Below are 57,671 nucleotides of genomic sequence, written 5' to 3'. Positions count from 1 at the left end.
GACATGCTGTTTCTACTGAGAATAATCAGGGTAACTACGCCTTTTGTGGCCGTTCACTTTTAGGCGTTGCATACCAGTACCCCAGCCCCATAAAGACCATTCCAGAGAACATATTCCCAAGCGTTACCCACAGCAGATTATGGCCAATCCCGGAGAGTGTATAAGCCTCAGAGTGATTGCCAAACCATGATAGTGCGAGGAGGGTCATGTTGGCGACCGAGTGTTCATAACCTGAAGCAATAAAAGCCAGCAAACACCACCATATGGCTAAAAATTTTGCTGCCCCTTCAGAACGGATAGCCATCCAAATAGCCAGACAAACTAACCAGTTACACAGAACGCCTTTAAAAAAGAGTGTTGTCGCAGGTGCCATTGTCTTAGCCAGTGCCGCGGTATGTACCAGGCTGGTATCCACAGGTAACAGTGCCCCGCCGCCCCAGTGATAAAGCAAAGCAACAAAAACAGAACCCAGTAAGTTACCCAACCAAGTCTGGGGTAAAATAGTCCACATTTGACACTGTGAAACGGTACCGGCTTTCACTCCTAATGTCAGGAACATGGTATGACCGGTAAAGAGTTCGGAACCGGCAATAATCACCAGGGTTAAGGCAATACCAAAGGTAGCCCCCATGACCAGCGGTCTGAGTGCGGGATCCAGCAAGTTACCAAGGGTAAAAATCAAAATAATCCCTAATCCAACGTAAGCACCCGCCATCATAGCGCTGACATAGAATGAGAGGGGATGAGAGGATGAGAGTCGCTGAATCCGTGCTGCATTTGCTGCACACTTACTGATGGTATCAGTGAACATGATTATTTTCTCTTGAAAATCATTTGAATAAAACTTCAGCATCAGGTCAGGCGCAATGCGGCCTGACCTGCGACGGGACTAGGCTTTTACATAGACAAAGCCACCTTCTATCCGGGTGTCAAAATGCGCGATAGAACGGGACTCATCTTCCAGGCAGTAGCCATCTGTTAGTCGAAAATGCTGTTTCTTGAGTGGGCTGGTTATCCAGAGTTCATTGTGATGTTCAGCGATTAATCCACGAGACAACACACTGGCATCAAAAAAGGGATCAATATTACTGAGCGCATAAATCTGTTCATCATGGTATGGACGAAAGAGCGCGACCTGTTCGCCTTCAACTAAGGCACAAACACCAGTTTCTGGCAAAATATCACTGAGTTGACAGACCCTTTTCCACTGATTCATAGTTGTTCCTCCATATCCAGCAGCGTCACCGGGATGCGCTCATAAGGCGTCGCGGGACGATGCTGCTGTCTCTCGCTAATCACTTGCACGTTAGGGTCCCGTAATGAACTATTGATAAAGTGCCTGAAGCGAATCTGGGCCTGTGGGCTCTCTACCGTTTCACGCCATTCACACACCACTTTCTCACGCAGGCGAGCCAGCTCGCTCTCCAGTTGCGCGTTCAGACCTAGCTTGTCATCAATGATGACACTACGCAGATAATCAATGCCCCCTTCCAGATTTTCCAGCCAGACAGAAGTACGAGTAAGTTTATCGGCAGTACGAATGTAGAACATCATGAAACGGTCAAGGTAGGAAATAACAGTATCCATATCAAGATCCGCCGCCAGCAGATCAGCATGCCGTGGCTTCATCCCCCCGTTCCCACAAACATAGAGATTCCAGCCTTTTTCCGTGGCAATAATCCCCACATCTTTACCCTGGGCTTCGGCACATTCTCGGGTACAACCAGAAACACCAAACTTCATTTTATGTGGGGTGCGAATCCCCTTATAACGATTTTCCAGCTCAACACCAAAACCGACACTGTCCCCAACCCCAAAGCGACACCAGGTACTACCGACACAGGTTTTTGCCATGCGTAAGGCTTTCGCGTATGCATGGCCTGTTTCAAACCCAGCGTGGATTAATTGACGCCAAATCTCAGGCAAGTCATCTTTCTGGGCACCAAACATCCCGATACGCTGGGAACCGGTTATTTTGGTATAAAGATTGTACTCACGCGCGATACGCCCAATCTCCATTAAACCTTCTGGTGTAATTTCACCACCAGCAGAACGCGGAATAACAGAGTAGGTACCGTCTTTCTGGATATTACCAAGGAAGTTGTCATTGGTATCTTGCAAAGGTGTTAGTTCTGGTTCCAGAACATAATCATTCCAACAGGAGGCCAATAAGGATGCCACGGTAGGTTTACAGACTTCACAGCCATAGCCCTGACCGTATTTCAGGATCAATTGTTCAAAGGACTTGATGTTTTCAACGCGGATTAAGTGATAAAGCTCCTGGCGTGAGAAAGCAAAATGCTCACACAAGTTATTGTTTGTCTCGATACCTGCTTTGGCCAACTCTGCATTCAGTACTTGAGTTATTAACGGGACACAACCACCGCAACCGGTCCCTGCTTTTGTTTCAGCTTTCAGCGCTGCGACCGTGTGGCAACCTTGATTTATCGCCTTCACCAGGTCCCCTTTGGTCACATCAAAGCAGGAACATATCTGAGCCGTGTCCGGCAGCTTATCGACGCCAATCGCTGATTTAGGGCTGTTGGCATAGGCTGGCAGAATCAAGGTGTCGGGATTTTCTGGCAGTTCAATCCCATTAAGCACGAGCTGTAGCAAGTTACCATAATCACTGGTATCCCCCACCAGTACCGCCCCCAGCAACGTTTTATTATCTTCACTGACAATTAATCGTTTATAAACTTCTTTACTTTCATCCAGATAGAGGTAGCTGCGGGCATTAGGGGTACGCCCATGCGTATCACCAATCCCGCCAACATCAACACCCAGCAATTTCAGTTTTGCACTCAGATCCGCCCCAGCAAAGCGGTTATCAGTACCCAGAAGGTGATCAGCCACCACCTGGGCCATTTTGTAACCGGGCGCGACTAAACCAAAAATCTGTTTATTCCAGCTGGCGCACTCCCCTACCGCGTAAACATCAGGATCAGAGGTCTGGCAGTAATCATTAATCGCGATACCACCACGCGGGGCAGCTATTTCCAGCCCACACTGAACGGCTAATTTATCCTGAGGGCGAATACCGGTAGAAAAAACAATGAAATCGACTTCCAGGGCACTACCATCAGCAAACAGCATGGTTTTACGTGCATCCTGTCCCTGGTGAAGGATTTCCAGCGTATTTTTGCTGGTATGCACTTGCACACCAAGACGCTCAATTTTACTGCGAAGTTGCTCTCCCCCCATCAGGTCCAGCTGCTCGGCCATCAGCATAGGAGCAAATTCAATGACGTGAGTTTCTACGCCAAGGTTTTTTAGCGCCCCAGCAGCCTCTAACCCCAATAATCCACCGCCGATAACTGCGCCACTTTTACTGCGGCGCGCACAGGCCTCAATCGCATTCAGATCTTCAATAGTCCGGTAAACAAAGCAGTCCTGGGTATCAGCACCTTTGATTGAAGGGATCCAGGGGTAAGACCCCGTAGCCATAACCAGCTTGTCATAATAAACACTACGACCCGTATTGGAGTGAATCACCTTATCCTGGCGGTTAATGGTGATGGCGCGCTCCCCGACTAATATATTGACGCCATGCTTTTCATAAAACCCTTCACGAACCAGGGACAGCTCTTCTGCTGTGTGATGGGAAAAATAGGAAGAGAGATGCACACGATCATAAGCTTTGCGTGGTTCTTCACAAAATACCGTGATCTCAAATTGATCCTCTGGCGCTTTATCCAGTAAGTCCTCGATAAAACGATGCCCCACCATGCCGTTGCCAATAACTGCTATTTTGAGTTTGCTCATCATTGCCTCGATCTTTTTTATTACCCTTTACTTTATCGATTCAGCTACTTTCCTTATTGATGCAAATCAAATACACCTTTAAATAACAAGTAATAGTCTTAATGTATTTATTTTTAAGCATTTTTATAGACTGCATCCTGCCGGGAACATTGATTAACACTGGCAAGCATCAGCAGCGATACACAACCTTGCCATGGTCCAGACAGCCTGGTTTCCTCAGGCACGGTATACAGACCGGCAAATGTCACAGCACTATCGGAGTACCGTTACCAGCAGTTTATGATTGTGTTTTTATTCTGTATTATTCAGGCAAGAACAATTCCACGATAAAACGGCCAACACAAGAAAGGATCAAGCGTGAATCATCAGGATAATACTCGCTCCATGCCGCCAGAAAAAAAATGGTGGCAGGAGGGAAAAACGCCCGATTACCGTTTTACACTGGCTAATGAGCGTACTTTTTTAGCCTGGGTGCGCACTTCATTGGCATTTATGGCGGGTGCTGTCGGAATTGAGCAGTTCACACCACAGGCATCCCCGCCTGAACTCAAGATAGCACTGGTCCTCATTTTACTCGCCGTCGGTGCCTCAATGGGGTTTCTGGCCTGGCGACGATGGCGCAGAAATGAGTATGCCATGAGAATGGAACAGGATTTACCCTATACGCGCAGCGTGCCATTCCTTGGGGGATTTGTGGTTGTGCTGGCATTCTTGCTGGGCTTTTTGCTCTGGCTTGGGTAGTCATGAATAACCGTGATTCTGGGTTGCAGCCTGAACGTACCGAGCTATCATGGCAACGTACAGCGTGGTCCATGCTCATACTTTCCCTGTTATGTTTGCGTGGCTGGCTGAACAATGGTGACTGGCTGTACTGCCTCTGTAGCGGATTATTACTGACTGGGGGAGGTGTTGCTATTTTCGCCAAACCTGGCAGGAGTAAACCTGCGTTGATCTCTCTGATTATCATATTCTGCGGCTGTTTATTGATACTAATTAACGTGAAAAAATATCTTTTAATGCTGGGCTAGTCTGATCCAGTGTCTGATCAGCACCCTCCGTTATACGGGTCACACGGAGGTCAGGATGCCTGTTGCCGAGTGATAGCTGTATCCATAAATAGCGTTGAAATACCTCGATGATGCTTGACCCCGGACGGTTATTCAATATTCTGCAATTAGTTATTATATTATTTGCTTTTAATAGCTATAAATTAAAATAGCATATGCTAATTTTTAATATTTCCCATAATTGACTTTCACTCTGCCATCAATGATCATGATCACGTTCAGAGAAAAAAGGGGAGTTATTTTATTATTCACAGAACCAGTGATAATCAGAGATCATTAAAATACAGAGCAAGAGACAACACTTATATTAAAAACCATTGCAATGATACCTTGGGAATATAAGCCACACCGCTATTTTTATTATAATTTGCAACAATATGAATACACGATAATTGTATATTCTCCTGAGGGAATGCTATGAAACGTTCTGCAGCACTGACTTTACCTTTACTGTTTATTTTAGCCAGCAGTTATGGATACGCTGGCGAAACACTGGATCGTGTACTAAAAACCGGAACTCTGCATAACGTTATCGTTAATGATTACCCGCCCTTTGGTTATCTGGATGAAAATAACAAGCTGGCTGGTTTTGATGTTGATGTGGCCCAAGCCGTTGCTGATAAAATTGGCGTAAAGCTTAAGACCAGCGCACCGGGGTGGGAAACCATTGTTGGTGGTAAATGGGCTAAACGCTGGGATACCTGCATCTGCTCCATGACACCAAATACCGAAAGAGCCACCGTGCTGGATTTCCCTGTAAGTTATTACAATTCACCGGCAGTACTGGTCGTTAATAAAGATGAAAAAAATATTAAGAGTGCGGCTGACCTGAACGGTAAAAAAGTCGGGGCAGGGATCGGTTCCAGTTATGAAAAATATTTACAGGGTGAGCTAGTTATCCCGGGCGCCCCCCCCATCGCATACCCTTTTAAAAATGTCCGGGTTGAACCCTCTGAAGAGACTATCGCCTTTCAGAATCTAATGTTAGGCCCTGGTGTGAGGCTGGATGCCATCGTCTCTAATTTAGCAACGGCCCAGGAGTATATGCAAAAGGCGGATAAATTACGCATCATTGGTGAAGTCTACTCTGAGCCAAACTGGGTAGCCACCGACAAAGGCGATCCTGAGTTTGATGAGTTAATTCGTAAGACCGTCGAAGCGCTGCGTGCGGATGGTACTTTAAAAGCGATTTCAACAAAATGGTTTGGCCCGCAGATTGATATTACTCAGGATAAACCCGCATGACACAGTTGCCCTCTGATGCAGAGAATTTTGCATTAGACAATAGCGTCAAAAAGCGAATCAGAATTAAGCCTGTCGACAGTCAGATGGGCTTTAAATTTAAGGTCGCACTAACATGGCTATTAATGCTTACTGTATTGGCGCTGTTATTAATGCATTTGGGTCTGGATTATCACTTAATTCAGGCTAAACTTCCATTTATGTTAGGCCTGCATCTGACCAGTGATGGATTTATTCAGGGTGCGGCGATGACACTCACAGTAACATTTATTTCAATGTTCTGTGCCTTTACTTTATCCGTTGTTGTGGCGTTCTGTCGATTATCACACAACCCTTTTGCATTTGGTATTGCCACTTTTTATATCTCGATATTCCGTGGCACACCATTATTGGTACAAGTATTAATTATCTATCTGGCTCTCCCCCAGGTCGGCATTGTTCTGGGCGCATTTACTTCTGGAATTCTGGCACTTTCCCTGAACTATGGTGCTTATATGGCTGAGACTGTGCGCAGTGGAATTATTTCCGTGCCTCGTGGCCAGATAGAAGCCGGGCTGGCTTTAGGTGTCAGCCAGCGCACGATTATGACACAGATTGTTGTCCCCCAGGCTCTGCGTATAATAGTGCCACCGCTCGGCTCATTATTTATTTCAATGCTTAAAGATTCTTCCCTGGTATCACTACTGGGATTATGGGAGTTGAATTTCCTCGCCCAGTCATATGGGCGCAGCACCTATCACTATATGGAAATGTTAATTGCTGCCGCAGCCATTTACTGGCTGATGTCACTGTTTTTTGAATTGATCCAGACACACCTGGAGCAACGATTTAGCCGAGGCTATAGTAAATAAGGGTTTGTTATGTCAGAAAAAGTAGAAGTGCTTGATGGCGGCATGGGCCGTTTGCTGGAAGCCCTGGGTGCACCGTTCAAACTTCCTGAATGGTCGGCTCTGTCATTAATAGAAGCGCCTGAGTTTGTCAGCCGCGCCCATCAGCTTTATGCCGATAACGGAGCCAATATTCTGACCACCAATACCTATGGCTTGGTGCCGCATATGTTAGGGCAGGAACGTTTTGACAATGAAGCCAAAACACTGGCCAGCCGGGCAGGATTATTGGCTCGTGAAGTCGCCGGGACTAAGAATAATATCCGTGTTGCCGGTTCACTTCCGCCCTTATTTGAAAGCTATCGCCCGGAACGCTATCGCCCGGAGCAGGCTGAACGCATCCTGCGCCCACTGATCACTGGCCTGGCACCTTACGTTGATTTATGGATTATTGAAACCCAAAGCTCTATTGCGGAATCATTAAATACCCTTGCAGAAATTCGCCGCTATAGCGAATTACCGGTTTATATCTCCTACACCTTAAAAGATGAGTCTGGTCGAACAGCACCAGCAGAGCTGCGTTCCGGTGAAACAGTTGCAGCAATGGTAAATCACGCACTCTCTGCCGGTGTTGAGGCTATCCTGTTTAATTGTAGTCAACCTGAAGTGATGAGTGACGCCATCCAAAAAGCCATTTCTGTTATTCGCCACTCGGATACCCCTGCTGTACGCGTTGGGGTCTATGCCAATGCTTTTATGCCAGAACCTGTTTCCGATACTCCCTATGCTGGTATCTCATACCTGCGCCCGGATATGGATCCACCTAACTATTTAAAATGGGTGAAAAAGTGGGTAGGAGATGGCTCCCTGATTGTTGGCGGTTGCTGTGGTATCGGGCCGGAGCATATCGCTGAAATTCGTCGCTGGGTTGACACCTCGAGCCCTGAAAATAAATAGCCGCTGACCGTAATATCCCCCCTTTTTCAGCGCTAATACTGGCAATGAATAGATTTGTCAGATTCCCCTATATTTTGGTGCACGGATTGCACCAAAAACTCGCAAAATTATTTCATTATTTCTGCTAAGTGTTAAAAATCATTTATATTCATGATGATAATTTAATATGCACTTATTTGGCACACTGTTTGCTTTGATGAATACAACTTTGTATATCCGTTGAAATTCATTTATGGCATCTACCTTGATATATACCTTTCAGGAATGGTTCGACGACCAGAAACAGAATCGGAACAACAGGATTCTGCGGCGGAATACACCGATTTTCTATTCGATTATAAAAACTAATCGCTTTTTTTATCTGGCTGCCGCGGGGCTGATGTATATCCAGCACGCTCTCCTTCTCACTCCATTCTACGCGATAAAAAGCAGGCGTCTAAGTTCACATCAGGGCAGTACCTCTGTGAATGTGCCGCACGGTTTTGGTTCACTTCACGCGTACTCACAACAACAGGGCCGGTGTGTGCTCTCTGAAGGTGCATATCACCCGTAATACAAAAACCAACATGACAATAAATCAGACAATCAACCATTAACTAAAACAGACGGAACTTTGGGGGTTCATACAATGAAGAAAAACTCGTTATTCAGCGCACTCGCACTCTGTGTAACCGTAATGAGTAGCGGCATTACGTTTTCAGCCCAGGCTGCGGATACAATAAAAGTGGGCATTATGCACTCACTTTCCGGCACCATGGCCATTTCAGAAACACCACTGAAAGATGTGGCGTTAATGGCAATTGATGAGATTAATGCTAAAGGTGGCGTACTCGGTAAGCAGCTAGAACCTGTGGTGGTCGACCCGGCTTCTAACTGGCCACTTTTTGCAGAAAAAGCGCGTCAGTTACTGGCTCAGGATAAAGTGGCTGCCGTCTTTGGCTGCTGGACATCAGTCTCCAGGAAGTCTGTTTTACCCGTTTTTGAAGAATTGAATGGTTTGTTGTTCTACCCGGTACAATATGAAGGGGAAGAGATGTCACCCAATGTGTTTTACACCGGTGCTGCCCCCAATCAGCAAGCCCTTCCCGCTGTAGAGTATCTGCTAAGTGAAGACGGTGGTCAGGCTAAACGCTTCTTCTTACTGGGGACTGACTACGTTTATCCACGTACCACAAACAAAATTCTGCGGGCCTTCCTGCACTCAAAAGGCATTGAAGATAAAGATATCCAGGAGGTCTATACCCCATTTGGCTACAATGACTATCAAACCATTGTTTCTGATATTAAAAAATTCTCCGCCGGCGGTAAAACAGCCGTCGTCTCCACCATTAACGGTGACTCTAACGTACCATTCTATAAAGAACTCGCGAATCAGGGAATTAAGGCCACCGATATTCCTGTGGTTGCATTCTCTGTCGGTGAAGAAGAATTACGTGGCATCGATACCAAACCCCTGGTAGGACAATTGGCGGCATGGAACTATTTCGAGTCCCTGGATAATCCCGTCAATGCGAAGTTCGTTGCGGACTATAAAGCTTACGCCAAGAAAAAGAATCTCCCGAATGCAGATACTGTCGTGACAAATGATCCGATGGAAGCAACCTATGTCGGTCTGAACATGTGGGCACAGGCGGTAGAAAAAGCAGGTACTACTGATCCTGATAAAGTACGTGCCGCCATGGCCGGGCAGACCTTCAGTGCTCCTGACGGTTACACACTGACAATGGATGCAACCAATCACCATCTGCATAAACCTGTGATGATTGGCGAAGTTGGCGACAACGGCCAGTTTGAGGTGGTGTGGAAAACGGAAAAACCGGTACGTGCAGAACCCTGGAGCCCTTACATTCCCGGTAACGATAAGAAACCCGATCACCCCGTAAAATCTAACTAAAAGAAAGGCCAGCGCCCTTACCGGGTGTTGGCCTGCTATTCCTGTATCCATGCAAGGCCAGAATAATGAAAATTCACCGTTACTTCTGCTGTCTATTATTGATCCTGCCCTGGCTGACACAAGCGAGTGACAGTGCAGATTTTGCCACAGCCAGTCGTAGCCAACAGATTGTATTGCTTCAACAATGGGGAGCTGCACCACAAGCCAGTCGCTTGCCCCTGCTGGAGGCTTTGCATAATGAAAGCCTGGTTATCGACCAAAATAAGCAATTATTTGACCAACGCAATAATCGTCTCACCCCTCTTGATGATGTTCAGCAGCCCAGCGGAGAGGTAAAAAAAGTCCTGATTAATAATCGGCTGCGTGTTGCCATTGCCAGTGCTTTTGCCTCCCATCAATTAGTCAGCGATAACCCTTCGATACGTCAGCAGGCAGCCAGTCAGCTAGCCACTAGTGGTGTAGCGGATCAGCTGCCTCTGATTGAACAACGCCTTAGTCTTGAAAAAGACCAGGATGTTCACCACGCCCTGATGATGGCCGCCGCAAGGCTAAATCTTACCCAGCCTGATGTGCAGGTCAGATTAGCCGCGGTCAAATTATTGGGGACGTCGTCTGACCCCGCAATACAGACCCGTCTTCAGGTACTGACCCAGCAAGCTAACGAACCCAATGCCGAGGTCAGGGCCGCCGCATCAGAGAGTCTGCAACAGATTAAATCACGACTCATGTGGGGCGACTGGCTGGGGCAAGCCTTTACCGGTTTATCTCTGGGTTCGATTTTACTGCTGGCCGCACTTGGGCTCGCCATCACCTATGGCCTGCTGGGTGTGATTAATATGGCCCATGGTGAAATGCTGATGCTGGGTGCCTATGTCACTTGGTTAATACAGAATATATTCCAGCAATTTGCCCCGGAATGGCTGAGTTGGTATCCCATACTCGCACTGCCTGCGGCGTTCCTGGTAACGGGGATAATTGGCATGGTGCTGGAGAGAACGATTATTCGACACCTTTATGGTCGTCCTCTTGAAACATTACTCGCGACCTGGGGTATCAGCTTAATGTTGATCCAGATAACCCGCATGTTATTCGGTGCTCAGAATCTGGAAGTGTCAAACCCGGGATGGTTATCCGGCGGCCTGCAATTACTGCCTAACCTTGTCCTGCCGTATAACCGTATCGCAGTGATTTTATTTGCTTTTATGGTACTTGTCCTCACCTGGTTGCTGCTGAATAAAACACGTCTCGGTTTACATGTACGGGCAGTGACACAAAATCGTGCCATGGCTGACTGTTGCGGCGTTCCCACGGGGCGGGTTGATATGCTGGCTTTTGGCTTAGGTTCGGGGATCGCAGGGCTAGGCGGCGTGGCCCTGTCTCAGCTGGGCAATGTCGGCCCGGAATTAGGCCAGGGGTATATTATCGATTCGTTCCTGGTGGTCGTAGTAGGTGGCGTCGGGCAGCTGGCAGGAACAGTTGTCGCGGCCTTTGGACTGGGGATACTGAATAAAGTCCTTGAACCAGAAATGGGCGCTGTGTTGGGTAAGATTCTCATTCTGCTGTTAATTATTCTCTTTATTCAGCGACGTCCACAGGGACTTTTTGCCCTAAAAGGTAGGGGGATTGATTGATGCATCAGCCATTGACGTTAACGGCGGTTCGCAAAGCACCGCGCCTTACGCTTTGTCTCGGGATTGGCGTGGCCATTCTACTTCTATTGATGCCATTCTGTGCGTTACTTCCCGAACATCATCCGCTGGCACTCTCAACCTATACCCTCACTCTGGTGGGTAAAATCCTCTGCTACGCCATTGTTGCCGTGGCTCTCGATTTAGTCTGGGGGTATGCCGGGTTACTTTCCCTGGGACATGGATTATTTTTTGCCCTGGGGGGCTATGGAATGGGGATGTATCTGATGCGACAAGCATCAGGGGATGCCCTGCCCGCGTTTATGTCTTTCCTCTCATGGCAATCTTTGCCCTGGTTCTGGAGCGGGACTCAACACTTTGCCTGGATACTCTGCCTGATTGTATTGGTCCCCGGTATTCTGGCATTTATTTTTGGTTTTTTTGCGTTTCGCTCACGCATTAAAGGCGTCTACTTTTCCATTATTACCCAGGCACTGACCTATGCTGCCATGCTGCTGTTTTTCCGCAATGAAACCGGCTTTGGGGGAAATAACGGTTTCACCGGGTTTACGACCATACTCGGTTTTACGCTCACCGATACCGGTACACGTATTGGCCTGTTTATTGCCACCGTCTTATTACTGCTACTCAGTCTGGCTATTGGCTACGCTTTGTCTCGCAGCAAGTTTGGCCGCGTCTTAACTGCCGTTCGTGATGCGGAAAACCGACTGATGTTTATAGGTTACGATCCCCGCGGTTTTAAGCTCTTCATATGGACGGTTTCGGCCATATTGTGTGGGCTGGCAGGGGCATTGTATGTCCCTCAGGTTGGTATCATTAATCCCGGAGAGATGTCACCCACAAACTCGATTGAAATGGCCATTTGGGTTGCCCTGGGAGGACGAGGCTCACTGATTGGCCCCGTGCTGGGTGCTGCCATCGTTAACGGTGCCAAAAGTTGGTTTACTGTGGCTTTTCCTGAGTTCTGGTTATTTTTTCTCGGATTGATGTTTATCCTGGTCACGCTATTTTTACCCCGTGGTGTTGTTGGCATATTCCGTAGGAGACGCGATGACTGACCAATTATTTACCAAAGTTCACCCTGTTGATCGCCACCGTCGTCAGCGGGACTCGGTATTAACCCTGGAAAAAATCAATGTCTCATTTGATGGTTTTCGCGCGCTCACAGACTTGTCCCTGCAAATAGGCGTGGGTGAATTACGGTGCATTATCGGCCCTAATGGGGCAGGTAAAACAACGCTTATGGACGTCATCACGGGTAAAACCCGACCAGACAATGGCCATATTGTTTTTGACCAGGATATTGATCTCACTCGCATGACACCGGTCGAAATTGCCAGAGCGGGCATTGGCAGAAAGTTTCAGAAACCCACTGTATTTGAAGCGTTGTCAGTCTTTGATAATCTGGAAATCGCCCTGAAAACCAGGAAAACCGTCTGGTCTTGCTTGCGGGCCAAACTGAGCGGCGAACAACGGGACAGAATTGAAGAAGTCTTATCACTCCTGCGCTTAACTCATGAATCAACCCGTAGTGCCGGGTTGCTATCCCATGGCCAGAAGCAGTTTCTCGAAATTGGCATGCTACTGGTGCAAGACCCGCATCTGTTACTGCTCGATGAGCCCGTGGCAGGCATGACGGATGCTGAAACAGAGTATACCGCGGAGCTATTCCGTGACTTGGCCGGGCAGCACTCCCTTATGGTGGTGGAACATGATATGGGGTTTGTTGAAACCATTGCCGACCATGTCACAGTCCTGCATCAAGGCCAGGTTCTGGCGGAAGGATCATTGCGTGAGGTTCAGGCCAATGATCAGGTTATTGAGGTTTATTTGGGGCGTTAATATGCTACAAGTTTCTGAACTTAATCAATATTATGGTGGAAGTCATATTTTACGTGGTCTCTCTTTTAGCGCTAAAAAAGGGGAGATAACCTGCTTACTGGGCCGTAATGGTGTGGGTAAAACAACACTACTCAAATGCCTTATGGGGATATTGCCGGTAAAGTCCGGGGAGATCCTCTGGCAACAACGGGTCATCAATCGCGATAAGCCACACCAACGGGTGCAGGCAGGTATTGCCTATGTCCCACAAGGACGCGATATTTTTCCTCGTCTGACGGTTGAGGAAAATATACTCATTGGATTATCTCGCTTTTCAGGATCAGCAGGCCATCATATTCCCGAAGAGATTTATCAGTTATTCCCTGTGCTGAAAGAGATGCGAACACGTCGTGGGGGGGATCTCTCTGGTGGCCAACAGCAGCAACTGGCTATTGCCCGGGCACTGGCTTGCAAGCCTCAATTACTGATCCTTGATGAACCGACAGAAGGTATTCAGCCTTCTGTTATCAAAGAGATAGGTTCAGTCATTCGTCAGCTTGCCCAGCGCGGGGACATGGCAATTTTGTTAGTCGAACAGTTTTATGATTTTGCCGCAGAACTGGCTGACAACTATTTGGTGATGTCCCGGGGGCAGATTGTTCAGCAGGGGCTGGGTTGCAACATGGAACAAGAACACGTCAGGGGGCTGGTGACAATTTAGCATCTGATGTCACCCCATAACAAAAGGAATGCCCTTCACTGCCTCAGAAGCCCGTGCATTAACAGGCAGTGGGGGGCATCCCACCTTCCCCACTGCCGGGCGTTAACAAGCCATGTTATTGTCGCATCTTAATCGCATAGTTCATGGCCTGTGTACGGCTCCTGACATTTAGTTTGGCGTAAATATTCTTCAGATGCCATTTGACTGTTTCTGTTGAAATATCCAGCTCACGTGCTATTTCCTTATTTGATCGCCCCTCACTGATTAGTGATAACGCCTGACACTCTCGCTCACTGAGACTCAGCGTCGCATCCGGTGGTTCCGGGTGCTGTGGTTGATCACTGGCCTGGGATAACGCATTGAGTAAACGCCCCAGGGCCATGCTTTCCTCACTTTGCACGGTAAGTGAATTTTGCAGGCAGACAAGCAGGGGGATTAATGCGTCCCCAACATCCAGTAAGCTCCGGTTAAATCCCTGGTGCACAACCCGTTGCAGTACTGCATTCAGCGTAACGCAGGCAAAGCTTTCTTCTCCTGACTGCCACAGTGCCAGCCCGAGGATGGCACGTAAACGAACCACAGCAAACCAGTGATGACAGCTCTCCTCCTCAGCGACCAGCGTCGCCAGGATTCTGCTGGCCTTTGGTGCCTCATGCTGGGCTATGAGTAAACGGCTTTCGCTGAGTACGGCATATTGAACAATTCTGCCCCGGCATACAGGGTCGATATTATGGGCCGTAGAATACGCCAGTCGGTCAAACTGTTGCTGCAACTGCTCCGCCCCCGTCTGATCGCCCCGTTGTAAGCGTACTCTGATTTGCTCGGCTAGCAGACGAGCTTCCAGGCGGGGCCATTTTCGAGAAACTGCAAGTCGGCCAGCATGTTCAAGTAACCGTTCGGCCTCTTGAGGGGTATCATCATACAAAGCCTGACGCGCCAGACTGATATAACAACCGCCCAGGGCATCTGGTGGGCTAAACCGGTCAATAAGTTCAAGTTTATCTGCCAGCAAGCCGTCAAGGTCATCAATTCCCCCCCGTTCATAGGCTATTTCTGCCAGTAATGGGGCCAGTGTTGCACCACTGGTTGACCTTGGCCCTGTATAGCGTTCGGCCCTGTTCAACTCATTACTGGCGCAGTAAACGGCCTCATCCAGATGGCCCAGACAGAGGTGACACTGGGCAATAATGAAGGCGCGGTAAACGGAAACGAACAAGTTATCAGGAGGATCGTCCGACTGGGGCATATGCTGCTGTACCTGTAGGGCTTCGGTATATCGCTGGCCAACGAGGTAGCAATAACTGAGAATATTGCAGACCAGGCCATCAACCCAAGTATCCCCGCAAGGAACGTCCCCCAATAAAGGTTCCACAATAGCCATACTCTGGGAAATATTTTCAGCAAATGCTTCACAAATTCCGCGCACCACCTGCAATTTTATCCCTGTGCTATGGGGTAATTTCACGCAGTAGTGATCAAGAAGTTGGTTGAGGTCATCAAGCACCTGTCGTGATTCTTCAAAACGAAAGTGGTGTGCCAGCGCCCAGGCAAGATTGATCTGAATATCGATACGTGACGCATCAATGCTGGCCGGAAGGTGGTGGACCCAGCGAACGAGGGTGTCAATATCCCCCTCTTCTGCCAGGGATTGTGCCCCTGCCCCATCCTGGCGAGCTTCTGGAACATTCTTTCCTGCAGCAAGGGCATGGCGCACTGCTTCAGCCCAGAGCTGCTGTTCCACAAACCATTGGCTCGCCCGCTCATGTAGCTGCTTGATATCAATATCAGGGAGCTGAATTAACTGGCCACTCAGGCACTCCTCTAACAATGGGTGATAGCGGAACCAGTAGCCTTGTTCATCCAAGGCGGAAAGAAACAGGTTGTGTTGCTCTATCCATGCCAGTATCTCCTGCCCATCATCCCGACCAGTGACAGCATTACACAACCGGGCATTTAACCGTTTGAGTACAGATGTCCTCACCAGGAAATCGATCACATCTTCAGGAAGGGCATCAAATACCACTTCCTTCAGGTAACGAGCAATGGTACGAGTCCCCCCCCGAAGATTATCAATCAGTTTGCCAGGAAAGAGTTGTAACTCAGGGGAAAGTGAGGCAATTTTTATTCCCGCGATCCACCCCTCTGTCGCGGACTGGAGTCGGCGTGAGTCCGACCCGCTGACGGGGACTTTAATACTCTGGCTAAGATAGCAACGCGTCTCTTCAAGGGTAAAGCGCAAGTCCTGATCATCAATGAAGATCAGCTGATCCTGGGCAAGAAGCCAGCTCAGAGTCAGATTTGTGTGAGAACGGCTGCCGATGATCAGGTGCAAGGCAGCAGGCATATGCTTGAGCAGGTAACTTAGTGCATCTTGCACCCCGGGATCATTAACCAGGTGAAAATCATCGATCACTAAATAGAGATCATGTGGGCAATAGTGCAATTGATTGATCAACTCGATCAAGCAACGCCGGGGATTTAATGCCCCAGACTCCTCAATACGTGACCAAAAATCAGCATTCCACCCTTGATATAACGGCCTCAATGCCTGTAACAAATAGGGAATGAAATGTCCTACCCCGTCATCATCTTCATCAAGAGCCAGCCAGGCGACACGTTCCCCCTGATGAATTAACGTTTGATACCAGTGAACTAATAATGTGGTTTTTCCAAAACCCGCGCCAGCACAAACCAGCGCCATGCGCCGCCCGCGAACTTGGTCGAGTTGCTCAAGTAGTCGCGTGCGCTGTAGCTGCTCACCAGCAGAACGTGGTGGTGTAAACTTGGTAAGAATTAATGGCAACCCTTGTACCAGCTGCCTCTTTCCCGAAACCAGTAATGCAGATGGATAATCTATCGGGTGTAAGTGCTTCATCCGTCGCGCCCCCCCCACTCTTCAATTGCTATCAGTGTACCCAGTCGCCGGGATGAAGCGGAGCCACATTGTGCAAAATCTTTGAGCTGACGCATGAAAAAAACCATTATCCCCCCTCTTTGGAGTGGCTAACCCCCGCCTCTAATCCCTTATCTTTTGTGCAGTGGCGTGGCCCAGCATGAAGTCCCGTCCCCTTATAAAAAGCCCGCCTTATCCGACCATCTTAAGGAGAGTCAGATGTCGCTAAGTAAACAAGCATTGTTACAGGCCTATCGAAAAATGCGCGAAATCCGCGTATTTGAAGAACGTCTGCATGAAGAGAACACCAGCGGTGATATTCCAGGATTTATTCACCTTTATACCGGGGAAGAGGCGATTGCCGTCGGTGTCTGTGAGAATTTAACGGATGCCGATTTCATCGGATCCACACACCGGGGTCATGGTCACTGTATTGCCAAGGGTTGTGATATTCACGGCATGATGGCTGAAATTTTTGGTAAAGACACAGGGCTGTGTCGTGGTAAAGGCGGCTCGATGCATATTGCCGATCTCTCAAAAGGTATGCTTGGGGCCAATGCTATCGTCGGCGGTGCACCTCCACTGGCCATTGGTGCCGCACTCACTGCCAAAACCTTGAAAACCGGCAATGTAGGCGTCTCTTTCACCGGTGACGGCGGCTCCAACCAAGGACTGGTCTTTGAAGCCATTAATATGGCGGTGGTATTACAACTTCCGGCTATCTTCATTTTTGAAAATAACGGCTATGGGGAAGGTACCGGTCATGATTACGCTGTCGGTGGCGGTGATATCGCCGGACGCGCTGCCGGTTTTGGTCTGCCAGCCGTTGTCGTCGATGGTAATGACTTCTTCGCGGTTTATGAGGCAACTGCCGAAGCGGTTAAACGTGCTCGTGAGGGAGGAGGCCCAAGTGTAATTGAGGCCAAAACCTTCAGATGGCATGGCCATTTTGAAGGGGACCCCGGGCTATATCGCTCACAGGGGGAAGTAAAACGACTACGGGAAGAGCATGACCCACTGAAAATTTTCGCAGCTCAGGTGGCAAAACAGATCACTAAAGAAGAGATGCAGGCCATCGATGCAGAAGTTGAAGCACTGGTGGACGATGCGGTGTTAAAAGCTCGCGCTGCGGCCTATCCGGCTCCAGAAAATCTGCTCACTGATGTCTATGTATCCTACTGAGGGTGATAAAAATGGCTATAAAAACCTATCGTGAAGCCGTCAAAGAAGCGCTAGCGCAAGAAATGGAACGGGATTCAAGCGTTGTCTTAATTGGCGAAGATCTACGGGGTGGGCACGGCGGTAATGCACCAGAAGAAGATAAAATTGAAGCCTTTGGTGGTGTGCTGGGTGTAACCAAAGGGCTCTGGACGCAATTCGGTTCAGATCGCGTTATTGATACCCCCATTACCGAATCTGCCATTATTGGCATGGCGGCGGGGGCTGCTGCCACCGGACTTCGTCCGGTGGCTGAACTGATGTTTATGGACTTTTTTGGCGTCAGCCATGATGCACTGTATAACCAGGCAGCCAAGTTCCGCTATATGTTTGGCGGCAAGGCCAAGGCCCCCATGGTTGTGCGGGGAATGATCGGAGCCGGTTTCTCTGCTGCAGCACAACATTCCCAGTCACCCTACAATATTTTCGCCACCACGCCGGGGCTAAAAGTTGTCGTTCCCTCAAGCCCTTATGATGTCAAAGGGTTACTAATTCAGGCTATCCGTGACGATGACCCCGTGGTCTTTTGTGAACACAAGATCCTCTATGACATGAAAGGGGAAGTTCCGTCAGAAATTTATACCATTCCTTTTGGCGTGGCTAATTATACCCGTGAAGGTGAAGACGTCACCATCATTGCGTTATCGGCCATGGTACACAAAGCGAATCAAGTCGCCGACAAACTGGCAAAAGAAGGGATTTCGGTCGAAGTGGTTGATCCACGAACCGTCTCACCACTGGACGAAGAAGGCATTCTCGAATCAGTGGCTTCCACTGGGCGCGTAGTCATTGTTGACGAGTCCGGTGCACGTTTTGGTTTTGCCCATGATGTCGCCGCACTGATCGTTTCTCAGGCATTTCATTTCCTCAAAGCCCCGGTAGTCCTGGTTACCCCGCCACATACCCCGGTGCCTTTCTCACCTGCGCTGGAAAAACTCTGGGTACCGAGTGTCGAGCGTATTGAGGCCGCCGTTCGCCAAGTACTGGAGGACTAAACCATGAGCGAAATAAAAACCCTCGACATGCCGAAATGGGGCCTGTCCATGGAGGAAGGAACACTTTCCCACTGGCTGGTTAAAGAGGGCTCCACATTTACCAAGGGCCAGGAAATTTGCGAAATTGAAACCAGTAAAGTGGTCAACTCACTGGAAGCCCCTTTCACTGGCACTCTGCGTAAATATCTCGTTCACGAAGGGGATACTGTCGCCGTGGGGGCTGTGCTGGCCCTGGCCGCCGATGCTTCAGTAAGTGATGAGGCCCTGGATGCTTTCGCGGCCAATTTGGGAACAGAGAAATCAAGTGCCCCCACACCACCTGCGGCTCCGACTTCAGCCACGCCGGTTACCGTCGCCACGGAGTCACTGCCAGCGACGACGTCACCCTCTTCACTGACCAAATCCCCCCAGCCCGCCTCTCCTTCATCGCAGCCACGGATCCCGGAAAGTTTACAGGGTGCTACTGATGTTGAAAGGGTTAAGTCAACACCACACGCTCTGCGCCAGGCGAATAAGCTGGGCGTCGATCTGGGCAAGGTGAATGGCAGTGGGCGAGAGGGGCGAATTTCCGTCGCCGATCTTGAACGTGCCATCATCGATGCCGGGGGACAACTGGCTCCAACAACGTTGCCATCCCGCTCGCTTAAACGTCCACGTTCACACGCTGATGATAGCCAGGTCTCCGCCACGCCGCTAGCGCGTCGTCTTGCCAGCCAGCTGGGAATCAACTTGCATGATTGCCGGGCCAGTGGCTCCCAGGGTCGTGTCAGCCGGGATGATGTGCAGGCTGCTGCACTACTTCTCAATGACCAGCCTCAGGCCGTTCCTGAAGTGGAAACCCTGTCGGCAGCTTTTGAAAACTTGCCCATGTCGGGTATGCGTCGAGCCATCGCAACACGTTTACAAGAGTCCAAACACAATGCTCCGCACTTTCGCCTGACCATCAACCTTGATCTTGATCCTTTGCTCAAATTGCGTAAGGAGATTAATGCTGGTGTAAAACAGATTAAAGTCTCAGTTAATGATCTTTTGGTGAAGGCCTGTGCACAAGCTCTGGTGACAGTCCCAGATGTCAACGTGCAGTTTGATGAAACCAGTCAGAGCATTCGCCGTTTTGCTGATGCCGATATTTCCGTTGCTGTGGCGTTACCCACTGGACTGATTACACCAATCGTTCGTATGGCAAACCGGAAGTCTATCAGCGAGATATCACAGGAGATCCATACACTGATCACTCATGCCAAAGCAGGAACTCTCAAACCTGAACAGTTTCTGGGGGGAACGTTTAGCATCTCCAATCTGGGCATGCTGGGGGTGAATCAATTTGATGCCATTATCAACCCGCCCCAGGGCGCTATTCTCGCGGTCGGGGCCGGGGAAGAACGGGCGGTTGTCCGGGGTGGGCAGCTTGTTGCATGCCAACAACTAACGGTGTCATTGTCCTGTGATCACAGGATGATCGATGGCGCACAGGGGGCTGTTTTCCTGCAAGAACTCAAGCGGCTGGTGGAAACACCCACCTTAATGCTGGTTTAGGGGGCCATCATGAATGAAAAATATGATGTATTGGTGATCGGTGGTGGTCCTGGGGGATACGTCGCTGCCATCCGGGCAGCCCAATTAGGGCTGCGCACAGCGGTTATCGAAAAACAGCATTTGGGAGGGATTTGTCTGAACTGGGGATGCATCCCCACGAAGGCTCTGCTCCACGGAGCAGAGGTGGCGCATACGATCAAACAGGCAAGTCAAGTCGGTTTCAGCACCGGTGATGTGAGCTTTGATTTGCAAAAACTGGTGCAATTCAGCCGAACAGTATCCCAGCGACTCACCAGCGGTGTTGAGTATCTTTTGAAAAAGAATGGTGTGACCGTGATTAGTGGCACGGCACATCTTGCGGCTAAAGGGTTAGTGTCAGTGACTGATGCTGAGGGGAGCCAGCATCACCTTCATGCCGACCATATTATTCTCGCTACCGGCGCCCGCCCCCGGGCATTACCTGGCATCACACCAGACGGGGAGCACATTTGGACCTACTTTGAAGCATTAAAGCCCAGGCGTTTACCAAAGTCTTTACTGATTATCGGCTCTGGTGCCATTGGAGTCGAATTCGCCAGCCTCTATCATGACCTTGGCTGTGAGGTTACGCTGGTCGAACTGGCAGGGCAAATCCTCCCGGTTGAAGATGCCGAAGTCTCATCTGTCGTGCGCAAGTCATTTGAAAAACGGGGGATTCATATTCATACCCAAACCCAGGTCAAAGCAGTGCATATTTCCGGCACAGGTGTGTGCTGTACCTTGCAGGGCCCCAATGAGGCGCTGCAAGTGGAGGTTGAACATGTTCTGCTGGCGGTCGGTGTTCAGCCCAATATTGAAGGACTTGGCCTGGAAGCCCTTGGCGTGGAACTGGATCGGGGCTTCATCAAGACTGATCCCGTTTGTCGCACAAATCTCTTTGGTCTTTATGCCATCGGTGATGTTGCTGGCCCACCATGCCTGGCGCATAAGGCCAGTCATGAGGGAATTCTTTGCGTCGAGGCACTGGCTGGCATTGCTGGCACACATCCCCTGGATCGTAATTTTGTGCCTGGCTGCACTTATGCAAGGCCACAAGTTGCCAGCCTGGGGATGACTGAAGCCGCTGCCCGTGCCAGTGGCCGACCACTAAAAATCGGTAAATTTGCTTACCAGGGGAACGGCAAGGCACTGGCCAGTGATGAATCGGAAGGTTTCGTGAAAACACTCTTCGATGCCAGTACCGGGGAGCTATTAGGAGCTCATATGGTGGGGGCGCAAGTCACGGAGCAGATCCAGGGTTTTGGTATTGCCCACAGTCTTGAAGCCACTGATGAGAGTTTACTGGGGGTTATGTTCGCCCATCCAACCCTCTCTGAAGCTATGGGGGAATCTATCCTTGCGGCAAATGGACGGGCACTACATCAGTGACGCCATGATCAGTTAAGCAACACCAGATAAAGGTTTATCGGGGCAGGAAACTGCCCCTCTTTGTCCCCTCCCGCCACCAGCTCATATGAATAACAACACATCAATAGTTCAATGCAAAATGGCCAGAAAGGTCGTCAATGCAATTCATTATAAAGAGAATAAAAAGAGAAAAAATATCTGATTATTAGAGCATTAATCACAATAATCAAAAATACCTGTTACTTTAATAATAAAATCTGCCGCGTAGACTTCACTTTTTTTAAAAAGAAAAAAATAAATTTTCAAATAAAAACAATAAAAAAGATATCACAGCACGCGATCCTCCCCCATTTACCACCAATAGAATGACGGTTTAACCCAGGCATATTCAGCAAGCGGATTTTGACACAACAGTAAAGTGCGATCAGTGTCAAAGTTATGATCTCTCCCACGTTATCTGTTTGATCAAATGCTCACATGCAATTAAAGTGTTCACGCATCCCTTCTTTCCCTATTGCGATACCCTTACCCTGCCTTATAAGGAGGAGTTCATATGAAAATAACCACTGAGTTATATCCTTCCGCACACATTGCCGAGCTTTTTTTCCCACTGGCCGGTGATGAAAATGCAATGCTGCATGTGATTCAAAGAATCGCCAGCATCGATTATTATCAAGGATTCGAGACAGGTATTATCCATCAGTCGCATATCGCTAAAAATATTCGTCAGCTCGCTGAAAAACACCCTTTACATGTCACCCAATGGTTAACCTTCGAGTTATTGAAAGACCATCTCAACCTCAGCAGCCTGGACCCTGAATTACGGGAGAAATCCATTCGTCGGGCCTGTGAATTGGTACACTTGGCGGCAGAATGCGGCACCAGTAAACTCTCCCTCGTAAGCGGTAGTGACCCCGGTGACACCCATCGTGAAGACGCTAAAAAGGGCTTTGGGGAAGCGCTTGTGCGCATTGGGGAAGTAGTCAGCCAGTATGACAACATGATACTGCAAGTGGAGCCCCTCGACCGCTTTGCACATAAATGTCAGCTTATTGGCCCAACGGATGAAACAGTAGCATGGATGAAAGCCCTGCGAGCAGACTGTCCAAAACTGTACCTCGCCTGGGATAGCGCCCATGTCGCGCTGAATCAGGAAGATCTTGTGGCATCACTGACACTGGCAGCACCGCTGATCTCACAACTGCATTTGGCTAACGCTATCCTTGATCCACAGGCCCAAGGGTATGGAGATTATCACATGAAATTTGGCGAACCAGGATTCCTTACCCTGGCGTCAGCGGCACAGATTATCAAAACCGCAATGCAGCTTGAACTTCCTAAAGAGCTCGCCCCCATATCCATCGCAATCGAAATGCGAACCACAAAACAGGACGATCTCTGGGATAACGAACGTCAGTGTCGCGAATTTTTGCAACATGCCTGGCAACAGGCTCAGAGCTAATCGCCACATTGACTCGCCCTGGTCGCTGAATGCCACGTCAGACGGCCAGGAGCTTCTACCACCGTGTAAAATACCAGGGAAAATAACTTACTTCTGACTGAGAAATATTAAGCAGGCTGGGAATATTATATATTATAAAAAATAGCCGTCACCGATATATTATGCTGAATCATTTCTATAACCATATTATTTCAATGGTTTTATCATATATATCCGCCTGTTATCGTATTGTTTTTTATTATGATAATACCTGCAGCGTGTCTTTTTGAGTGACGACGTCATCTGAAAAATACGTTTAAAAATATTGGGTTGCCCCAAGTTACCCCCCCCCCTGGCTTTTGCAAAAAGAAACCATTCTCATCTGAATATCATGGCGATAACATTACGCCTGCTCACGTTAAAAACAGCCATCAGCGTGAAAATGTAGGATATATCAAAGATATTACATTTCATCCTGTGGAATTATTTTTAACAGATAATTAAAAATAATCTGGTGCCTTTCTCAAGATATTATCTATATTAGAAAAGATACGTAAGTTATCAGCAGGATGTTTCCCGAACAGTTTGCGAAAAATTGAGGGGCGTTTTAACATGGTAAAGGATGTTTTATCTTCATATTACAGCGAATTAGATAATACTTACGCCTCACTGATATTATCTCACTCGCCCCCACAAAAAACATTACCTGTTATGACGCCAGATCCCCGCAGTCTCTTTAATGTGATGTGCGATGATCTTCTGGATACGAATACCGCCCAGAACCTTGCCACCTTCCGTCGGGCTACACCACAGAATCCCGGCAGGCAGGTTCCAGCCTGTTCAATACCTGCAGCTCGTGAAGATTTAATCGTACAAGGTATGTTGGTCTACTTTGATAGTCATCCGCTCAGTATTTCTCTGACGGAAAAGAGGGAGCGGCTTTTCACCACAGCTGAGACTTGTTAAGCGTTATGGTCGTGACTAGTCAGCAATGCAAATTATCCAGAGGAACCATTCTTACTGCTCAGAAAGGTTCGGTTATACGGGTAGCCGGTAATCAAGGCAATAAAAGTCATTGTTATTATTGACAGCATTCACTTAGGGACAAAACTTATGGCAACAGCAACTCCAGCTGCGAAACAACTGACACTGATCGGTTTTTTCGCAATCACCGCATCGATGGTTATGGCCGTCTATGAATATCCGACGTTCGCAACGTCGGGTTTTAGTCTGGTCTTCTTTTTATTACTGGGAGGGTTTCTCTGGTTTATTCCCGTCGCACTCTGTGCCGCTGAAATGGCCACTGTAGAAGGTTGGGAAGAAGGCGGAATATTCGCCTGGGTTTCTAATACATTAGGAGAACGTTGGGGGTTTGCGGCGATTTCTTTCACCTATTTAGAAATTGCCATCGGTTTCCTGCCCATGCTCTATTTCGTACTCGGGGCCCTGTCTTATATTCTTAACTGGCCAGAACTGAATACCGACCCTCTGCTTAAGACAATCGCGGCGTTAGTTATCCTATGGGTATTAGCATTTACTCAATTTGGTGGCACAAAATACACAGCATCAATCGCCAAGCTCGGGTTCTTTGCCGGTATTCTGTTACCGTCGCTGATTTTGCTGGTACTGGCCATTTGCTATCTGGCAAGCGGCGCTCCGCTGGCAATCGAAATGAGTACAGAGACCTTCTTCCCTGACTTTACTCAGATAGGCACACTGGTAGTATTCGTGGCGTTTATCCTGAGCTATATGGGAGTAGAAGCCTCAGCAACGCATGTGAATGAAATGAAAAACCCAGGGCGGGACTACCCTATCGCCATGCTGTTGCTGATGATAGCCGCGATTTGCCTGAGCTCTATCGGTGGTCTTTCTGTTGCCTCGGTTATCCCTGGGGATGAAATTAACTTATCTGCGGGTGTCGTCCAGACCTTTGAGCTATTAATCAGCCACTTCAGCACCTCAGCAGAATGGGTAGCAAGAATCATTGCCGCTTTATTAGTATTAGGCGTTCTGGCTGAAATTGCGGCATGGATTGTTGGCCCTTCTCGCGGCATGTATGTGGCTGCTCAGAAAGGGATCCTGCCGAAATCTTTTGCGAAGGTGAATAAGAATGGCGTGCCCGTCACTCTGGTGATTTCTCAGTTACTGCTAACCTCTGTGGCACTGATTGTGTTAACCAATACCGGTGGTGGCGGTAATATGTCATTCCTGATTGCGTTAGCATTAACCGTAGTCATTTACCTGTGCAGCTACTTTATGCTGTTCCTCGGTTACATTCACCTGGTCCGTAAACAACCAGAGAAAAAACGTGCTTTTAATGTGCCAGGGGGTAACGGTTTTAAACTGCTAATCGCTTGTGCTGGTTTCATTATTTCTGTTCTGGCATTTGTTGTTTCATTCTTCCCGCCAAGTTCCTTACCGGCAGGCGGCAGTGCTGATACCTATGTCATGATCCTGACAATAAGCTTTATTGTGATTTTCCTGATACCTTTTGTTATCTATGCTGTTCATGACAAAAAAGGCAAAGAGACGGGTGTCACAATGGTACCTATCAAAACGCACAATGCACCGGCGAACCATTTCTTTATTCATCCCCGGGCGCGTTCTACCCACCACCTGATCCCTGACGATCAACAGGGAAACAGTTCTAACGATAAAAAATAGCAAACTCTCCCGCCGTTATGTGCACAAGAGTGCCGTGACGGCGGGCTATTTTCCTTACCGGGAGACCAGCACACCGTTTGTTATTGCGACCTTTTTATAATGCATTCACAGGAGTCAATTTTATGTTAGAGCATGATGCTATCCAGTCTGCAGTCAATGATGCCTATCACTCTTTCGGTCAGGAGACCGGCGGAAAAAATGCAGACTATATTCCTTTCCTCGCGGGTGTGGATCCCAGCCTTTCCGGGCTGGCGGTAGTCACTGCTAAAGGTGATATTTTTACCGCGGGTGATACCGCTTACCGCTTTGCCATTGAGTCTATTTCCAAAGTCTGTACCCTGGCACTGGCTCTGGAGGATTTTGACCCCCAGACTATTCAACAAAAAATCGGCGCTGATCCTACAGGCTTGCCGTTTAACTCCGTCATGGCGTTAGAGCTACACGGTGATAAACCCTTGTCCCCTCTGGTCAATGCCGGCGCAATGGCAACAACCAGCCTGGTAAAAGCCAGTTCAGCAGAGGAGCGCTGGCAACGAATTCTGAAAATGCAACAGCGGTTAACATCATCACAAGTGGCGATCAGTGATGAGCTTAACCAGTCAGAACAGACCACCAATTTCCATAACAAGGGCATCGCCTGGTTACTTTACTCCGCGGGGTTTATGTACAGTGACCCAATGGAAGCTTGCGATGTGTATACCCGTCAGTGTTCCACGCTACTCAATACGGTTGAACTCGCGACTCTTGGGGCGACAATTGCCTCGGGCGGGCGCAATCCGGTAACCAATGAGCAAGTATTAACCGCAGCTAACTGCCCGGCGATCCTCGCAGAAATGACCATGGAAGGGATGTATGACAGCTCTGGTGACTGGGCTTATACCGTAGGGTTACCCGGTAAAAGTGGGGTGGGTGGTGGTATCTTAACTATCGCCCCAGGCAAACTCGCTATTGCGGCCTTCTCACCGCCACTCGATCCTGTTGGCAACAGTGTTCGTGGGCAGAAAATGGCTGCTGCAGTTGCCCAGGCCCTTAAGCTGAATTTATACCAGTGTTAATGGTCTGACGGAGATAGCGGCAGGGTTGCCGCTATCCTGACTGCTTTCTGCCTCTACGACACGACAGCAAAACGCCTCTCCCGGAAGCCATCGAGCAGCGGAGTAAAAATCACAGTAACCCCGCAATAAAAACGCGACTCCAGCCAGAATGTTTATCCCCTACTGCCTGGCATAGGCAGCTGCACTGGCAAATAAGTCATCCGATGGACGTACTCCCGTGTACAGGCTGAATTGCTCCACAGCCTGAATGGCAAACACTTCTGCGCCGCTAATCACCGCTTTGTTGTGTGCACGAGCATAACGGATCAATGGGGTTTCAGCAGGCAATGCAACAACATCAAAAATCACCGTTGCAGCATCAATTTCCTGAGGTGAAAAAGCCAGTGTTTCCGATTCTGGCCCACCTGCCATACCCAGTGGGGTTGCGTTAATCAGGACGTCAGCAGTTACGCCAGTCATATCTGTACTGTGCTGAAAACCCTGGGATTTAGCTAATGCCTGACCACTTTCATCGTCACGGGCAATAATATAGCCCTTGGTAAAACCATGATTTTTTAACGCACAAGCAACGGCACTCGCCATACCACCGCTGCCTTTCAGAGCAAAAGTCAGCCCTGCAGGAACCCGATACTGGTTGAGCAGCGTTTCAATGGCAATATAATCCGTGTTATAGCCTTTGAGATAACCGTCGGTATTCACGATAGTGTTAACCGAGTGGATCACACTCGCAGAGGTATCAAGCTCATCAATAAAAGGAATACAGGCCTGTTTAAACGGCATGGATACACCGCAGCCACGGATACCCAGCGCTTTAATTCCGGTAATAGCACCACCTAAATCATTGGTGGTAAAAGCTTTATACAAGTAGTTCAGATTCAGTGCATCATACAAATAATTATGAAAACGGGTACCGAAATTAGTCGGCCTCGCTGCCAGTGACATGCAGATTTTTGTCTCTTTATCGATCATTCTTGTCATGGGATTCCCTGCTAATTCGATTGATTGTAGAAAAATATTGCTTTAAAAAGAGGAAATAAAAAATTGATGTGTTTCTCAGTCTAAAGTTCACCTTTTATGAATATCCAACGTCTTGAACAGCATTACCAAAAGATTATAGCTATGTTCCCGCAGCGTGATGTGTTTACCACCTTGCAGGAACTGGCGGATATCCTCTATTGCAGTAAACGCCATATGCGTACACTGATTATTCATATGCAGCAAGCCGGCTGGCTGACCTGGCACAGTCAGCCCGGCAGAGGACACAGAGCGCGTCTGACACTGCACTATTCTTCACAGGCCCTGATACTGGCAAAAGCAGAACGACTACTGGATCGCAATGATATGCATGGTGTACTGGCGGTTCTTGGTGACGACCGCCAGTATCTGACGCAGTTGCTACGTAACCGCATGGGATACAGTGTTCATGAAGATCGCCAGTCACTGCGTATTCCTTACTACCGAACACTGCATAATTTATATCCAGGAACGCCACTCCGCCGCTCAGAGGTCCATCTGGTCAAGCAAATCTTCAGTGGCCTGACAGGTATTGATGAAACCACAGGAAGCGTCAAAAAAGGGCTCGCCCACCACTGGCGCCAGCTCACGCCATTATGCTGGTGTTTTTTTCTGCGCCCAGGTGTCTTATTTCATGATGGAACGCCTTTAACCAGTAAGGATGTTGTCGCCTCTCTACGCCGCAGTGCCACGCGTCCTCTCTTTTCGCATTTTCGCACTATAGAGGCCCAGGGAGAGCTGAGTATTATCATTGAACTTGCCTACCCGGATGAAAACTTACCCCTACTCCTGGCTAATGCTGGCGCACTGATTTTGCCTGCGGATCACCTACAGCGTGGCAATTTTGCCTCACATCCGGTGGGTACCGGCCCTTATCAGGTGACGGAAAATAATGACTGGCACCTCGTGTTGAGTGCCTTTGATCGCTATTTCGGTTTCAGAAGCTTGCTGGATACCATTGAAGTCATCACCTGCCTTGATAATACCGGCCAGGGTGATGTTACCCGCCCTTTCGCTTTGCTGAGTTCAAGTATGAGTGACGTGGAATATGTTTCCGCCCACGGGGAGGATTTTTCAGCGGCTGCCGATAATCGCATACTGGAAAGAGGGGGATACTTTTTGCTGTGTGACAGTCGCTCACCCCGGTGGCAAAGCATTGAACAGCGCCGATGGTTGCAGCAGACCCTGTCCCCTGCCCTGATCCTCCATAATCTGCCTAAAGAAATCCGTCCCTTGTGGTCGCCTGCCACCAGTTTACTGCCAGACTGGCATCATCAGATAGTCTCCGGCCCGATGCGTGATCCCTGGTCACGAGATCCTGTTCACCAGCCACAGCATTTACGCATGGCCTATCATTGCCAGCATTGGGAGCTCCCCAGACTCGTCGAGGCTTGTCAGCACCTACTCGCCGCACATCATATTACCCTTGAAGCGATAGAACTGCCTTATGATGCCTGGGCCAGAGGAGAAGGCCAGGCAGATATATGGCTGGGTACGGTGAATTTTACGTTGCCAGAAAAGTGGAATGTAGGTGCGTGGTTACTGGGAATGCCATTACTGAAAATCTCTATCTCAGGTGGCGATCAGCAACGTTTTGCCGACTGGCAGCAACAATGGCGAAACAAAAGCCTTTCATCACAACAGCTGACAGCAGAGATCATTAGCGATGGCTGGCTCCAGCCTTTGTTTCATCACTGGATGCATATCACAGGTTCCGAGCAAGCTCAGGGGATTCATTTAAATAACTTAGGCTGGTTTGACTTTACGTCAATCTGGATTGAACCACATGAAATATCCCGATGACGCGAGACAAGGCTTCCGGCAAGAAAAGCATGCCATCATTCAATCCAGTGTTCCCTATTGGAAATTTCACGTAGCCACATCTACGCTTAATACAGTCAACTGAGATCAACGTGCTATTCAAACGCGAGCTCATGTTTGGCTATCTATCGGAAAAAGGAGAGTTAAATATGAGGCGTCTTTTTAGCGCAGTAATGATCACAGCCGCTCTGTCCACAGTTCCGTTTTTGGTCAGTGCCCAGGAAACGTCAACCGTAGCACAGCAACAAGCGGCTGAAACACTCAAAATTTCTGAACAGGGTTTTACCGCCGTGCAAGATGTACGACTCGCCCGGCTGGCTATTTTTCAAGGGGTGCCTGAACACGCTGTTAAGCTGACAGAAAACGCAGCAAAACTGCTAACCGATGACAGTATCGACTGGAAGAAATTTGCCACCACGAATAAAAATGCCGCACTGATCGGTGATCAGTATATTGCGATTGATGGTACCGTGGGCATTAGTGAAAACTTCATTTCCACACCGGAAAAACAGGCTGCGATTAAAAAAGCAAATGAACAGCTGTCACAAGGTGATAAAAAAAGTGCCATGGAAACTCTGCGCCTGGCAGATATCTCCGTCACACAGAAACTCTATTTACTACCACTGAAGCATTCTCAGATAGCCGTAGCAGAAGCCCAGAATTTGTTGAAAGAGAAAAAGTATTACGAAGCAAATCTGGCGCTTAAAGCTATTGAAGATAGTGTGCTGGTTGATAATACAGGCATTGTTGCAGAATAATATAACCATAGCCTGACAGGTGAAATACTACCTGTCAGGTGCTGAATCCCTTGGTATGACATTTATTTTCCAGTCCCCTTCCCTTCAGCTAAACAGTTCAGTGCGTAGCAGAAAAACTTAGCCAGCATTTAATTCATCTAAATCATAAAGAAAATCAGCAAGCCCCCAGATATCTTTGTCATGACTAATGTTTATTATTGTGGCGTCAGGGAAAAAAGATCTGATGTTATTCAGAACTGTTTTTTTGTTCATTTTATCCAGCGAAGCCGTGGCTTCGTCCAATATAATGACCTTTGGATTCCGGAGAAAAAGCCTCGCAATTGAAATCCTCTGCTTTTGTCCACCCGATATATTATCACCAGAATCCTGAAGTTGCATATCAAGCGAAACATTTTCGCCGTTTATTTTATCAATACATGCAAGACGCAATGAATCTAACATATCAGCATCAGTAGACAATGGGTTCGCCACTGACAAATTAAACCTTAATGAATCCATAAAAATAAAGTCATCTTGTGTTACATGATAAACTAACTCACACAATACATCATCAGATATATCTTTAACAGGAATACTATTAAAATAAATCTCACCGGAGTAATCACTGACATAATTTGTTATTATCTGAGCAAGCGTTGTCTTTCCTGAGCCACTATCACCACGAATCGCGATAAATGCCCCCGCTTTGAATACAGCATTAAAATTATTTAAAATTTCTTTTTCACCACTAGAATATGAAAATGATACATTTCTACAGGTTATCTCTATTTTTTCTTTTGGAATTTCATATTCTCTTGCATGAATGAACTCTGCTTCTTTATGTTCATCAATAAAACGCGATAAGCTATTATAAGATCTTTTCACATCAGAAATAACATTAGACATAGATTCAACAGGTGAGGTGAACAAATTTATATATGAGGTAATAAGAACAAATGAAGCAATAGACATCTCACCGTGTATTACACTATATACACTATAAAAAAATAAAAATACAAAAAGCACAAAGCTTTGTGAAGAACTCAATGAGAATAGCTGGAATGTTTTCTTCCAATATCTTTTTTGAGCCTTTTCTTCCTTATCTAAAAATAAATCATATCTTTTTTCAATGGACTGAAGACAATTATTCTTTTTTATTGCAACGATATTTTGTACAGAGTCACTTAATTTCATATAGGAGTTTACTGTTGAATCCATCATCTTAATACGCAATCCAGAAATCCTTTTGTTCAGGATTATCGTAGTTAAAAAGAACAGAAAGATATAGATGGAAAATACCATGGCAACTAATGGAAAATCAGAAGTTAAACAAATGGCAGAAACAAATAGCAGCTGTAATAAAGGGCTGACAATGCCCTGGGAAAATGTCTTAATTAAGATATATATATCATTAGATGCTTCTGTCAACATTTGGCATATATAACCACCATTTTTATCCTTCAAGTATTCTATAGGGTTTGATAAAATCGCTTTCAAATAAGAACTTGATATATTTTTTAAAAGCGACACTCTTAAAAAACCCTGTGATGTATTTAAAATGATTTCACAAAATTTAGTGAGTAACATAATGATCGCATACAATAGTATATAAAATATATAATCATCTAAATGATTAGCCATCCCCATATTAGAAATTATCTCGGCTAATATTAAAGGCGCGGTTGTTATTGAAAGAGAAAATAGCACAGTAAATAAAAATGTAGACCAAAAAAAAAGCTTACTTTTTTTATCTAATAATGCATAAATATAAAAAACAACTTTCATTATTAACACCTCTATTATTAAAAGCCATTTACCAATAGAAAAATAGCAACCTGATATAGTTTATGTATGAAGAGATAATCTTTTGGTGTATACATCACACATGATTGGTACAGCAGCTTTTCATTAAAACAGTCATCCGTAACCTCAATCAACTGCAATAGCTTTGCTTTATTAACAACATACCTGATTTGTTCTTTCTTCACATTTAAAATATTGAAAATAACATCAGATGATGACTGTTTTGAACAATTGAAAAAACATGTGTCACCATATCTTTCGTTAGCCATTTCTCGCATTAACGCTCTGTCATAGTTGGCATTAAAATGATCATAAGATTTAAAACCCAAAAAACACGCTATGACATTTTCAAATAACAAAGGAGACACAATATCTATTTTTCCATTACTGCTCACTCCATTTTTTGAATATATTGACTCAATGATATTAATAGCATGTTCATGTTTCCCTGGCGCAGGGTGAATCATCAATCTCCTTTCTGCATAGATATTCATTATTATTTCTTTAAATGTAATACCTTTTAGCGTCGCCAGTTCAGCCATTTTTTTAACACCTTTAAAGAAACCTTTATCTTTAAAAGCATCCACACAAGATAATCCTATGGAGTTTTGACCAAAAACAGCATCCCCGCCATGCCCACAAAAAAACTGGACAGGGGAATGACTTACCTTTTTTTCACCTAACAGATCATATGAAAGACATATTGGAACTTGATGTGGAAAATCAAAACCAACTCCAGAATATGAATCAAGAGAATAATCAAGCATCTCTTTAACCTTTATTAACTTAATGCCAAGATGCTTACATTTTTCTTCTGCTATATATAATTCACCATTATTAATGAAGTTTGACAATGATTTATAGTAAGGGCTGAACACAAGGTTCATTTCCTTCATCGTATAAAGAAGCAGTGTTGAGTCAAAGCCACCAGAATAATACAGGCCAATATCCCGCCCATCTAATGATGATAAGATATTGTTTTTTATAATAGAAAAAATATTATCACTTTTAATTATTTTCTCTTCACACCTGAATGATGAGCTCACTTCGTTCAAATTAAAATCAATTTTTTCTATATAGCCAGGTTTAAAAAAAACAACATTATAGAATATTGTTTTATCATGGAAAAGCTTATTGCTAAATACATATTCTTTTATCTCTTCAGGGTTTACCTCAGGTTTTTCTTTTTCATTTATAACACCACTCATGCCAATGGAAATAGTTATATTTGTTTTATTTTTACAAATAAAGACATAACATGCATTATGTGTTGTCGTATAACATTCAATAAAGCTTTTTTCCAGGCATAAACAAATAAAAACCCCACTCCCTGTTATATTGCCCATAATATAATCAGTGCTATTACAGAAATGTTCCTCTGTAAATTTTTCACCGTCTATCCATAAATCGCCAAACCATAAAAAAAGACAACCGTTATCGTACAAGAAAAACCTATTATCGATGAAGAAATAGTTTCCCTTATGATTAAAAGAATAGTCAGTCATTATAATCCAACCTCCAGTATTACACTTAACAATTTCCTTAAATTAATATCATCATTTATAACAACACCCTCTACTTCAACCCAGGCGTGAGCAAAAAAAGGTCTGGTTTTTACACCAAGAACAAGGACACTACTAATCCCTCTGTGTGCCAAAAAATGCTGTAATGCTACAGACGTAATTATACAGTCAGTCTTGCTGTTATTCAGATAGAACGTTTTTCTTATTAACCATAGATAAGCACTGATTATTAAATGCTTGTCATGTGTTATTTTATTCTTTAATTTCGGTTTTTTATTTAAAATAAAATCCCATTTGTCTTTTATTATTCTGTTACTTATTCTTTTTAACTTAAAACCATACCAAATAAGTTTGAAGAAAAGCAAAAAACCATTCTTTGATTTTAATGATGGCACCTTCGGAGACCAGCGCTCTTCTAATATATGTTGCTTTGGCATTTGACCGGCATCTGTTAAATTCAAAAAAATCATCTTATACTCACCCAGAAGAGTAATTGATTCTTTAATCATATCCTTATCAACTATTTCATCACCATTATTTTCAATAAGATAAAATTCATCACTATTAAAATCAAGTATGATAATATCACTATTATAAATACAGGCTGCTATTTCATTCAAATTTAAATCCTTTTTTATATTATACAGCGTAACTTGACGACGTGAAAAAGCAATGATACATATGGCTTCGTAATATAAATACCTGTTTATATTGCACTGACATTATTAATTAGCTTCGTAGCATTCTGTAAATAAAAAGGAGATTTAGCGATGATTATAGGAAGAAATAAATTTAAAGCAAAAAAAATAATCAAAGTTGGAAGTGCGATAGCATTGACAAAAGGAGGTGGAGGCCAAATAGTTGAATACTTTACTAATGGGGGGATCGGTCGATATAGTTAATTAACTATATCATTGAGCAAGGTGCCATTTATGGCGCCTTGCTTCAAAAATAAACCCGCAATATACTTGAACCATAAAATAAAAATAATCAGCCAGTTGTCCGTAAATCATTCCATGGCATGAAATTAGTCTGAAATACCATTCCTTGATGATATATTTAAAATATGGCCTCAACCCTATTAGTTATGACATTTGACTGCGGATAGTATTATCACAATCATCTTCTTATCAGTGGGTTTGCAAATGCTATTACCAGCCCTCGCCCAAGCAGGGCGTATCACATCAAAGATCTTCGTTTACGACAATGCCAAGTATACAGAGACAGTGGCAAGCAAACCTAACGAGCAGTGCAAATACCCCAGGATATTCGAGGATGAGTGCCCTCTCTTCCCTGGTTGTTACGAAACATAGTTTCGCTTAAGTCTGATATTTGTTGCTCATATAGTCATTGTTTGTAAAATAGCCAATGAAATAATTTCTATAGCACATAAAGGGACTTATGAAACAGTACACCAATGAGCTCACCCCATCCGTGCTCTCATCATTCAAGAAACCATGCAGCACAGAACGACTGGCGAACGCAGACAAAGAACAACGCCTGCTTCTCAAATCCCGTGCTGAAGAAATGAAAGACCGTTCTTTAATGGTGATTTGGCATTTTTCCACAACTGGAACGCTCACCCGAAATGGTGGGAAGATTGAGAAAACCAGCAACTCATTTACTCTCGAAGGCGGGGATGAAGTGAATCGGGCGATAGTTGGGGATTACGCTGTTTATCCTGATGGAACGCGCGTAAGAATCATCAACGGGTCAGGGGCAAATACCAACGGCAGCGGTGTTTCTTTTGCTCTATTTGGAAGCCATCCTGATAACGGTGACGTGATTGTCAGCCCCCCACAAGGTTATGCCCCCCTGCGCCAGTCAGACAATAGCCTGGCAATGCCAGCCGATTTTCTCCCTGCAGTACTCTAAAATAATAAGGCGTTCAGAAAATGGCTACAGGCTTTTGGATAGTACAGGGCGATAAAACAACATGCGGAGGATCTGTACTGGCTGGACACCCGAAAGGGAAGATGATTGGCCCGAATCAAAACAGACAGGCAACAGTGGGCTGCCAGGTATCCTGTGGTAAACACCCGGGTAAATACAGCGTGACAGGCGGATACCCAGGCGAGTACATTCACGGGCAGTTAGCTGCCAGCACGATATACAGCCGTTCAACCTGCCCGTGCAAGGCTTTTTTCATCCCCACCCATACCTTTATGCGACACGGCCCTTATCAGGCTCCGGTGCGGTCAACATCAACACCAGCGACAGCGAAATCCTCACCTGATTCAGTACAAGAACCACGCCAACACTCACAGACAGAGAGGAAGCAAAACAGCGTTGCTGACACCTGCAAGCCAGAAGATAACCCGCTATTGAACGGCGTTTACATCTGGACTGAAACCAAAAACGCTGGTCACGCTTTCGTTTCGGTGCATGAGAATAACAACATCTATCTGTACACGTATGGTCGCTATGGACGCACAGACAGAAGCACGCTAACCGGGGATGGGATTTTAGATTTCTTCCAAGATGAAGATGCACGGAAGTATTACCGTTACGAACTTTATGAAATGGGTGCTCGTGCATTTCGGATTGATGATGCCGATCCTGAATTAATCCGTAAGTTCTTCGAAAAGTTATGGAATAACGGTGTATCACCAATTCAAACACCAAAGATGCAGGATGGCACAATACGAAGAGGCCGTACGATTGATAAGTATGACGTAACAGGCAATAACTGTACCACTCATTCTGTTGACGGGATTAAGTTTGCTGGTTCAAAGTTATTCGAACACGGTTATACCTCCACGACTACACAGCTACCAATCGACATAGAAGAAGATTTCACTATCCCGGCATCACTGCAAAGTTACCTTGAATCAAAGAGTGCAGATTATTCCTCAATGCTCGTTGTCGAGATGACAAGCACGTTCAAGCAGCAGTATCCAAACATTGAGAACAAAAGCCCTCAACCGATGGGAGGAAGTGCAAAAATCCAACAAGTAGCGGCTGATTCTGCTGCTGTTGCTGGCTCAACATCTCCATACTCAGGCGGTACAGTAGGCGGGTCATTGGGAAGCACATACGATGATGAATAAAAAGTTCTGGATCAGGTGGGTGAGTATCGCGCTGATCTGCATAGCTTATTACGTTATCGTGCTATATTTCGATCTGGTCTTCGCGCTTAACTTTTCAGAGACAATGAGCCAGGGCGGGGAGTTTACGCCTTCTCAATGCACCTGGTTTGTTAAGGAGTTATCGCAAAATCACTCTGATTCAGCGTTAGCCTCTATTATTGGTTTCGCTGTCTGCGTCCCTCTTATCCTGCTAATCTTCAAGAAAGTGAGATAACTGCCAAAGGCTGGAGAGATCCAGCCTTCCCTCCTTTTTCCTGATGTCAGATAATAGACGCCATAAAGCCCGTTGGTGGTACAGCAACAAGCGGGAGCGCGGCCGAAAAGCGGATAAAGCCTACATGTCATTTGTAGATACGTTATTTACGTGATTCATAAAGCCGTACATTGGCTTGAATGCGTGTGATCAATCTGTCGATGACATAACGATGCCTGGATGGGCCTTTTCTTCACATTTTGCTATCGCGGTGTGAGGATGCAACTGCCGCCAACACGGGGTTATACTGTCATCTCACCATGTAACGTAGCGTGGCAGTCCCTAAAGGCAGATCACAATGGCAGAATCCACAGGTGGCTATTTAATCTACTGATAGAGAAGGATTTTAAGGATTATCCACAAAGGGGGGAACCTGGAGCGGGTGAAGGGAATCGAACCCTCGTATGCAGCTTGGGAAGCTGCCGTTCTACCATTGAACTACACCCGCTTTCTGTAGTGCTGGTTATTATAGACCTTCAAAGAACGCTGGCAAGGGGTAAGCCGTTCAGTTGATGTTTTTTAAAGCATTTTCAGTTAACACGAATCTTTCAGATAGCGCTGTGGGTCAATGGCAGTAGCCCGGTAACGAAGCTGGAAGTGTAAACGTACGGAACTGGTGCCACTATTCCCCATTGTCGCTATTTTTTGCCCGGCTTTAATTTTTTGCCCATTACTGACTAAGATGGTGTCATTATGAGCATAGGCAGTAATGTAGTCTTCGTTGTGTTTGATCATCACCAGATTGCCGTAACCCCGAAGCTGATTACCGGCATAGACTACCGTTCCCGGGCCTGAGGCATAAATGGCCTGCCCACGAGAACCAGCGATATCAATACCTTTGTTACCCCCGTCCTGGTAGGAGTAGCCCTCAATCACTTTGCCTTTGGCTGGCCATAACCAGCAACGTGAACCCACTGGTGGTGCAGTGACCTTGGCAACCTGAGCCGGGGCCGTTTGGCGGGAGGGTGTACTCTTCCTGGCTGTGGCCGTATTTTTACTCGCCGTGCGGCTGGCGGTGCCTTTAGTTCGCAGACGCTGCCCAACTAACAGCTTGTAAGGTGGTGGCAGGCTATTCATCCTGGCAAGCTCACCTACACTGGTCCCGGTCATACGGGATACTTTATATAAGGTATCACCACGCTTTACGGTATAGACAGAACCATTAAAGCTCCCCTCATTACGCGTACTTTTAGCCGTATTCTTTGAGGAACACGCCGTTAACAGAAGAGTCATCAATAAACAGAGGATGATTTTCCAACGGTTGTAGGGGATGTCCTTATACAAAATAGCCCTCGAGACAGGAGAGAGGAAAATGCCCCCTTTACCAGGGGGCATCAGGGTTACTTAGACGGACGCAGTGCCGGGAATAAGATAACATCACGAATCGTATGGCTATTGGTGAACAGCATCACCATACGATCAATACCAATCCCTAAGCCTGCTGTCGGTGGCAAACCATGTTCCAGGGCAGTGACATAATCTTCATCAAAGAACATGGCTTCATCATCACCAGCATCTTTAGCGTTAACCTGTTCAGCAAAACGCTGTGCCTGGTCCTCTGCATCATTCAGCTCAGAGAAACCATTACCGATTTCACGACCACCAATAAAGAACTCAAAACGATCGGTGATTTCAGGGTTCACATCATTACGGCGCGCCAAAGGTGAAACTTCTGCTGGGTATTCCGTAATGAAGGTTGGCTGAATAAGTTTGCTTTCTGCCACTTCCTCAAAAATTTCAGTAACCACACGTCCCAGGCCCCAACTTTTCTCAACCTTGACACCAACAGACTCAGCAATAGCGACAGCTTTATCCATATCGTCAAGGCTTGCCAGATCGGTTTCAGGACGGTGTTTTTTGATAGCCTCACGCATGGTGAGTTTTTCAAAAGGCTTACCAAAATCGAAAGTTTCTTCACCGTATTGCACTTCAGTGGTACCGAGCACTTCTTCCGCAACAGTACGGAACAGAGATTCAGTCAGCTCAATCAAATCACGATAGTCCGCATACGCCATGTAGAGCTCTATCATGGTGAACTCTGGATTATGACGTGGAGAGATACCTTCGTTACGGAAGTTACGGTTGATTTCAAATACACGATCAAAACCACCCACCACCAGACGCTTCAGATAAAGCTCCGGGGCAATACGCAGATACATATCAAGATCCAGCGCATTGTGATGAGTAATAAATGGACGAGCCGCGGCACCACCTGGGATGGTTTGCATCATTGGCGTTTCTACTTCCATAAACTCACGACCATTCATGAAGTTACGAATAGAAGCCAGGATATGAGAACGGACTTTAAAGGTATGACGGGACTCATCGTTAGAGATAAGATCCAGATAACGCTGGCGATAACGCGTTTCCTGATCCGCCAGGCCGTGGAATTTATCTGGCAACGGACGCAGTGCTTTCGTCAGCAAACGCAGTTCGCTACAGTGAATAGATAACTCGCCGGTTTTCGTTTTGAACAATTTACCCCGTGCTCCCAGGATATCTCCCAGATCCCACTTTTTAAATTGTTCGTTATAGATACCTTCAGGCAGGTCATCACGAGAAACATAGAGCTGAATGCGCCCACCTACATCTTGTAAAGTGACGAAGGAGGCTTTGCCCATAATACGGCGGGTCATCATACGCCCGGCGACGGCAACCTCAATATTCAGATCTTCTAATTCTTCATTTTCTTTTGCATCGAAGTCAGCATGAAGTTGGTCTGAGGTATGGTCACGACGAAAATCATTTGGGAAAGCAATACCGTGCTCACGCAGAGCAACCAGTTTTTCACGTCGGGTTTTCAGTTCATTATTGAGTTCAACTGACGCATCTACGTTGTGTTCTTGTTGTTCAGACATGTTGATTCCTATAGCCCCGCTTTCAAACTTGCTTCGATAAATTTGTCCAGATCCCCATCCAGTACCGCTTGCGTATTACGAGTCTCAACCCCAGTACGCAGGTCTTTGATACGAGAGTCATCTAATACATAAGAGCGAATCTGGCTACCCCAACCGATGTCAGATTTGTTTTCTTCCATAGCTTGTTTCTCAGCATTTTTTTTCTGCATTTCCAGCTCATACAACTTAGCCTTCATCTGCTTCATCGCTTGATCTTTGTTTTTATGCTGGGACCGATCGTTCTGACACTGGGTCACGGTATTGGTTGGTATATGGGTAATACGCACCGCAGATTCTGTCCGGTTAACGTGCTGACCACCGGCACCAGAAGCACGATAAACATCAATACGCAAATCGGCAGGATTGATGTCAATATCAATGTCGTCATCCACTTCCGGGTAAACAAACGCCGAGCTGAATGAAGTGTGGCGTCGACCACCGGAGTCAAATGGGCTTTTACGTACCAGGCGATGGACGCCAGTTTCAGTACGCAGCCAGCCAAAGGCATAGTCCCCTTGAATACGAATGGTGACCGATTTAATACCGGCGACATCCCCTTCTGACTCTTCAATAATTTCTGTTTTGAAACCACGGGCTTCAGCCCAGCGCAGATACATACGTTCCAGCATGCTGGCCCAGTCCTGCGCTTCGGTACCGCCAGAACCCGCCTGGATGTCAATATAGCAATCAGCGCTATCGTACTCGCCTGAGAACATGCGGCGAAACTCCAATTGAGCCAGTTTGGCGTCAAGCTGATCCAGCTCAACCACGGCTTCATTGAAGGTTTCCTCGTCTTCGGCTTCTACCGCCAGTTCCAGCAAGCCTGAAACATCGTCCAGACCTTGCGTCATCTGGTCCAGAGTATCGACGATCGCCTCAAGTCCTGAGCGCTCTTTACCCAGCGCTTGCGCACGCTCAGGTTCATTCCAGACGTCGGGTTGTTCCAGTTCAGCGTTTACTTCTTCAAGACGCTCTTTCTTGGCATCATAGTCAAAGATACCCCCTAAGAACGTTACTACGCTCAGTGAGATCCTGGATGCGGTTTTTTACCGGGTTAATTTCAAACATGCTTAAATTCTTATATTGATGTCAGAAGACAAAATGCGCTTATAAACCGTAAAGTTTACCGGAATTACGCCCTGGTTTGTAGCACTGCTTAGGGTTAAATCGGCCAGATATGATCAATCAAAAGCTGTACGCTGCGATTGCCCCTGAAGTGATTCACATCAAGTTTATAAACCAATTCGACTTCACGAACACTATTATCAGGCCAAACCGTCGGATCGATATTAAAAGCGATACCGTCAAGTAATGGCCCCCCATTCAGTGGTTCAACCATCAGTTTAAGATGACGTTCCCCCACCAAACGCTGTTGCAATATGCGAAATTTTCCATCAAACAACGGCTCAGGGAACATTTGGCCCCAGGGGCCTGCATCTCTGAGCATATCGGCAATATCCAGCGTCATTTCCTGACCACTTAACGCCCCGTCAGACCAGATTTCCCCTTGTAACATGGAAGGATCCATTCGTTCATTAACGACAGCGGCAAAACGGGTACGAAACTCGTCAAAACGTGACTCGTCCAGGGACAAACCCGCAGCCATAGCATGGCCGCCAAATTTCAACATTAACCCCGGATGCAGAGTATCAAGGCGCTCCAGCACATCGCGCATATGGAGCCCTTGTACTGAACGACCTGAACCTTTGAGTATCCCATCACCAGCAGGCGCAAACGCAATCACCGGACGGTGGAAACGTTCTTTAATTCTGGATGCCAAAATGCCAACCACCCCCTGATGCCACTGCGGGTGATAAATAGCGAGCCCATATGGTAATTCTGTATGACTACGTAGCAGGTCATCACACAGTGCCATCGCTTCCACCTGCATTCCCTGCTCTATCTCTTTACGGGTCTGGTTTAATGCATCTAGTTCATTCGCCAACACCCGAGCGTCAGCAATATTTTCACTCAATAATAAGGCAACACCGACTGACATATCATCCAGTCGGCCAGCGGCATTCAGACGAGGCCCCAATGCAAAGCCGAGGTCACTGGCTGCTATTTTTTGTGGATCACGATTGGATACTTCCAGTAAAGCTCGGATCCCTGGACGGCATCGGCCTGCACGAATACGGCTCAATCCCTGCCAGGTTAAAATTCGGTTATTTGCATCAAGGGGAACAACATCGGCAACGGTTCCTAAAGCGACTAAGTCCAGTAATTCAGCAAGATTAGGGACAACCAAACCACGCTGTTCAAACCAGCCCTGGTCACGTAAATGACTGCGCAAGGCCAGCATCAGATAAAAAGCGACCCCGACACCAGCCAGTGACTTGGATCCAAAAGTACAGTTTGCCAGATTTGGATTGATAATCGCTTCTGCTGCTGGTAATGACTCACCCGGCAAGTGGTGATCAGTTATCAGCACAGGGATGCCTAACTCATGGGCACGTTCTACCCCACGGTGGGAGGAGATGCCATTATCCACCGTCATTATCATCCGGGCACCATGATTGTGAGCCTGATCTACCACTTCAGGGCTCAACCCATACCCGTCTTCAAAACGGTTTGGTACCAGATAACCTATATTGGTCGCGCCCATACTACGCAATGCCAGCACACTCAGTGCAGTACTGGTCGCGCCATCGGCGTCAAAATCCCCCACCACAATAATACGGTGATTTTCGCAAAATGCGCGGTATAACATCGCGACAGCTTGTGAAATACCCTGCAATTTTTGCCAGGGGAGCATCCCCTTAACACCACGTTCCAGGTCGTGTTCGTTATGAACACCCCGGCTGGCATAGAGGCGTTTTAATAGTGGAGGGAGCGTATCGGGAAGTACCGCCGTGCTGTCCACAACACGGCGACGAAGTTGCGTTCTTTCTTTCACCCGGAATTAACCACTCGTTTTCGTCATTTTTTGATGAGCATCCAGCATCTGTTTCATTTCTTTCGGCCCCTGATACCCAGGGATAATCGTGCCGTCTTCGAGAACAATAGCCGGTGTGCCCTTAATTCCGAACTGCACGCCAAGATTGTATTGGTCTGCAATGCTGGTATCACAGCTGGCTGGCACCACTTTGCCGCCACTCATGGCGGTATCAAACGCTTTTGCCCGATCTTTCGCACACCAGATAGATTTCATATCCGCTGCCGCCTGACTTTGTAGTCCCTGGCGAGGAAAAGCCAAATAACGCACGGTGATACCTAACCCATTATAGTCTTTCATTTCTTCATGAAGTTTGTGGCAATAACCGCAGGTGATATCGGTGAAGACAGTAATAACGTGCTTCTCATCTGGTGCTTTGTAGATCACCATATCTTTTTCCAGCGCGTTTAGTTTGCCCATCAATAACTGGTTGGTAACATTAACCGGCTGCTCGGAACTGATATCGTAAAGTGTTCCTTGTAGAACATATTTGCCGTCTTCAGTCATATACAAAATGCCATTGTCAGTCAGCACGGTTTTTAAACCCTTTACTGGGGCATTCTGGATATCAGCCTGATCGATTCCGAGCTTCCCTAGTGACTGCTTAATCGCTGCGTCATTTGCCTGTGCCACGCCGGACATGGCCGCCATTAACAGAGACAGCAGAAAAAATGTCTTTTTCATAATAATTCCTTTTTTAAACACTCACGCTCGAGGGTGGTGCTGTTGATGTAACAAACGTAAACGCTCAGTGGCGACATGCGTATAAATCTGTGTGGTCGATAAATCGCTATGCCCTAACAGCATCTGTACGACGCGAAGATCAGCACCATGGTTCAAAAGATGCGTGGCAAAAGCATGACGCAGAACATGTGGCGACAGTTTATCGCTATCGATACCCGCTAGCACAGCATAATGCTTGATACGATACCAAAAGGTCTGCCTGGTCATCTTCTGGGCTCGATTACTGGGGAATAAGATATCTAAAGAATGCCCGTTTAATAGTTCAGGCCGGCTGTATTTTAGAAAATATTCGACCCAGTAAACAGCCTCTTCCCCCAAGGGAACCAGACGTTCTTTATTACCTTTACCCAGAACTCTGACTACGCCCTGACGCAAGCTGATATCACTCATCGTTAACCCAGTCAGTTCCGAAACACGCAGTCCCGTTGCATAGAGTACCTCAATCATCGCTTTATCGCGCAGCTCAATAGGGTTATCGATACAAGGCGATTGTAACAAGCGTTCTACTTGAGCTTCGCTCAGATCTTTCGGTAATCGAAGCGGAAGTTTAGGTGAGGATAATAATGCACTAGGGTCATCTGAACGTTTTTTTTCTCGGTATAAATACTGAAACAATCGACGAATAGTGCTTAACATTCGGGCTGAACTGGTCGCTTTAAACCCCCCATCAAGTCGTTCACCCAACAACTCCTGTAAATCCACAGACTGTACACTAGCCAGTGTGAGCTTTCGCTGATCAAGCCACTGTACCAGCGACGTTAAATCACGCCGATAAGCCTCCAGGGTATTGTCGGCCAGATTTCGCTCAAGCCATAGGGCATCAAGAAATTGTTCTATTTGTGCCTGGTCTTGTTCCACATCCAGCTCCTTCGCCATCAAATTATGTCCATTATGCCTGATGCAGAAAAGGATCTGGTACACTTGGCAAACTTGCACGTGACAAATGAGCTTTTATTACTATGAACATTGGTCTTTTTTACGGCTCCAGTACTTGTTACACCGAAATGGCCGCTGAAAAAATTCGTGACATTATTGGGCCAGAAATAATTACTCTGCATAACCTGAAAGATGATGCCCCTGCTCTGATGGAGCAGTATGACGTATTAATTCTCGGTATCCCTACCTGGGATTTTGGTGAATTACAGGAAGACTGGGAAGCTGTGTGGGAACAACTCGACAGCCTTAACCTGACCGGTAAGCCCGTAGCCTTATACGGCATGGGCGATCAACTGGGTTATAGCGAATGGTTTTTAGATGCCCTCGGCATGCTCCACGATAAACTGTTACCCCGCGGAGCTCGCTTCATTGGTTATTGGCCGACAGAAGGCTATGAGTTCACCAGCAAAAAACCTGTCATTGCTGATGGTGAACTGTTTGTGGGGCTCGCTTTAGACGAAACAAATCAATACGACTTAAGTGATGAGCGTATTGAAAACTGGTGTGAGCAGATCCTTGGTGAAATGTCCGCACATTTTAGCTAGCACTACTCTCTCCCACTCGCCTGCTGTTGCAACAGCAGGCGGCGTAAATCACGCCACTCTTCACTATCAATGCTGTCAGCCCCTAACCACAGATGCAGGCTACCGCGTTGCCCCTGTCGTTTAAGCTTTAGCATAATGCCGCTGTCAATAATCCACGGTTTTCTCATCATTTGCCACTCATGGCCCTTCCAGTAGACACGAAAGTCTTCGAGAAGTTTGAAAGTGCCCTGACAAGCATGGATACGACGCTGGCTGCGCACACAGCTAAAAACCACGATTAACAGGAGCAGCATCCATAACAAGGTATAATTTATCGGCCATGGCATCAGCAACACAAGGAGTGCCAGCAAACCATGGAACAACAATGAAATCCATTGTGCTCGCCAGGAAACGCTCAGGTCAGATTGCCACAGGGCCACGTTCTTTATTCCGTGTTTGAATCAAGGCAACCATGCGCTGGAGGTCCGTATCATCGGGTGAACCGTGATTCATCAGCCAGTTGAAAAGGTCCGGATCATCACACTCCAGAAGCCGAACAAAGACCTGTTTGTCCGAATCACTTAAAGTGTCATACTCATGCTCAAAGAAAGGCATGATCGAAATGTCGAGTTCACGCATCCCACGCCGACATGCCCAGTGGATACGGGCTTTATTAAAGATATCCATGTATTCTGTCCTGTTTAGCTCTCTGGTAAGAGACATCCTGCTATTAGTGTAACGTGTTTTTATCTCAATGATGTTGAGAATATTGCCTTATGCGAGTCTTATCGAAATTGGTGTGTGAGCTGACTACAAATTATCTTATGTATACGAAGTCCTGCGTAAACGCACAAATAGCACTATTAAACTACTTGCATTGCCCTGGTGCTATTTTACCATGGGCCAAATAACCTGTTTGACAATCTGGGGTTCACTCTATGTCTCTTACACCATGTCCCGCATATACACCTGTTGCTGCCGGTGAATTACCACTGACACTGATGACATTAAACGACTGGGCACTGACCTGCGTAACGGGGGCTGATGCGGAAAAATATCTTCAAGGTCAGGTCACTGCAGATGTCGCTCTGTTGGCCGAGTCCCAGCAAGTCCTGTGTGCGCATTGTGATGCCAAGGGAAAGATGTGGAGTAACTTACGCCTGTTTCATCGTAACCCAGGCTTTGCCTTTATTCTACGTCGCAGCGTGCGCGATACTCAGCTGACTGAGTTGAAAAAATATTCAGTATTCTCAAAAGTGACTATTGTTCCCGATGACGAAAGCGTACTGCTGGGTGTTGCTGGCCAACAAGCGCGAGAAAGCCTGGCTCCTTTTTTTGAACAATTACCTGATGAACAAACACCTGTTGTCCAGTCCGGGACTACCTCTGTTTTATGGTTAAACAGCCCCGCTGAACGGTTTCTACTTGTCATGGCCCCCACTGATGCTAAAGCGCTTACTGAAGAACTCACAGAAAAAGCTCAGTTCAGAGATAGTCAGCAGTGGCTGGCACTGGATATTGAAGCCGGATTGCCTGTCATTGATAGTGTGAATAGTGATCAGTTTCTCCCTCAGGCGACAAATATTCAGGCACTGAATGGTATTAGCTTTAAAAAAGGCTGCTACACCGGGCAAGAGATGGTTGCGCGCGCGAAATTCCGCGGAGCCAATAAGCGCGCACTCTGGACCCTCGCCGGTCAGGCGGGACGAGTACCGACCGCGGGTGAAGATCTCGAACTACAACTAGGGGAAAACTGGCGTCGGACCGGTACGATACTGGCAGCAATTCAACGGGATGATGGCCAGGTCTGGGTTCAGGCTGTGATGAACAATGATCTGGCCGAAGATGCTGTGTTGCGAGTACGTGATGATACGACTGGCACATTAGCGATTATCCCTCTGCCTTATAGCCTGACAGAAGCATAACAATATCCAGTATCGCCCCATTCCTGGGGCGATACTGGTTTAAAACAGGTAGAGATAAATAGCGAAGAAGTGGCAGACACTGCCACCGAGTACAAACCCATGCCAAATAGCATGATTGTATGGGATACGTTTGCTGACATAAAAAATAACCCCCAAAGAGTAAACAACTCCCCCGGCGGCCAGTAACGTGACACTGCCTGGCGCCAGCTTGATCGCCATTTGATAAATAACCACCAAAGATAGCCAGCCCATCAGCAGGTAGGTTACCAGGGAAAGCACTTTAAAACGGTGTGCAATTGTCAGCTTGAACAAAATACCCACCAATGCCAGGCTCCAGATAACGACCATCAACCCTTTTGCCAGGGGGGAATTTAACCCTACCAACAGAAATGGTGTATAGGTCCCGGCGATAAGAAGATAGATAGCACAGTGGTCAAAGAGCTTTAACCAGCGTTTAGCACGGGCATGGGGAATGGCATGATAAAGCGTGGAAGCCAGAAACAGTAAAATCATACTCCCGCCATAGAGGCTATAACTGGTAATGGCCGTAGTACTGGCATTCGTTTCTACTGCCTGAACCAGTAGCAGTACCAGCCCGACAATGCCAAATACCAGCCCTATGCCATGGCTGATGCTATTAGCCACCTCCTCGGCTAATGAATACCCATGAGCGACAAGTGGTTTACGAACCATCGAGCTCCTCCTGTTGAGAAATAGAATGATGATGCATACCTATCCTAACTGAGAATGATTTCAGTGAACACGTGTAAGCTAAAATAAATATTTTGCTGCTAAAGCAGTGCTCGCTTCCTGCCTGTGGGTCTCTCTGCAGCCTGCTTTTCAGTCGATATGATGCCCCATACCGAAAACGAGCCGCTTTCACGACGCACGCGCAAGAATGAACAGAACTGTGGCAATATGTTGAAACTCAGTGATAATTAGCACAGGAATAACGGAGCAGGCTGGACGGTCTGTTACCCGTGAATTTATAGCGGCAGGAAAAGAGTATGTTTACGCACACCACTATTACCCGTTTGAATGGCCTGGAAATGAGGGTCTATCAGTACGTCATTAAAAATAAAGATAAAGTGATGTACATGACTATCCGTGAACTGGCGGATGCTGCTGAGGTGTCAACCACCACTGTGTTACGCTTTTGCCGTAAACTCAATTGCTCAGGATACTCTGAATTTCGAGTACGCTTTAAATTGTATCTTGAACAAAATAGTATTCAACCGGTTAATTTTGGTAGCAGTGAAATAATCAGTTTTTTCAAAGGAACCAACAACAGTGAATTTGACGATTTAATTGATCGTGCTGTTGATATTATTTGTAGTTCAGAGCGTATTGTCTTTATTGGCGTAGGAACTTCTGGGGCCCTGGCTAAATACGGCGCTCGTTTTTTTTCCAATGTCGGTAAATTCAGTAACCATATTGATGATCCTTATTTTCCAGTGACCCGTGACATGGCTAATAATGCACTGGCAATTATGCTTTCTGTCTCCGGTGAAACAGAAGAAATTTTGCGTTTTGCCAGCCAGTTCAGCCTGCATCACTGCAAGGTGATGTCCATAACCAGCCATGAAAACTCATCCCTGGCAAAACTGGCCGACTTTAATTTGTCATGGCATATTCCCCCAATGCGTGTCAGCGATGCTTATGACATCACCACGCAGATCCCCGTTATTTATATTTTAGAAACAATAGGGCGTCGGCTGGCGATAAAAATAGCATAAAAAAACACACTGTTTTTTTATTGTGACAAATCACATTTTATCTATTTTGTTATATCGTGACAAATCGCTCTCATTTGTTAGACTCAGCTCAGAGACTATTAACTTTACGTCTTAATGATTAATCTAAATCATTATTTCAGGTATTTTCTGTGAGGCCTAAACATTATGAAACAGCTCAAATTACCAAAAGATTTTTTATGGGGTGGTGCCGTCGCCGCTCACCAGGTTGAAGGTGGCTGGAACAAGGGTGGCAAAGGCCCAAGCATTTGTGATGTCCTGACCGGTGGCGCACATGGTGTCCCACGTGAAATCACCCGTCAGATTGAGCCAGGAAAATACTACCCCAACCATGAAGCCGTCGATTTTTATGGGCACTATAAAGAAGACATTAAACTCTTTGCCGAAATGGGCTTTAAATGCTTCCGCACTTCCATTGCCTGGACGCGTATTTTCCCACAGGGTGATGAGCTCCAGCCAAATGAGGAAGGGCTTAAATTTTACGATGACATGTTTGATGAACTGCTCAAATACAATATTGAGCCGGTCATCACGTTGTCTCACTTTGAAATGCCACACTATCTGGTCACCCAGTATGGTGGCTGGACTAACCGCAAAGTAGTTGATTTTTTTGTCCGTTTTGCCGAAGTGGTGTTTGAACGCTACAAAAGCAAAGTAAAATACTGGATGACTTTTAACGAGATAAATAACCAGCGTAACTGGCGCGCCCCCCTGTTTGGCTACTGTTGTTCAGGGGTTGTTTATACTGAACACGAAAACCCTGAAGAGGTGATGTATCAAGTTCTGCATCACCAGTTTGTGGCCAGTGCCCTGGCGGTTAAAATCTCTCACCGCATCAATCCTGAGATGCAAGTAGGTTGCATGCTGGCGATGGTGCCACTCTATCCTTTCTCCTGCCAGCCTGAAGACCAGATGTATGCCCAGCAGTCCATGCGTGAGCGTTATCTTTTTACAGATGTACAGTTACGCGGTTACTACCCTGCTTACATCCTGAATGAATGGGAACGTCGTGAATTTACCATCAAAATGGAAGAAGGTGATGATCAAATTCTGCGTGAAGGGATCTGTGATTATTTAGGTCTGAGCTACTACATGACGAATGCCGTAAAAGCCGAAGGTGGCAGTGGTGATGCCTTATCCGGTTTCCAGGGAAGTGTACCTAATCCCTATGTAAAGGCTTCTGACTGGGGATGGCAAATCGATCCCGTTGGTCTGCGCTATGCCCTCTGCGAGCTGTATGAGCGTTATCAGAAACCCTTATTTATTGTTGAGAATGGCTTCGGGGCCCACGATACCGTTGAAGAAGACGGCTCCATTAATGATGATTACCGCATCGCCTATTTACGCTCCCACGTTGAGGCCATGAAACAAGCAGTGACTTATGATGGTGTTGAACTGATGGGCTATACCCCCTGGGGCTGCATTGACTGCGTTTCTTTCACCACCGGTCAGTACAGCAAACGCTACGGCTTTATCTACGTGAATAAGCATGACGATGGTACTGGCGATATGTCTCGCTCACGCAAGAAAAGTTTCAACTGGTACAAAGAGGTCATTGCCAGTAACGGCGAAAACATTTAATTGCAGCAGGGTCGCCTTTTAGCGCCCTTTTATCCTTTATAACGGTAAACCGAAATGGAAGCTGGCACCCCGCCCGGGGAGCTCCACCAGCCTGATGTCACTACCGTGTAGCTGGAGCATTTGACGCACAATCATCAGTCCCAGCCCACCTTCAGTACGGCGTGACACATTACCTATTGAGGGGCGGATAAATAGCCCCTCTTTCAAGATTGGCGGTATACCCGGCCCACTGTCGCTCACCTCCACCATAAGCTGATCATCGGCAAGCCAGAGGCGCACATGAACATTACCCTGATCCGGAGTGTGGCGAATAGCATTATCCAGAAGATTTGTCAGTACCCGTTCGATCATGCTGACATCTGCATAAATTATCGGTAGTTTTGGCTGAATATCTGCCAGTAGCTGAATTTGGTGGGTATGGGCCACCAGTTCAAATTTCTGATACACATCCTGGAGCAGTTCCCCCACAGAAAAAGGCTCTTTCACGGGTTTAACCACGCCGTATTCCAGCCGTGCCAGCTCAAATAGCGACTGAGCCAGTAGGCCGACCTTTTGGCTTTGTGCCAGGGCAATATCAAGATAACGTTTCTTTTCTGCTTCACTGAGCGTGGCTGACATCACTGACAAGCTCTCCAGATAACCATGCAGTGATGTTAGTGGAGTACGTAAATCATGAGAGATGTTAGCGATAAACTCTCGCCGTAGTTGATCTTGTTGCGTCAGGCTATGCCACTGCTCGGAGATGCGTCGAGCCATTAAAATCACGCCCTGACGCAACTGATACAGTTCGTCTGCATCGTTTTTGACCGTCAGCGGTAAGGCTGCCATGGCCTGCATTTCGTTCATCCCCCCTGTTTCAAGTGCTTTAACCTGACGTGATAACTGTCTGAGGGGGCGTGTTACCCAACGAAATGCAAGCGCTCCCATCACCAGACCGGACAGGCCAATCACGGCTATCAACAACAAGCTGATAGTGAGAATGGTATCGAACTGAGCATCCCGGGCCAGATAATTATACTTTTCACCGAGCAGAATAACGTACAGGTAACCATCAACTTGACCATTGCGTAACATTGGGGCGACGCTGAAGACTTTTTGTCCATTCAAGCTACGGGGATCATCCCCATATAACGGGAACGGGTCACCCGCCATAGCGCGTTTTAACGGTTCAAGATTAACGAGGTGACGTTTAATATGCCCCTCTGGGGCGGCATCACCAATGATGTTTCCCTGTTTATCCAGTAAGTAAACCTCAACACTGGGATTCACTTCCATCAAGTTATCGAACAGTTTATGGAGCAATACTTTATTCAGCCCCTCCTGTCCTAATAATGGGTAGGTCTGATTAATATGTTGCGCCAGATTACTGGATAATTGCTGGATCACCGACTGGCTATACTGGGTACTGGTTTGTACCTGTAACCAACCCAGCAATACGCAAGCGGTAAGCAGCAATGTGGCAAAAGTCAGAGTAAGACGGCGGGACAGTGTCAAATAGCGCATAAGTCACTCACGGGGTCCGGGGGAAAACTTATAACCTTTACCCCATACAGTACGAATAAAGTCTGGTTCAGCGGGATTGGCTTCAATCTTGATACGCAGACGGTTGATATGAGTATTTACCGTATGCTCGTAGCCTTCGTGCTGATATCCCCACACATTATTAAGCAAATCAAGCCGGGAGAATACCGCCTCAGGATGCCGGGCAAAATAGTAAAGTAAATCGAATTCCCGTGGTGTCAGCTCTATCGGTTGCTGATTCAGGTGTACTGTTCTCCCCAGGGGATCAATAGACAATCCCGCCACACAGAGAAAACCAGACTCCAGATGTAAATCCTGGCTCATGGCCTTCTGGCGACGAAAAAGGGCTTTGACCCTCGCCACCAGTTCCAGCATGGAAAAAGGTTTAGCCAGATAGTCATCCGCACCCAGTTCAAGCCCCAGTACACGCTGAGTTTCACTGGAACGAGCGCTGATAATAATGATCGGGGTATAACGGGTGAGAGTTCTGGCAAAACGGCAGATCTCCAGCCCGTCTACGCCGGGCAGCATCAAATCGAGAATTAAGGCATCAAAACCGCCATGTTTAACATGCTCAATGCCTTGATGACCCTCTGAGCAATGGGTGACTTCAAAGCCTTCTTTGCTGAGATGTAACAGCAGTAATTCAGCGATATTTTCGTCATCTTCGACGATTAATATTTTCTTTGATTCACTCATGGATAGATTCCCCGATGATTATCAATCAAGTCTACACAAGTTGTGCGGGGAAAGGTTTCACATTTAATTTAACTTTTTTACACTACATATATCGTCGATTGCCCGAATCGCTGTTTTGTACAGACTGCTGCATGAATAAAAATGTCAGTAGCATGCTGAACGGCCCCCACTGGAAAAAAAATGGTTTTTGCCATACTTTCCGGTTTATCACCATAATCAAGAGCGCAGGTTTTGACTTTCCCGGAGCCTCAGCGAGACACCAGTAAATCCTGTGATACGCCCCCTGTTGTATATGTCCAGTACCGTGATTCTGCGCCCCCCCAGCACAGGGCGGGCTGCCACCGTCAGAAATAATCTGCCTGCATTCAAAAAACTCATAATAATAGCCACAGATAAATACCGACCATATTTCTGATTATCAATGCTGGTGTTAAAAAAAACCTCAGAAATGACAACCAGAATTATAATTTTAATTGCCTGCTCCCTCACCCAATATTTAACCAGACTTTAGAGTTATTACTCAACCACAAACAACCAGTAATTTCCAAATACATACTTATAATATTCATAAGAATCAGGATTTATAAACACTAACGGTAACAGCCGAACATTGTATCTTGACACTATTATTTTTTGCTAAATACTCTCAAAGCATTCGTATTAATAACAAATAACAAACATCAAATAACAGGTCGGAGGTCTTATCATTTAAAATAATCAAACATTTTCAGTTGGTTACAGAAGCAGCTCACACCTGAATTTGATATAAAACATCTCTTTATCAGGAAGATTATTAGAGAATCATTAAAAACTCACTCATCGTTCACATATATTCTATTTATTGGCTGTATTTACTGTATGGAACTATTCTGTTACTCTTCCACAAAATCACGGTCTGACAATCGCGATTATTCGTAAACTACACGGCAGTTTTATCAGGGATGATGATGTTTCAATACGCTGTAATGGATTCGGCTAAATTTTTTTGTTCTGCATTGATAACTTTGGCAAATATGTTATTTAAATCATGCATGCCTGTGTTATCCGATCCCTCTTATAGCAACGTTCCTCCTACAGAAACTGATCTTCCAGAATAAAACTACCGTTCATGCCGGCACGGTAGTCAGTGCTATAAATATTTTTTTAGCCCTATGTTTCATATGGAGTTCTTATGTTATTACGTACCATACCTCTTTTATCCGTCATGTTCCTGGCTGCATGCTCAACAAATATGGCAAAAAATACTACTAAGCAAAGTCCTGCCCCCACAATAAAGTATGCCCAGAATAATAGCCGTATTGTACCCGTCAATTCGGTGGCATCGAGCAATAACCCCTGTGTCGACCATTTCAATTTCCTGCGTCAGGCAGGTGACAATAAATATCAGAAGTATTCCCGTGACTACATCCAGATCGGTGATGGTTATAACTTCCTGAATACCAATAAAAACATCATGAATGGTGATGCCAAGCGTGTGTATACCAATACGCTGGATATGAAGCTGAATACGCTGTGTTCCGAAGTCAACTACGCCGGATTCCAGGTTATTCAGCAAAAAATCAATGCACTAAGCAATATCTAAAACTTTCTGAATCAGACAAAGATGATAAGAGATAATGTGACCATTATCTCTTGCTAAGTATTTTTCTCTCAATGGAATGAGTGACTGTTATGTTCTCTAAATTGCGCTTGCGTAAGAGTATTGCCTACCTGCTTATCTGGCTACAATTGTTGACGCCGGGATTATCATTGCTTCCCGTGATAGCCCGCGCCAGCGAACCTGCTGATATACAAAATACGATTCAGGGACTTAACGCACTCATTCTGAATGACGCGACACCGGCACAGACCTCACCTCAACCCAACGTGCCCAGTGTCAGTGCCCCAACCAGTACCCAGTCAGATATCGCTGTACCCGCGCGGGATTTTAGCGATTACTTTCATGTGCAAACACCTGACACGGTGCCCTCCCCTGCTGTCACCGGGCTGCCATCGCTTTCCTCGCCACAAGCATCATCTGCTGAGACTACGTCAGCCTTGCCACAAAAAGCTGACAACGACGCTCAGGAAAATCGACTTGCCTCAGGGGCCTCACAAATGGGCTCACTGTTATCCCAGGATAACACCACCGATGCCACAATTAATTATGCACGGAGCATCGGGGAAGGCCTGATTAATCAGCAGGTTAATGAGTGGCTTAACCAGTACGGGAACGCCAAGGTATCACTGGGGAACCATAAAAACTTATCCGGTGACCTGCTGCTTCCCCTGGCTGAAACAGACCAGAGTCTGGTGTTCTCTCAGTTGGGAATGCGCACCAATCAAGACCGCAATACCGTTAACCTGGGGGTTGGCTACCGCCAGTATATTAATGACTGGATGCTGGGCATCAACGGTTTCTATGACTATGACTATACCGGGGAAAACAAACGTATCGGTGTCGGCACCGAAGCCTGGACGGACTATTTAAAACTGGCGGCCAACGGCTATATCCGCCAGACCAACTGGCATCAGTCCAAACTTGGCGAAATGCAGGATTATGACGAACGCCCCGCCAACGGCTTTGATTTACGGGCCAACGCCTATCTGCCTTCCTGGCCTAACTTTGGCGGCAGTCTCAAGTATGAGCAGTATTTTGGCAAAGGCGTGTCGATGGCTGAAAGCGCCAGTCCTGATGATCTTAAAGATAACCCCCAGGTGATCACGGCAGGAATTGATTACACCCCGTTCCCGCTGATGACGCTCTCAGCCAAGCGTTCTGTTGGAGACTCCAACGCCACCAATGTCGGCGTGGATTTCACCTATCGCTTTGGCGTGCCCTGGTTGCGACAAATCGATCCCGATGCTGTTGGTCTGATGCGCAGCCTGGTGGGCAGCAAGTATGACTTTGTTGATCGTAACTACAACATCGTGATGCAGTACCGTAAACAGGAATTGATAACCATTTCGTTGCCTGCGACAACAACCGCCCAGGCAGCAGAGACCGTGCCGGTTACCCTGACGGTATCAAAAGCTAAATATGGGCTGAAAAGCATCAGCTGGAGTGTTGACCCGCTGCTCACCGCACGCGGTGGTCATTATCAGCAAATATCGCCCACTGAGCTGCGGGTGACACTGCCGGCCTATGTGTTTGGCCAGAGAGCCAATGCGGCACAAAATTACACCATTAGCGCTATCGCCACTGATAACCATGACAATAAGTCAAATACGGCAGAAACGATCATTGGCGTCATACCTTCCGAAAATACAGTAGGCAACCTGACGCTATCACCAAGCGATCGTATCTTACCTGCCAATGACAGTGATAGTTATACCATTACCGGGATGGTCACTGACGGCAAAGGCGCCCCACTCACCAATCAAAACATTACTTTTAGCCTTAATGGCCTGCTCAATGCTGCAGGCAAAGCTGGCACCACATTAGCACCCGTTGGTGGTAGTAATGGAGATAACCGTAAACTGACAGTCACTACCGGACTCGATGGAAAAGCAGCGGTTACACTGCGTAGCCAAGTGGCTGGTGAGGGGCAAATTACTGCAACCATGGATAACGGCAATGCCAGTACGGCAAAAGTGACGTTCACGGCTGACAGTACCACAGCGGCGGTACGTAACGTCACGCTGATGGATAACACCACGACCAAAGTAGCGGATATCAAAAATGACTTCACCTATACCGCACTGGTTCAGGATAAATTTGGCAACGCCGTGGCTGATACCTCAGTGTTCTGGGCTAAGAATCTCCCGGGCGTCACATTATCAGCATCGACCACCCCGACTGACAATAGCGGCAGTGCTACTGTTAAACTACAAAGTGGTACCCAAGTTGTCACCAATATTATGGTCAGCGCCAGTACAGCGGAACAGAATGTTGTTACTGATGCCGATAAAAAAGTCAGCTTTATTGCCGGCGACATCGCTGCAGATAAATCTACCCTGACGGCCTCACCAGACAGTATCATCGCCAGCGGGCTGGAGGCCTCTTCCCTGACGCTGACTCTCGTTGATATTAACAGTAACCCAATCACAGGTGTGGCAAGTTCACTGCGTACAGTCATTACCGGGCTGGATAAGGTGAGTGTGAGCAACTTTGCCGAACAGACTCCTGGCGTGTATCTGGCAACGCTGACGGGCACAAAAGCAGGTACCGCGACCATCACCGTAATGTCGGGCAGTAAGCAGGCCAGTACACAAACACCGAAGGTGACATTAAGCGCAGATAAAGCCACAGCCGAAATAACTGACAGCCACTTAATCATTGCCCCTGACAATGCTATTGCCGATGGCAAAGCAACAAATGGCGTGAAGGCAACGGTCACTGACAAGCAGGGTAACCCGGTATCCGGCATGGCAGTAGAATTTAGCGTAAGTACTGGTGCCATATTGACCACAGTAAATGGCGAAAGTGATGATCAGGGGATTGCGACCGCTTTAGTGACCAGCACTAAGGCAGATAACTATACCGTTACTGCCTCGGTTAACGGGCGGAGCATGACCAAAAAGATGACATTTGTTGCTAACATCGCCACGGCTCATGTAGAGAGCGTGGTGCTACAGGGCTCTGACGTCAGCAAAATCGCCAACGACACGAATAAATTTACTTATACGGTAATGGTGAAGGACAGTAACGGCAACCCGGTGCCTGGTGCGACCGTCACCCCCACGGCGGACAAATCCGAGGTGAATGCAACCTCCAGTGGCATCACCAACGCCAGTGGCGAGACAACCATCACCCTGACCAGCACCAACGTCGCAGTGGCCGATATTACCGTTATGGCCCGTGT

Annotated in this window: 48 protein-coding genes and 1 tRNA gene; 29 read left to right on the top strand and 20 right to left on the bottom strand. The window is 46.7% G+C overall.

Annotated features, from left to right (window positions below; all coding sequences use genetic code 11):
- Positions 1-34: 34 nt before the first annotated feature.
- The 3 genes from nirC to nirB all read right to left on the bottom strand — a co-directional run bounded on the left by nirC (position 35) and on the right by nirB (position 3,765).
- Positions 35-811: a nitrite transporter NirC gene (nirC, locus tag JK154_RS13600; protein ID WP_211993096.1), complete on the bottom strand. Its 777-nt coding sequence runs from the start codon at positions 809-811 to the stop codon at positions 35-37.
- Between the two features lie 78 nt (positions 812-889).
- On the bottom strand, positions 890-1,216 hold the full coding sequence (gene nirD / locus JK154_RS13595) for a nitrite reductase small subunit NirD (RefSeq protein WP_211993095.1): 327 nt from the start codon (positions 1,214-1,216) through the stop codon (positions 890-892).
- Entirely contained in the window at positions 1,213-3,765 is a 2,553-nt protein-coding gene (nirB, locus tag JK154_RS13590) for a nitrite reductase large subunit NirB (RefSeq protein WP_211993229.1), read from the bottom strand. The genes nirD and nirB overlap by 4 nt, the downstream gene beginning before the upstream one ends.
- A gap of 357 nt (positions 3,766-4,122) precedes the next feature.
- On the opposite strand from nirB, the gene JK154_RS13585 reads away from it, so the two are divergent.
- The 10 genes from JK154_RS13585 to urtE all read left to right on the top strand — a co-directional run bounded on the left by JK154_RS13585 (position 4,123) and on the right by urtE (position 13,943).
- Positions 4,123-4,506 carry a DUF202 domain-containing protein gene (locus JK154_RS13585; protein ID WP_349291111.1) on the top strand — a complete coding sequence of 128 codons (384 nt, stop codon included), beginning with the start codon at positions 4,123-4,125 and terminating at the stop codon, positions 4,504-4,506.
- Between the two features lie 2 nt (positions 4,507-4,508).
- On the top strand, positions 4,509-4,793 hold the full coding sequence (locus JK154_RS13580) for a DUF202 domain-containing protein (RefSeq protein ID WP_211993094.1): 285 nt from the start codon (positions 4,509-4,511) through the stop codon (positions 4,791-4,793).
- 456 nt (positions 4,794-5,249) lie between these two features.
- Positions 5,250-6,077, top strand: a complete 828-nt coding sequence (locus tag JK154_RS13575; protein WP_211993093.1) for a transporter substrate-binding domain-containing protein — start codon at positions 5,250-5,252, stop codon at positions 6,075-6,077.
- The gene (locus JK154_RS13570; protein WP_211993092.1) at positions 6,074-6,925 is read left to right on the top strand and encodes an amino acid ABC transporter permease; all 852 of its coding nucleotides are present in this window, start codon (positions 6,074-6,076) and stop codon (positions 6,923-6,925) included. Before JK154_RS13575 ends, JK154_RS13570 begins: the two co-directional genes overlap by 4 nt.
- A 9-nt stretch (positions 6,926-6,934) precedes the next feature.
- Positions 6,935-7,858 (top strand): homocysteine S-methyltransferase family protein, encoded by a 924-nt coding sequence (locus JK154_RS13565; protein ID WP_211993091.1) that lies wholly within the window; start codon positions 6,935-6,937, stop codon positions 7,856-7,858.
- 628 nt (positions 7,859-8,486) lie between these two features.
- The gene (gene urtA / locus JK154_RS13560; RefSeq protein ID WP_211993090.1) at positions 8,487-9,752 is read left to right on the top strand and encodes an urea ABC transporter substrate-binding protein; all 1,266 of its coding nucleotides are present in this window, start codon (positions 8,487-8,489) and stop codon (positions 9,750-9,752) included.
- A 65-nt stretch (positions 9,753-9,817) separates the two neighbouring features.
- Positions 9,818-11,383, top strand: coding sequence for an urea ABC transporter permease subunit UrtB (gene urtB, locus JK154_RS13555; protein WP_211993089.1), 1,566 nt, complete (start codon positions 9,818-9,820; stop codon positions 11,381-11,383).
- Entirely contained in the window at positions 11,383-12,459 is a 1,077-nt protein-coding gene (urtC, locus tag JK154_RS13550) for an urea ABC transporter permease subunit UrtC (RefSeq protein WP_211993088.1), read from the top strand. The genes urtB and urtC overlap by 1 nt, the downstream gene beginning before the upstream one ends.
- Positions 12,452-13,243 (top strand): urea ABC transporter ATP-binding protein UrtD, encoded by a 792-nt coding sequence (gene urtD / locus JK154_RS13545; RefSeq protein ID WP_211993087.1) that lies wholly within the window; start codon positions 12,452-12,454, stop codon positions 13,241-13,243. Before urtC ends, urtD begins: the two co-directional genes overlap by 8 nt.
- Position 13,244: 1 nt before the next feature.
- Positions 13,245-13,943 (top strand): urea ABC transporter ATP-binding subunit UrtE, encoded by a 699-nt coding sequence (gene urtE, locus JK154_RS13540; protein WP_211993086.1) that lies wholly within the window; start codon positions 13,245-13,247, stop codon positions 13,941-13,943.
- 115 nt (positions 13,944-14,058) lie between these two features.
- On the opposite strand, the gene JK154_RS13535 is transcribed toward urtE, so the two are convergent.
- Positions 14,059-16,818 (bottom strand): LuxR C-terminal-related transcriptional regulator, encoded by a 2,760-nt coding sequence (locus tag JK154_RS13535; RefSeq protein ID WP_211993085.1) that lies wholly within the window; start codon positions 16,816-16,818, stop codon positions 14,059-14,061.
- 237 nt (positions 16,819-17,055) lie between these two features.
- Between JK154_RS13535 and JK154_RS13530 the strand changes: the two genes are divergently transcribed.
- The 8 genes from JK154_RS13530 to glsA all read left to right on the top strand — a co-directional run bounded on the left by JK154_RS13530 (position 17,056) and on the right by glsA (position 27,131).
- Positions 17,056-18,018, top strand: a complete 963-nt coding sequence (locus tag JK154_RS13530; RefSeq protein WP_211993084.1) for a thiamine pyrophosphate-dependent dehydrogenase E1 component subunit alpha — start codon at positions 17,056-17,058, stop codon at positions 18,016-18,018.
- Between the two features lie 11 nt (positions 18,019-18,029).
- On the top strand, positions 18,030-19,049 hold the full coding sequence (locus tag JK154_RS13525) for an alpha-ketoacid dehydrogenase subunit beta (protein WP_211993083.1): 1,020 nt from the start codon (positions 18,030-18,032) through the stop codon (positions 19,047-19,049).
- Between the two features lie 3 nt (positions 19,050-19,052).
- Positions 19,053-20,585: a 2-oxo acid dehydrogenase subunit E2 gene (locus tag JK154_RS13520; protein WP_211993082.1), complete on the top strand. Its 1,533-nt coding sequence runs from the start codon at positions 19,053-19,055 to the stop codon at positions 20,583-20,585.
- A gap of 9 nt (positions 20,586-20,594) precedes the next feature.
- On the top strand, positions 20,595-21,992 hold the full coding sequence (lpdA, locus tag JK154_RS13515) for a dihydrolipoyl dehydrogenase (RefSeq protein ID WP_211993081.1): 1,398 nt from the start codon (positions 20,595-20,597) through the stop codon (positions 21,990-21,992).
- A gap of 532 nt (positions 21,993-22,524) precedes the next feature.
- Positions 22,525-23,433 (top strand): TIM barrel protein, encoded by a 909-nt coding sequence (locus JK154_RS13510; protein ID WP_211993080.1) that lies wholly within the window; start codon positions 22,525-22,527, stop codon positions 23,431-23,433.
- A 591-nt stretch (positions 23,434-24,024) separates the two neighbouring features.
- Entirely contained in the window at positions 24,025-24,378 is a 354-nt protein-coding gene (locus tag JK154_RS13505; protein WP_211993079.1) for a hypothetical protein, read from the top strand.
- Positions 24,379-24,525: 147 nt separating this feature from the next.
- Entirely contained in the window at positions 24,526-26,076 is a 1,551-nt protein-coding gene (gene gadC, locus JK154_RS13500; RefSeq protein WP_211993078.1) for a glutamate:gamma-aminobutyrate antiporter, read from the top strand.
- A gap of 122 nt (positions 26,077-26,198) precedes the next feature.
- Positions 26,199-27,131, top strand: coding sequence for a glutaminase A (glsA, locus tag JK154_RS13495; protein WP_211993077.1), 933 nt, complete (start codon positions 26,199-26,201; stop codon positions 27,129-27,131).
- A gap of 159 nt (positions 27,132-27,290) precedes the next feature.
- Here the strand turns inward: glsA and JK154_RS13490 are convergent, their stop codons facing one another.
- On the bottom strand, positions 27,291-28,109 hold the full coding sequence (locus tag JK154_RS13490) for a shikimate 5-dehydrogenase (RefSeq protein WP_211993076.1): 819 nt from the start codon (positions 28,107-28,109) through the stop codon (positions 27,291-27,293).
- 96 nt (positions 28,110-28,205) lie between these two features.
- Here JK154_RS13490 and sgrR point away from each other — a divergent pair, with 96 nt between their 5' ends.
- Together sgrR and JK154_RS13480 are read left to right on the top strand one after the other, a co-directional pair.
- Complete coding sequence (gene sgrR, locus JK154_RS13485) at positions 28,206-29,948, top strand: HTH-type transcriptional regulator SgrR (RefSeq protein WP_211993075.1); 1,743 nt, start codon at positions 28,206-28,208, stop codon at positions 29,946-29,948.
- A 167-nt stretch (positions 29,949-30,115) separates the two neighbouring features.
- Positions 30,116-30,724 (top strand): YfdX family protein, encoded by a 609-nt coding sequence (locus JK154_RS13480; protein WP_211993074.1) that lies wholly within the window; start codon positions 30,116-30,118, stop codon positions 30,722-30,724.
- Between the two features lie 117 nt (positions 30,725-30,841).
- On the opposite strand, the gene JK154_RS13475 is transcribed toward JK154_RS13480, so the two are convergent.
- From JK154_RS13475 to JK154_RS13465, 3 genes are read right to left on the bottom strand one after another with little or no spacing between them, the layout of a single operon-like run.
- Entirely contained in the window at positions 30,842-32,488 is a 1,647-nt protein-coding gene (locus JK154_RS13475) for an ABC transporter ATP-binding protein (RefSeq protein WP_211993073.1), read from the bottom strand.
- A 17-nt stretch (positions 32,489-32,505) separates the two neighbouring features.
- Complete coding sequence (locus JK154_RS13470; protein WP_211993072.1) at positions 32,506-34,011, bottom strand: hypothetical protein; 1,506 nt, start codon at positions 34,009-34,011, stop codon at positions 32,506-32,508.
- Positions 34,011-34,649: a lasso peptide biosynthesis B2 protein gene (locus JK154_RS13465; protein WP_211993071.1), complete on the bottom strand. Its 639-nt coding sequence runs from the start codon at positions 34,647-34,649 to the stop codon at positions 34,011-34,013. The genes JK154_RS13470 and JK154_RS13465 overlap by 1 nt, the downstream gene beginning before the upstream one ends.
- Before the next feature lie 781 nt (positions 34,650-35,430).
- Here JK154_RS13465 and JK154_RS13455 point away from each other — a divergent pair.
- From JK154_RS13455 to JK154_RS17845, 3 genes are read left to right on the top strand one after another with little or no spacing between them, the layout of a single operon-like run.
- Positions 35,431-35,904 carry a hypothetical protein gene (locus tag JK154_RS13455; RefSeq protein ID WP_211993069.1) on the top strand — a complete coding sequence of 158 codons (474 nt, stop codon included), beginning with the start codon at positions 35,431-35,433 and terminating at the stop codon, positions 35,902-35,904.
- Between the two features lie 20 nt (positions 35,905-35,924).
- Complete coding sequence (locus tag JK154_RS13450; protein WP_211993068.1) at positions 35,925-37,079, top strand: PAAR domain-containing protein; 1,155 nt, start codon at positions 35,925-35,927, stop codon at positions 37,077-37,079.
- Positions 37,069-37,332 carry a hypothetical protein gene (locus JK154_RS17845; protein ID WP_349291110.1) on the top strand — a complete coding sequence of 88 codons (264 nt, stop codon included), beginning with the start codon at positions 37,069-37,071 and terminating at the stop codon, positions 37,330-37,332. The genes JK154_RS13450 and JK154_RS17845 overlap by 11 nt, the downstream gene beginning before the upstream one ends.
- A gap of 413 nt (positions 37,333-37,745) precedes the next feature.
- Here the strand turns inward: JK154_RS17845 and JK154_RS13445 are convergent.
- From JK154_RS13445 to xerD, 7 genes are all read right to left on the bottom strand, one after another.
- Positions 37,746-37,819, bottom strand: a tRNA-Gly gene (locus JK154_RS13445).
- Between the two features lie 86 nt (positions 37,820-37,905).
- A complete protein-coding gene (gene actS / locus JK154_RS13440) occupies positions 37,906-38,658 on the bottom strand; it encodes an amidase activator ActS (protein ID WP_349291112.1) in 753 nt (250 codons plus the stop codon).
- 53 nt (positions 38,659-38,711) lie between these two features.
- The gene (gene lysS, locus JK154_RS13435) at positions 38,712-40,229 is read right to left on the bottom strand and encodes a lysine--tRNA ligase (protein WP_211993066.1); all 1,518 of its coding nucleotides are present in this window, start codon (positions 40,227-40,229) and stop codon (positions 38,712-38,714) included.
- Positions 40,230-40,237: 8 nt separating this feature from the next.
- Positions 40,238-41,336 (bottom strand): peptide chain release factor 2 gene (prfB, locus tag JK154_RS13430; protein ID WP_211993065.1). Its coding sequence is split into 2 segments (ribosomal slippage): positions 40,238-41,260 and positions 41,262-41,336, totalling 1,098 coding nucleotides; the frame shifts between segments, so codons are not numbered across the junction.
- Between the two features lie 94 nt (positions 41,337-41,430).
- Positions 41,431-43,164 carry a single-stranded-DNA-specific exonuclease RecJ gene (gene recJ / locus JK154_RS13425; protein ID WP_211993064.1) on the bottom strand — a complete coding sequence of 578 codons (1,734 nt, stop codon included), beginning with the start codon at positions 43,162-43,164 and terminating at the stop codon, positions 41,431-41,433.
- Positions 43,165-43,170: 6 nt separating this feature from the next.
- Entirely contained in the window at positions 43,171-43,887 is a 717-nt protein-coding gene (dsbC, locus tag JK154_RS13420) for a bifunctional protein-disulfide isomerase/oxidoreductase DsbC (protein ID WP_211993063.1), read from the bottom strand.
- Between the two features lie 21 nt (positions 43,888-43,908).
- Positions 43,909-44,805, bottom strand: coding sequence for a site-specific tyrosine recombinase XerD (gene xerD, locus JK154_RS13415; RefSeq protein ID WP_211993227.1), 897 nt, complete (start codon positions 44,803-44,805; stop codon positions 43,909-43,911).
- A 101-nt stretch (positions 44,806-44,906) separates the two neighbouring features.
- Here xerD and fldB point away from each other — a divergent pair, with 101 nt between their 5' ends.
- A complete protein-coding gene (gene fldB / locus JK154_RS13410) occupies positions 44,907-45,428 on the top strand; it encodes a flavodoxin FldB (protein ID WP_211993062.1) in 522 nt (173 codons plus the stop codon).
- A gap of 2 nt (positions 45,429-45,430) precedes the next feature.
- Here the strand turns inward: fldB and JK154_RS13405 are convergent, their stop codons facing one another.
- Both JK154_RS13405 and sdhE read right to left on the bottom strand, forming a co-directional pair.
- A complete protein-coding gene (locus tag JK154_RS13405) occupies positions 45,431-45,847 on the bottom strand; it encodes a protein YgfX (protein WP_211993061.1) in 417 nt (138 codons plus the stop codon).
- A complete protein-coding gene (sdhE, locus tag JK154_RS13400; protein WP_211993060.1) occupies positions 45,828-46,094 on the bottom strand; it encodes an FAD assembly factor SdhE in 267 nt (88 codons plus the stop codon). Before sdhE ends, JK154_RS13405 begins: the two co-directional genes overlap by 20 nt.
- A gap of 251 nt (positions 46,095-46,345) precedes the next feature.
- Between sdhE and ygfZ the strand changes: the two genes are divergently transcribed.
- Positions 46,346-47,332: a tRNA-modifying protein YgfZ gene (ygfZ, locus tag JK154_RS13395; RefSeq protein ID WP_211993059.1), complete on the top strand. Its 987-nt coding sequence runs from the start codon at positions 46,346-46,348 to the stop codon at positions 47,330-47,332.
- Positions 47,333-47,371: 39 nt separating this feature from the next.
- Here ygfZ and JK154_RS13390 read toward each other — a convergent pair whose 3' ends face one another.
- Entirely contained in the window at positions 47,372-48,025 is a 654-nt protein-coding gene (locus JK154_RS13390; protein ID WP_211993058.1) for a hemolysin III family protein, read from the bottom strand.
- Positions 48,026-48,339: 314 nt separating this feature from the next.
- On the opposite strand from JK154_RS13390, the gene JK154_RS13385 reads away from it, so the two are divergent.
- Together JK154_RS13385 and JK154_RS13380 are read left to right on the top strand one after the other, a co-directional pair.
- Entirely contained in the window at positions 48,340-49,068 is a 729-nt protein-coding gene (locus JK154_RS13385; protein WP_211993057.1) for a MurR/RpiR family transcriptional regulator, read from the top strand.
- Between the two features lie 165 nt (positions 49,069-49,233).
- Positions 49,234-50,667, top strand: a complete 1,434-nt coding sequence (locus tag JK154_RS13380) for a 6-phospho-beta-glucosidase (protein WP_211993056.1) — start codon at positions 49,234-49,236, stop codon at positions 50,665-50,667.
- 36 nt (positions 50,668-50,703) lie between these two features.
- On the opposite strand, the gene JK154_RS13375 is transcribed toward JK154_RS13380, so the two are convergent.
- Both JK154_RS13375 and JK154_RS13370 read right to left on the bottom strand, forming a co-directional pair.
- Complete coding sequence (locus JK154_RS13375; protein ID WP_211993055.1) at positions 50,704-52,170, bottom strand: HAMP domain-containing sensor histidine kinase; 1,467 nt, start codon at positions 52,168-52,170, stop codon at positions 50,704-50,706.
- Between the two features lie 3 nt (positions 52,171-52,173).
- Positions 52,174-52,887 (bottom strand): response regulator transcription factor, encoded by a 714-nt coding sequence (locus tag JK154_RS13370; protein ID WP_211993054.1) that lies wholly within the window; start codon positions 52,885-52,887, stop codon positions 52,174-52,176.
- 1,171 nt (positions 52,888-54,058) lie between these two features.
- Between JK154_RS13370 and JK154_RS13365 the strand changes: the two genes are divergently transcribed.
- Entirely contained in the window at positions 54,059-54,469 is a 411-nt protein-coding gene (locus JK154_RS13365; protein WP_211993053.1) for a hypothetical protein, read from the top strand.
- Positions 54,470-54,558: 89 nt separating this feature from the next.
- Positions 54,559-57,671: inverse autotransporter beta domain-containing protein (locus JK154_RS13360; RefSeq protein ID WP_211993052.1), on the top strand; the 3,113-nt coding region annotated here is incomplete at its 3' end.

The organism is Citrobacter sp. JGM124, from assembly GCF_018257795.1.
Classification (GTDB): Bacteria; Pseudomonadota; Gammaproteobacteria; order Enterobacterales; family Enterobacteriaceae; genus JGM124.
Note: the sequence above shows the minus strand (reverse complement) of the source record. Positions and strands in the feature narration are given on the sequence as shown.

Excerpts from the sequence above, each read along its gene's own strand:
- nirC (WP_211993096.1), bottom strand. The coding sequence starts at position 811 with ATGTTCACTGATACCATCAGTAAGTGTGCAGCAAATGCAGCACGGATT.
- nirD (WP_211993095.1), bottom strand. The coding sequence starts at position 1,216 with ATGAATCAGTGGAAAAGGGTCTGTCAACTCAGTGATATTTTGCCAGAA.
- nirB (WP_211993229.1), bottom strand. The coding sequence starts at position 3,765 with ATGAGCAAACTCAAAATAGCAGTTATTGGCAACGGCATGGTGGGGCAT.
- JK154_RS13580 (WP_211993094.1), top strand. The coding sequence starts at position 4,509 with ATGAATAACCGTGATTCTGGGTTGCAGCCTGAACGTACCGAGCTATCA.
- JK154_RS13575 (WP_211993093.1), top strand. The coding sequence starts at position 5,250 with ATGAAACGTTCTGCAGCACTGACTTTACCTTTACTGTTTATTTTAGCC.
- JK154_RS13570 (WP_211993092.1), top strand. The coding sequence starts at position 6,074 with ATGACACAGTTGCCCTCTGATGCAGAGAATTTTGCATTAGACAATAGC.
- JK154_RS13565 (WP_211993091.1), top strand. The coding sequence starts at position 6,935 with ATGTCAGAAAAAGTAGAAGTGCTTGATGGCGGCATGGGCCGTTTGCTG.
- urtA (WP_211993090.1), top strand. The coding sequence starts at position 8,487 with ATGAAGAAAAACTCGTTATTCAGCGCACTCGCACTCTGTGTAACCGTA.
- urtB (WP_211993089.1), top strand. The coding sequence starts at position 9,818 with ATGAAAATTCACCGTTACTTCTGCTGTCTATTATTGATCCTGCCCTGG.
- urtC (WP_211993088.1), top strand. The coding sequence starts at position 11,383 with ATGCATCAGCCATTGACGTTAACGGCGGTTCGCAAAGCACCGCGCCTT.
- urtD (WP_211993087.1), top strand. The coding sequence starts at position 12,452 with ATGACTGACCAATTATTTACCAAAGTTCACCCTGTTGATCGCCACCGT.
- urtE (WP_211993086.1), top strand. The coding sequence starts at position 13,245 with ATGCTACAAGTTTCTGAACTTAATCAATATTATGGTGGAAGTCATATT.
- JK154_RS13535 (WP_211993085.1), bottom strand. The coding sequence starts at position 16,818 with ATGAAGCACTTACACCCGATAGATTATCCATCTGCATTACTGGTTTCG.
- JK154_RS13530 (WP_211993084.1), top strand. The coding sequence starts at position 17,056 with ATGTCGCTAAGTAAACAAGCATTGTTACAGGCCTATCGAAAAATGCGC.
- JK154_RS13525 (WP_211993083.1), top strand. The coding sequence starts at position 18,030 with ATGGCTATAAAAACCTATCGTGAAGCCGTCAAAGAAGCGCTAGCGCAA.
- JK154_RS13520 (WP_211993082.1), top strand. The coding sequence starts at position 19,053 with ATGAGCGAAATAAAAACCCTCGACATGCCGAAATGGGGCCTGTCCATG.
- lpdA (WP_211993081.1), top strand. The coding sequence starts at position 20,595 with ATGAATGAAAAATATGATGTATTGGTGATCGGTGGTGGTCCTGGGGGA.
- JK154_RS13510 (WP_211993080.1), top strand. The coding sequence starts at position 22,525 with ATGAAAATAACCACTGAGTTATATCCTTCCGCACACATTGCCGAGCTT.
- JK154_RS13505 (WP_211993079.1), top strand. The coding sequence starts at position 24,025 with ATGGTAAAGGATGTTTTATCTTCATATTACAGCGAATTAGATAATACT.
- gadC (WP_211993078.1), top strand. The coding sequence starts at position 24,526 with ATGGCAACAGCAACTCCAGCTGCGAAACAACTGACACTGATCGGTTTT.
- glsA (WP_211993077.1), top strand. The coding sequence starts at position 26,199 with ATGTTAGAGCATGATGCTATCCAGTCTGCAGTCAATGATGCCTATCAC.
- JK154_RS13490 (WP_211993076.1), bottom strand. The coding sequence starts at position 28,109 with ATGACAAGAATGATCGATAAAGAGACAAAAATCTGCATGTCACTGGCA.
- sgrR (WP_211993075.1), top strand. The coding sequence starts at position 28,206 with ATGAATATCCAACGTCTTGAACAGCATTACCAAAAGATTATAGCTATG.
- JK154_RS13480 (WP_211993074.1), top strand. The coding sequence starts at position 30,116 with ATGAGGCGTCTTTTTAGCGCAGTAATGATCACAGCCGCTCTGTCCACA.
- JK154_RS13475 (WP_211993073.1), bottom strand. The coding sequence starts at position 32,488 with ATGAAAGTTGTTTTTTATATTTATGCATTATTAGATAAAAAAAGTAAG.
- JK154_RS13470 (WP_211993072.1), bottom strand. The coding sequence starts at position 34,011 with ATGACTGACTATTCTTTTAATCATAAGGGAAACTATTTCTTCATCGAT.
- JK154_RS13455 (WP_211993069.1), top strand. The coding sequence starts at position 35,431 with ATGAAACAGTACACCAATGAGCTCACCCCATCCGTGCTCTCATCATTC.
- JK154_RS13450 (WP_211993068.1), top strand. The coding sequence starts at position 35,925 with ATGGCTACAGGCTTTTGGATAGTACAGGGCGATAAAACAACATGCGGA.
- JK154_RS17845 (WP_349291110.1), top strand. The coding sequence starts at position 37,069 with ATGATGAATAAAAAGTTCTGGATCAGGTGGGTGAGTATCGCGCTGATC.
- lysS (WP_211993066.1), bottom strand. The coding sequence starts at position 40,229 with ATGTCTGAACAACAAGAACACAACGTAGATGCGTCAGTTGAACTCAAT.
- dsbC (WP_211993063.1), bottom strand. The coding sequence starts at position 43,887 with ATGAAAAAGACATTTTTTCTGCTGTCTCTGTTAATGGCGGCCATGTCC.
- fldB (WP_211993062.1), top strand. The coding sequence starts at position 44,907 with ATGAACATTGGTCTTTTTTACGGCTCCAGTACTTGTTACACCGAAATG.
- sdhE (WP_211993060.1), bottom strand. The coding sequence starts at position 46,094 with ATGGATATCTTTAATAAAGCCCGTATCCACTGGGCATGTCGGCGTGGG.
- ygfZ (WP_211993059.1), top strand. The coding sequence starts at position 46,346 with ATGTCTCTTACACCATGTCCCGCATATACACCTGTTGCTGCCGGTGAA.
- JK154_RS13390 (WP_211993058.1), bottom strand. The coding sequence starts at position 48,025 with ATGGTTCGTAAACCACTTGTCGCTCATGGGTATTCATTAGCCGAGGAG.
- JK154_RS13385 (WP_211993057.1), top strand. The coding sequence starts at position 48,340 with ATGTTTACGCACACCACTATTACCCGTTTGAATGGCCTGGAAATGAGG.
- JK154_RS13380 (WP_211993056.1), top strand. The coding sequence starts at position 49,234 with ATGAAACAGCTCAAATTACCAAAAGATTTTTTATGGGGTGGTGCCGTC.
- JK154_RS13375 (WP_211993055.1), bottom strand. The coding sequence starts at position 52,170 with ATGCGCTATTTGACACTGTCCCGCCGTCTTACTCTGACTTTTGCCACA.
- JK154_RS13370 (WP_211993054.1), bottom strand. The coding sequence starts at position 52,887 with ATGAGTGAATCAAAGAAAATATTAATCGTCGAAGATGACGAAAATATC.
- JK154_RS13365 (WP_211993053.1), top strand. The coding sequence starts at position 54,059 with ATGTTATTACGTACCATACCTCTTTTATCCGTCATGTTCCTGGCTGCA.